Raw genomic sequence first — 57,671 nt, 5'->3', positions numbered from 1 at the left:
GATGTGAATCGCACGCACACCGATAAGGATCTCGGACTGAGCCAAGGTACAGAAATCACGCGCGTAGGTGCTGGTGTGGAATTTTTCCCACTCAAGGACGACCGCGTCCGCCTACACGCCAACTACAGTTATGCTTTCGGACACAACACCACGCCCCATGCCGTGGTACGTCCCAAACAATCGTATTTTGATATTGGACTAACGTGGAGAATGAAAATACTTTAAACACTGATGAGATGAGTGTGAAAATTTTTCGTGTATGAAAAGTTTTCTCGTAGAACTTCTTCGACGATTGACCACTGTGAAGCCCTCAATCCTCGGAGAAGTTTTTCTCTGCTTGCCGAATAGATGAGAGTTTTTCTGAAAGCCACACGTAAAGCAGAACTGGAGATGGAAAAATGCAAACAAACAGGCTGCTCATCGGAAGTAATATCAGCCTTCTCTAAATCAGACTTTACAAAAAACACATCAACGAGAAATTATTCTTATTTTTTTCACTTTCAATTCTTCAGATAACCTGCATTCGAAATAACTTTGCAGACAGAATATTCAGGTTATAAGAAATTTCTGATTTATGGAGAAACAAGTGTTTCAAACAGATTCTCGTTCACGGTGGAATCGGTTTAAATGGTCGTTTAGAGTACTGCTTACCCTTGTGGCTATCCTGGTGCTGATATTTGTTACCATGTTTATTTTTGAAGATTCTCCACATCTTCTTTTCCATCATGATTATCGCAGCGTGGTGGCAGCAGACAAACCGCTCTTCAAAAGTAATTCCACAGCTACAGAATACAAATCTTTCCGCGACTACATCACTGATGCCAAGATGCACTCCAATGATGCACGCATCAATTCCCGCCGTCAGCGCTTTGTGGGACATGGAGATTCATTGACGTCTAAATACATGGCGGAATGGACTCGCCCAGAAATCGGAATTCGAGCAGCTTGGTATGTAAACTGGGATAAACGTGCCTTCTCTTCTCTCAAAAAGAATCTGCCTCATCTTAATCTCATCATGCCTGAATGGTTCTTTCTAAATCCAAAGACCAATCGCCTTGAGACGCAGATTGATACTCGTGCGTTAGCACAAATGCGCAGAACTGGAATTCCAATTATGCCAATGCTGACCAACAACTATGGAGAGAAATTCCGCTCGGATGCCATCATGAAAATCATGCAGACGTCCAAGCAGCGTACAGCCCTTATCAACCAGCTCACTAACATCTGCAAGAAGAACAAGTTTGCCGGTATCAACATCGACTTGGAAGACTTACAGATAACAGACAACACGATTCTTACCAACTTTGTCCGTGAGCTCTCTACAACCTTTCATGCCAACGGCCTGTATGTCACGCAAGATGTAGCACCATTCAATGAAGACTATGACATAGTGAATCTTGCGAAATACAATGATTACATTTTCTTAATGGCCTACGACGAACACAATTCAGGAAGTGATGCAGGCCCTATAAGTAGTCAGCGGTGGATAGAAAAAGCCACAGACTGGGCCGCGCGCAATATTCCCAATGACAAACTTGTTCTTGGTCTGGCCGCGTACGGCTATGATTGGACACCACAGGATGGAGGACAAACAGTATCCTTCAATCAAGCCATATCAACAGCACTGGATGCCGAAACTCGTGTACACTTCGACAATGACACTTACAACCTCGATTTTTCGTACGTTGATAATGAAAATAATGTGCTTCATCGAGTATTCCTGACTGATGCCGCCACCATCTTCAACACGATGCGCTTCGGTACAGAATACGGTCTTGGAGGCTTTGGACTATGGCGTCTGGGAACAGAGGATGACCGTGTGTGGAACTTCTACGGCAAGAATCTCTCCCGTTCAGCCATTGCCAAAACCAATGTGGCCGCCATCATGCAACCCACAGGTAAGGACGATGTCAACTTCGTAGGAGAAGGCGAAGTGCTAAGTGTGGAAACTGAACCACAAGCTGGAAAAGTGGCCATCAGCATGGACAAAAATGCACAACTCATTGCAGAAGAACACTATCTGAAACTCCCATCAAACTATAAAGTAAACAAACTCGGACATGCAAGAGATAAAGAGCTGGTATTGACCTTCGATGATGGCCCGGACAGCCGTTGGACTCCCAGCGTACTCAAAACACTCAAGCAATATCACGTGCCAGGAGCATTCTTTATGGTAGGTCTCCAAATGGAAAAGAACCTGCCGTTGGTGAAGCAAGTGTATGAAAATGGTAACACCATAGGCAATCACACCTTCACCCATCATAACATGGTGGAGAATTCGACACGCAGAACTTACATCGAGCTCAAACTGACTCGTATGCTCATCGAAAGCGTGACGGGGCATAGTACGGTTCTCTTCCGTGCGCCTTACAATGCAGATGCCGACCCAACCGATCACGATGAAATAGAACCCATGATTCTTGCCAGCCGACGTAACTATCTATTCGTGGGCGAATCCATCGACCCCAACGACTGGGAAGAAGGAGTCACTGCAGAACAAATCTATCAGCGTGTTATCAATGGTGTTCATCGAGAGGATGGGCATATCATCCTACTCCACGATGCGGGAGGGACAACACGCAAACCCACCATCACAGCATTACCTCGCATCATCAGCCAACTACAGAAAGAAGGCTACCACTTCATCTCGCTCGAACAATACTTAGGTATGCCGCGTCAAGAGCTGATGCCGCCCATCCCGAAAGGAAAGGCCTATTATGCCATGCAAGCTAACCTTTCTTTAGCCGAACTTATCTATTCCTGTGGCGACTTTCTCACCGCGCTCTTCATTGTGTTTCTAGTGTTGGGGTTCTTACGTCTCGTCTTTATGTACATACTCATGTTGCGCGAGAAACGCAGTGAGCGACGGCGCTCCTACCCAGAACTGTCCACAGCCAATGCTCCACGTGTAAGCATCATTGTCCCGGCTTACAATGAAGAAGTCAATATTCTCCGGACCATCAGTAACCTCTTGGAACAGGACTATCCTGTTTTCGACATCATCTTTGTGGATGATGGTAGCAAAGACAATACATTAAAGAACGTTCAGGAAAAGTTTAGTGATACGCCAGCTGTTCACATCCTCACACATCCTAACGGAGGAAAAGCATCAGCACTGAATTTTGGCATCTCGCATACCGATGCAGATTACGTAGTCTGTATTGATGCCGACACTCAGTTGCGCAAAGATGCCATTAGCAAACTCATACGCCACTTCCTCAGTGATCATTCTCACCGCATTGGAGCCGTTGCCGGCAATGTGAAGGTGGGAAACGTCCGCAATATGCTCACCTATTGGCAGAACATAGAATACACCACCAGCCAAAACTTCGACCGCATGGCATATTCTAACATCAATGCCATCACAGTGGTTCCTGGTGCCATCGGAGCTTTCCGCCGAGAAGCTCTCCTTCATGCCGGAGGCTTCACCACCGACACGCTGGCTGAAGATTGCGATCTGACAATGCGCATCATTGAGAAAGGCTACGTCATAGAGAACGAAAATGATGCAGTGGCACTGACAGAAGCGCCGGAACGCCTCAACCAATTTGTCAAACAGCGAGTGCGTTGGAGTTTCGGAGTGATGCAAACATTCTGGAAACATCGCAAAGCTCTTTTCAATAGTAAATACAAAGGCTTCGGATTATGGGCCATGCCCAATATGTTGATATTCCAATACATCATACCCACCTTTTCGCCCATTGCCGACCTGCTGATGTTGGCCGGACTCTTCACGGGCAATGCGGCTCAGATTGCGTTTTATTATTTGATATTCCTACTTGTCGATGCCAGTGTCAGCATCGTTGCTTTCTGCTTTGAAGGAGAAAACCTCTGGCAGCTACTTTGGATCATTCCTCAGCGATTCTTCTACCGCTGGATTATGTATTGGGTTCTCTTCAAGAGTTATCTCCGCGCCATTAAGGGAGAGTTGCAATCCTGGGGAGTACTCAAGAGAACCGGACATGTGGGCAACAGATAAAGACGGGATAAAGACGAGTATGCAAGGATTGGAAAAAATAAAAAATATTGTATTTTTGTATTCCATACTTGTAATACAATTTTACTATGACTCAACAAGGAACAAATGAAGCCTTCAAGGTTGTCCACCAATCTTTCGACACACGCGAAGCCATCGACGAGGCCAAACGATGCCTCCACTGCAAAGTGCCACTGTGTCGAAAAGGCTGCCCGATAAACAATAACATACCGGAGTTTATCCACCAACTCTCGAAAGGGAACATCGGCGACGCCATGGCCATCATCAACGAAACGTCGGACCTTCCCGCCATCTGCGGCCGCGTTTGTCCACACGAGAAACAATGCCAAGGCAGTTGCATACTCAATAAGAAAGGAAACCCCATACAGATTGGGCGACTCGAATCCTTTATTGCCGATTTCGACACAAAGATGCAGTTCAACCGCGAACGCATCGTGCAGAAAAGTCGCGGTAAGATAGCCGTGATCGGTTCAGGCCCCGCCGGTCTGACGGTGGCGGGCAATCTGGCGCGCAAAGGCTTCTCTGTGACCATATATGAAGGACAGAAAGATTTAGGAGGCGTACTGATGTTCGGCATCCCCGAGTATCGTTTGCCCAAAACTGTTGTGAGAGCGGAGATAGAAAAGATAGAGGAGCTGGGCGTAAACTTCATTACCAACACCATGGTGGGAGAAAACGGTCTGACTGTTGATTCGCTCTTCACGCAAGGTTTCGACGCCATCTTCATGGGAACAGGTACGTCCGTCCCTATCGACATGAACGATGTGAAAGGTGCGCGCTTGCGCGGAGTGAATCAAGCCACCTATCTGCTCCATCAAGTGAACGCTTTCAACGAGGGAGCTATCAGCGCGCGCAACGTACCTGTTAAAGCAGGAGAGCGCGTGGGCGTTATCGGGGGAGGAAATGTGGCTATGGACGCTGCCCGCACTGCCATCCGCCTTGGAGCTGACGTCACGATTATCTACCGCCGTACCGATGCCGAGATGCCTGCCATTCGAGCCGAGTACGAAGAGGCTTTGAAAGAGGGAGTGAAATTTTGGTGGAAGTCCACCGCCACAGAGTTTATCGAAGGACGCCGCGGCCGCCTGGGAAGCGTGCGCATCCACAGCGAAGAAGGCGACCGCATTGAACCGTTCGACCGCATCTTCTTAGCCATTGGTTCGCGCCCCTCGAGCCGAATTGTGGCAACCACCGACGGCATCGAAACAGATGAGAAGGGCTATGTCAAAATTGTAGAACGCCCCTACGGTATGACCACTCGCCGCGGTGTTTTCGCAGGAGGTGACGTCGTGCATCGCCCACAAACCGTAGTGCTGGCAATGAAAGCCGCACAGGAAGTGGCTTTAGGTATCGAAGAATACGTGAACGCCGTTAAGTTGCTCGAAGAAATCGAACAAGGAAGCAAATAAAAATTCCGCTCCAGACCTCCTCTCCATCAAGAGAAAGAGTGGAGCGAAAAGTCAAGATACACCAAGCTAACAATATAAACAGGAGGATAAAAAATGGAAACGAATAACACCACGATGGACACCTTCCTCTTGGAAATACCCAAGGCTGATAGTTCACTATTAAAGTCACTCGTTAAACGAATGGGCTGGAAAGTGAAGGCTACAACAAAGCCTACGCCTTACGAACAAGCACTTGACGAGAAAGAGCACGGATGCGTCAATGAGTATGATTCCCCTGAAGAACTGTTCTCCAAAATGGGAATCTAATGGCATACCGACTCTTTACCACACATCAGTTTGAGAAAGACCTCAAACGATGCAAGAAACGGGGCTACCAATGGAGAAACTGAAAGAGATTATCAGAGAGTTGGTGGCAAGCAGAAGAGTGCCCGGTAAGTTCAAACCTCACTTGCTCCACGGTAATAGAAACGGTCAATGGGAATGTCATATACAACCCGACTGGCTACTTATCTGGGAACAGAACGATAAAGAACTTACCCTTCTCATGCTGAACACAGGAACACACGCCGATTTGTTCGGCAAAACTAAAAGATAACGCCAAGTGCATACCCACTTGGCGTTTTTTATGCCTTTCTTTTCCATGATTTATAGACATCTGCAAATAGGTATGTCGCTTCTGTCGGAAATTCCAAAGACTGCACAAATGCTTCTCTCTTTTCCAACAAGTACGAGGAGCGTTAAAGGAGCAAAGAAAAAGCCTTTATTGATTGTTCCCTCTGAGTTTTATCATCGAGAAATAGAAAAAGGGCATATCAGAATTATGATATACCCTTGCTTTTTTATCCGTTTCTCCAACAAGCCTCTACTTGGTTAAAGCTCCGCATAGGGCGGCTTGTCCGAGTTCTTAAGAGCTTAACTCTTCAGTGCGCGCATAGCGTTGAGCACAGCCAAGACCATGACGCCTACATCGGCGAAGACGGCCATCCACATTGTGGCAATGCCGAAAGCAGCAAGGAAAAGCACCAGCACTTTCACACCTATAGCAAACCACGCGTTTTGCATCGCGATGCCCACAGTGCGGCGCGCAAGCGCGATAGCCAGTGCCACCTTGGAAGGTTTATCGTCCATGATAACAACATCGGCGGCTTCGATGGCAGCATCTGAACCCAGACCGCCCATAGCCATGCCCACATCGGCACGTGCCAGCACCGGTGCGTCATTCATACCGTCGCCCACAAAAATCAAGCTCTGTCCGTCGGCTTTCGCTTTCAGCAACGCTTCCACTCTTTCCACTTTTTCAGCAGGCAGGAGTTCCGTATGAACTTCATCAAGACCGAGCTGCTTCGCCACATCCTCGCCCACTTCCCGACGGTCACCCGTCAGCATCACCGTACGGCGCACACCAGCAGCTTTGAGAGCTGCAACAGCTTCGCGAGCATCACTCTTCATTTCATCGGAGATAACAATATGCCCAAAGTATTCGCCGTCGACTGCCACATGAACAATCGTCCCGACCAATTCGCAGGGGTGGAAACGAACATTGAGTTGCTCCATCATCTTCGTATTGCCCACACAAACCTTCTTACCATTGACAACGGCACGCACGCCCTGTCCGCTCACTTCTTCCACTTGCTCCACAGTGCAACCGTCCTGCTCGTGACTATAAGCCTCGCGCAGCGAAACTGCAATAGGATGCGTTGAGAAACGCTCCACATGAGCGGCAAGATGCAGGAGTTGTTCTTCATCACACTGCTCGGGATGAATCGCCGTCACCTTAAACACTCCGCGCGTCAGCGTGCCCGTTTTGTCAAACACCACGGTATCAACTTTAGAAAGGGCATCCATGTAGTTAGAACCTTTGATAAGAATACCTCGACGGGAAGCACCGCCGATGCCGCCAAAGAATGTGAGCGGGATAGAGATGACGAGGGCGCAGGGACAGGACACCACAAGGAACGTCAAAGCGCGATTGAGCCACACGGGGAATGCCGTGGCGAAATTCTCTGCAAAAAGCGGTGGCAGTAAAGCCAGCGCGATGGCTACATAAACCACGATGGGCGTATAGACTTTTGCGAAGCGCGCTATGAAGGTTTCGCTCTTCGATTTGTGCTCACCAGCATTCTCCACAAGGTCGATAATCTTCGACGCCGTGGATTCGCCAAAAGTTTTCTCAACGCGCACTTTCAACACGCCCGTCAGATTAACAGAACCAGAGATGATACTGTCACCGGGATGAGCCATACGGGGGACGCTCTCCCCTGTCAGCGCAACGGTGTCAAGAGTAGTCTCCCCTTCCAGTATGCAACCATCCATGGGTACTCGCTCACCAGGGCGCACCTCTATGATTTCGCCCACGCTGACGCTTGTCGGCTCAACGGTTTGCACTTCTCCCTCGCGCTCCACATGAGCCACATCGGGACGAATATTCATCAGTTCAGCAATCGACTTACGACTCCTATCTTCAGCATAATGTTCGAAGAGTTCGCCCACCTGAAAGAAAAGCATCACAAAGACCGCCTCGGGAAACTCTGTGGCAGCTCCTGGCAAGAAACCAATGAAAAGTGCACCGAGAGTAGCGATGCTCATGAGTAGGTCCTCATTGAACGGTTCGCGCTCCATGATGCCCTCGAGCGCTTCTCCCAGCACATCGTAGCCTGCAACGAGGTAAGGCACGAGAAAAATTAGCAACTGCTGCCACACGGGCAGTTCGAGATTATGGACAATAAGAACGGCCACCACTAACAGCAAGGCCGCAACGATGATCCTAAAAAGTTTGTTGTGTGAATGCATAAGACGCTACCTTTTATTTGTTCTGCTTGCAAAGGTAGGGATAAGGTTTTGCAACTCGGTTGCAAAGTTGCTGAGTAGCTCCCGCTACTTCATCTCTCGAAAAGCCCACCTCACCAGCGGAACGGCCAAAAGAAACGCCAACACATCGCTAACGGCTTGGCAACACTCCACGCCCGTCAGCCCAAAGTAGTGGGGCAAAAGGATAATGAGCGGAACGAAAAACAATCCCTGACGTGCCGCCGCCAAGATATTGGCACGAATGGTTTTCCGACAAGTCTGCATCAACATATTCGAGACTGTGAGCACCGCTATGAGGGGGTAAGAAATAATTTGATAGTGGAGCGCAGCAGTACCCACGGCTATCACCTCCGGGTCGTTGCGGAACAGCGCGATGGCTTCCTTACTAAAGAAAAAGAGAAATACAGCCCAAAACACGAGAAAGACCGTACCCACTTTCAAACAGAAAGAATACCCTTCTTTGATACGTTCATACAGTTTTGCACCAAAGCAGAAGCCACATAGCGGTTGGAAACCTTGACCCAACCCCACCACAACGCTATAAACGAACATCGATATGCGATTGACGATGCTCATGGCGGCAATGGCTGCATCACCATAGCCGCCCGCCGCAACATTAAGGGCAATGGAAGCTACGGCTGCCAAGCCTTGTCGCGAGATAGAGGGGGTGCCGCCTGCCAAGATTTCTTTGATGTAGACGAGGGAGAAACTGATACGCTTTGCGGAGTAGCGGATGATATTAGGGTTCATGCGCGTCATCCGCAGCATCACGATAAATCCGAAGATATAGCCCACCACCGTTGCGAGGGCTGCACCGCTCACGCCCATACGCAGGCCGAAGATGAAAATAGGGTCGAGCACGCAGTTGAGTATCGCGCCGCTCACCATGCCATACATAGAATAGCGTGCATACCCCTGAAAGCGCATTTGATTGTTGATGCAAAATGAGCCCATCAAGAAAGGCACGCCGAGAAGGGAGATACCGAGATATTTCTCCGTGTAAGGTAAAATCGTGGGCGTACTACCCAGCATTTTAGAAATAGGAGTCAAGAAAACAAGACCGAGGACGGCCAACAAAGTGCCGCTGCAAAGGGCATAGAAAAAGGCTGTTGATGCCATACGTTCTGCTTTGTGGCGATCGCGCGCCCCCAACTGACGTGCGATGTAATTGCCCGAGCCGTTTCCAAAAAAGAAACTAAAAGCTTGCACCACAAACATAAGGGAAAAGACCACACCGACAGCTGCCGTCGATTGTGTATCGATCTGCCCCACAAAGAAAGTGTCGACAATGTTGTAGACGTTCGTTATCAGCATCGATATGATAGTAGGCACAGCCAGTGTCCATATCACATGGTGTATAGGCCCTTTCGTCAGAAAGGCGTAATTATCTGTTACTTTCATCGCCTGCAAAGTTACAAAAAAACACAACGAAACGCCGGAGAAATACTTCATCCTCTCTCCTCCGCTTCCTTATTGCCTGCATTGAGTAGTTCACCACTTCATTTGCCTTTTCCAGTTGTACCCTCTCCTTATTTGGCTCGAAATCCATAACTTTGCTATTCAGAAAGGCTTTGACGGTCGACAAAAGGTAGGGCCGAAGCAATCGCCACCACACAACAAAAGAACGCAAAATGAAACTCATCGAACTCAAGAGTCTGCAACAAGAGGGAGCAGAGATGTTCAGTGCCCTGACTGAAGCACAGTTGCGCAACCGCCTCGAACCCGACCGCGGCATCTTCATTGTGGAAAGTCCCAAGGTCATCGATGTGGCGTTGCGAGCTGGCTACACCCCCGTGGCTCTTCTCTGCGAACGCCGCCATATCACGGGCGATGCCGCAGATATCATCAGTCGGTGCGGAGATATTCCCGTTTACACAGGGGAGCGCGAACTCCTCGCCGGACTCACGGGCTACAAACTAACGCGCGGTGTGCTCTGCGCCATGCGTCGGCCGCAACCGCGCGCACTTGAGGACGTTTGCTGCAACGCACGGCGCATCGTGGTCATCGACAACGTTGTAGACACCACCAACATAGGGGCGATATTCCGTTCGGCTGCCGCATTGGGCATCGATGCAGTCCTACTGACGCGCAACTCTTGCGACCCACTCAATCGGCGGGCGGTACGCGTGTCGATGGGGTCGGTGTTCTTAGTTCCCTGGACGTGGCTCGACGGCCCAGTAAGCAGTCTCAACACTCTCGGCTTCAAAACGGCCGCTATGGCACTTTCGGACAACTCCATCCCGCTCGATGCGCCCGAACTGAAAGCCATCCCGCGCTTGGCCATTATCATGGGCACAGAGGGCGACGGACTCCCCACAGAAACCATTGCTGCATCGGACTATGTGGTGCGCATCCCGATGTCTCACCAAGTTGATTCGCTCAACGTGGCCGCTGCCGCCGCCGTCACATTTTGGGAGTTGAGAAACCCCACGCCTGCACCAGAGGAATAAAGCTACTTGATGACAAATAAAAGGAAAACAGCAAAGCCCACATTCTCTCTCGAAAATGCGGGCTTTGTTGTGATGAAAAATCCGTACCTCATCCACTTTTCTCAGCAAGGACATATCATGCGTAACCGCGGGTGAAGAGCAGCTCAGTGGATAAAGGGCAAGTAAAAAAACAAACACCCAAGTACCCCACTGTCCCCAGCGGGGACACACTATGCGTAACCGCGGGTGATGCCCGAAGGGTGAACCCGTGGAGAAGACGCTCCTCTCATCTCCGACACCGGCGGTGTCGCACAACACTCACTCTTGTTACCGCCTCAACGCTTGCAGTGCGACGCTTCCTGCGTCGGATGTTAGCACTATCTTTTTCACACTCCAAGTGAAAAATAATGGGAAGTGAAACGAAAAAAGGTCTTCAATATTTACTGAAAAGTTCGGAATGGCTACCAAGTCTTAGCAATTTAATAATGCCTTTGTTTTCGTCCATCCAAATGAGTAGGAAGTCGTTTTCCACATGACATTCCATGCAATCCTTGTACTCGCCCAACAAAAAGTGCGGACGATTCTCCCGAGGCACTTTTCCGTGTTCGCAAAGATAGCGAAGCACAGCTTTCAGACTTTCCAGTTTTCTTTTTTCATGCTTATAGCGCTTAAGATCTTTCTTAAACTGACTGGTTTGTTTAAGTTCCATGACTAAAGATTTCTGACAATATTGTCAAAATCGTCTAAATCAAGTTTTTCGAGAGGTTTTCCCGATCGCGCCTCTTCAATAGCAGCTTTCGTTTCTTCGTTCGGCTCATGGCACATGGCATCGAGCAATACGCTCTCCACATAGTTGTTCAAACTACGGTTGGCGGCCTTAGCATGTCGCTTCAGCGTTTCAAGCAATTCAGCATTCAATCTGAAAGATGCTGGTTTTCTCACTGTCGTAGTATCCATTTTCTTCTCCTTTCTGATTACTTTGTATGCGAATGTAATACAAAGAAGTGGGATTTCCAAATATTTCAACCAAATATTAGCTGCTCTCACTGCATCCATCGCCGTCTCCTACCAAGAAAAATCCGTTTTTTGTTGTCACGTTGTCACATACGATTGAACTTACTGATAAACAAATGCTTATAAGCGTGACAACAAATTTTATCCATATCTGTGTTGTTACACTGCTTTCACGCCTGCAATATATACATTATCAAGCAGTTAAATCCCGGATGTGACAACGTGACGACAGAATATCAAACACTCTGGAGGAGGGAGGGGAAAGAGGGTGCTGTGCGACACCGCCGGTATCGGAGAGTTGTGCCGTTGTCTATCCACGGGTTCCCCCTTCGGGCATCACCCGCGGTTACGCATGGTGCGTCCCCGCTGGGGACGGTGGATGCATACTGGGAAGCTCTCTTTCCTCAATCTTTCCCCCACGGGTTCACCCCTTCAAGCATCCTCGCCGGGGACGGTGGGTGAGTGAGACAAAATACAATAAGGGCGCTGGCTGACGCAATAAGGATGTGAGCTGACAGCCTTATTGTATTTGAAAACGCAATAAGGAAATTCACGCTGGTGCTTATCGCACAAAAATTTTGGATATGAAAAAGCTCCACCAGAATAGTTTCGGAGGAGCTAAATATAAGCTTGTTAGTTTATTGCTTAAAAAAAGAGTCTTACACACAAGTTTTTCTATTGAATACCAAAGAGATAAACAAAATTTAGTGCTGTGGAAAACTCGGTGGAAAACTTAGTGGAAAACACTAAAACTTACTGATCACTTCTTTGCAACTTTCCATCAACCACGTGGGGGTGCTGGTGGCACCACAGATACCTACCGTTTCGGCATTGGTGAACCACTCTCGCTCAATGGCCGCAGGATTGTCGACGATATAGGAGCGGGGATTGACTTGCAGACAGGCATTGTAGAGCATTTTGCCATTAGAACTCTTCAAGCCGCTCACGAAAATGATGACATCGTGGCGTGCTGCAAAACTGCGAATATTGGGCAATCGATTGGCTACTTGGCGACAAATGGTGTCGGCATAATGGAAGTGGGCAGGTTCGAGAATGTGGGTGGTGATATAGTCGATGACTTGATGAAAACCATCGAGCGACATAGTGGTCTGTGAGAACAAATATATATCGCGACTAAAATCGAGGCGTGCAGCTTCCTCCACACTCTGAATAACAAGGGCGTGCCCCTCGGTTTGTCCCACAAGGCCGATAACCTCCGCGTGTCCACGTTTACCGAAGATAACGATTTGGGCATCGGGCATTTGGGCGTAAACATTTTTCACGCGTTTTTGCAACTGCAACACAACGGGGCAGGTGGCATCCACAAGCGTGATGCGATTTTGCGCTGCTAAGGCATAGGTAGCAGGCGGTTCGCCGTGTGCACGCAACAGTACTTTGGCATCATGGAGCTGAGAAAAACTGTTGTGCTCGATTGTTGCCAGTCCGGCCAAGCGCAATCGTTCCACCTCGCGATCGTTGTGGACGATGTCGCCCAAACAATAGAGACGCTCTTTTCCCTGAAGTTCTGTTTCAGCCTTTTTGATAGCAGTGGTCACACCATGGCAGAAACCGGAACGACTATCAATTTCGATATTCATAAGGGCAGATTCATTAAAGAGAGGCACGTTTGAAAGCATCCAACAGCCATTGGCTTTGCTCTTCGCGGGTGAGTGTGGAATTGTCCAAAACCAGTGCATCGTCAGCCTGACGCAGCGGATTGAGTTCGCGGTGGGAGTCGATATAATCGCGCTCCTCCACATTTTTCAGAATCTCATTGAAATCCACTTGCTGCCCCTTAGCGGTGAGTTCGTCGTAGCGGCGGCGCGCCCTCACTTCCGCGCTGGCAGTGACAAAGATTTTAAGTTCGGCGTTGGGAAACACAGCCGTACCGATGTCGCGGCCGTCCATAACGATGCCTTTCTCACGCCCCATCTCTTGCTGCTGACGCGTCATGGCAATACGCACAAACGGCAGCGCAGCAATGGGACTCACATGGCTACTTACCTCCATACCCCGAATCTCATTCTCTACCACCTCGCCGTTGAGACAAACGAGCGGCAGCCCCGTTGCAGCATCCAACTGGAAGTTGATATGCACCTCTCCCATCGCTGCTTCCAAAGCTGAAGCATCAATTTCGTCACCGTGGAAGAAGCCGCGACGAAGCGCAAAAAGCGTGACGGCGCGATACATCGCACCGGTATCAATATAGATATATCCAATCTCTTTTGCCAAGGCTTTTGCCATCGTGCTCTTACCGCACGATGAATGACCATCTATGGCTACTATTATCTTTTTCATAAGTTTATTTCAATTGAAAATGTATAGGAACTGTAACTTGCACGATTGAAACTTTTCCTCCCACTTTTCCCGGTTTCCAGCGCGGCATCTTCTTACATGCCTCCAAGGCTGCGGCATCGAGTTCGGGGGAGAGCTTGCGAGAAATTTTGGGTTCTCTTACGTTGCCTTTTGCATCTACCAAGAAACACACCTCAAGGTCGCCTTCTTTCTTGGCATCTATCGCGCTCTGCGGGTAGGCAACGTTTTCGTCGAAAAACTTCACCAACGCATCAATACCGCCAGGAAATTGCGGCATCTCCTCCACCACTTGGGTGGGCGTGAGCTGTCGGCCCTCATCGGGAAGATCCTCGCGCTCAGCATTGTGGGCAGTGTCGGGAAGGTTCACCAATTCATCATCATTGACCGTCAGCGTTTCAGGACCTTCGATACCGAACTTGAGTGAAGGGGGAATGTGATCAACAATATCGGGCACGGTCATTTTATCTCCCTTCGGGCCTACCCTCCGAGGCACAAAGCGTCCGGCCGCTATGGCTTTGATGTTTTTCTCTTGGTCCAAATCGAGTGGTTTGAACTGTGTGAGCCGCTCTATCTCTGTGCCAGCTTGACGAATCTGATAGTTGATATAAGCCATCACGGCCAAGGGGACAGCGGCACAAAGGAGGGTGATGCCTAAAACAATAGAAAGTGCCCACGTGAGCCGCCTGCCAGCGTTCTTTCTCATCACGTAAGCACCATAATCCTTGTTCCGCCCTTGGAAGACCAGATTACACCATTCCTTTGATAATAATTCGTCTCGAAACACGTTATATAAAGGTAATTTTCACCCGTTTTAGGCTACAAAAGTAGTTCAGATTTCGGGATTTCTCTGTATCTTTGAACACAATTTCAGTTAAAGAATGAAAAAAGGTGTCATCTATATAATATTGTCATTGCTATTACCGCTCAGTTTGCAAGCTCAAGAATCCACATCCTCTTATGATGTGCTGAAACTTCCAGTTTCGAGCCATGCTTCTGCCTTGGGTGGCGATAACATTTCTAATGTGGAGGATCGCCCCGATGTGGGGTGGAGCAACCCCGCCTTACTCTCTGGTGTGACGGACTATAGCGTGGGTTTCAACTTTATGACATACGGCGCAGGAAGCAAGTATTTAGGTTTTCAAGGCGTTAAGGCTGTTGGGCAACGCCATACGGTGGCACTGATGGGGCAACTGATGAACTATGGCGAGATGAAAGAAACCGACGAACAAGGTAACACTTTGGGAACGTTTAACGCTAATGATATCATTCTGGCCGTGGGCTACAGCTATTTGCTCTCCGACCGCTGGGCTGGTGGCGCGAACGTTAAGATGGCTTGTCCGAGCTACAGCAGTTACCACGCCTTCGGTTTGGGAGTGGATTTGGGCCTCAACTATTTCGATGAGGAGCGCGATTTCAGTGCATCCTTCACGCTGCGCAATATGGGGGCGCAACTCAAAGATTTCTACGAAGGGCAATCGGGCCACTTACCTTTTAATATGACCTTAGGGTTTACAAAAGGACTGGAGTCACTTCCCGTGAGATTGAATGTGACGCTAACGGATCTGACGCGTTGGAAGAAAAGTTACTATTTCCATGCCTCCGACGAAGGAGAAATGAGCAATATGAAAATGGCGTTGAATCATCTCGTTTTGGGTGTGGATGTTTTGCCCACCGACTGGCTCTACTTGAGTTTGGGCTACAATGTGCGCCGCGGCAACGAACTAAAATCGGCTGGTGCATCAAAGTGGGCCGGACTCACAGCAGGTGTTGGACTTCAACTCAAGCGCCTCAAGTTCGGTGCTTCATACGCTAAATATCATGTAGGTTTCTCTTCGCTGCAATTCAGCGTGGCCTACAGTCTCGATAATCTGTAATTCCTCACAACAACTATGGAAACAATCCTGAACAAAATAGAAACAGCTCTCGCTGCAATTCCCTACCCTCAACAACCAGAGGGACTCTACGAACCCATCCGCTATGTGCTCTCCATGGGAGGTAAACGCCTGCGCCCGACACTGACGCTTATGGCTTACGCACTCTACAAGGAGGACACGGAGCGCGCACTCCCCACTGCCATTGGCTTGGAGACGTACCACAACCACACACTGCTGCACGACGACTTGATGGACAAAGCCGATATGCGCCGCGGCAAGCCGACGGTTCACAAGAAATGGGACGAGAACACGGCTATCCTCTCGGGCGACACTATGCTCATCATGGCGTTTCAACACATTCTCCGCACTGATTGTCACCGCCTCCCCGAGGTGCTCAACTTGGCAGCGCGGACGATGCAGGAAATCTGCGAGGGACAGCAGTACGACATGAACTTCGAAAGTCGTAACGATGTTCGGGAAGAGGAATATATCGAGATGATTCGCCTAAAAACAAGCGTGCTGCTGGCTTGCGCCCTCAAAGCGGGGGCGTTGATAGCCGATGCGCCCAAAGAAGATTGTGAACAGCTCTATCAGTTTGGCGAGAAAATCGGACTGGCTTTCCAGTTGCAAGACGATTATCTCGATTGCTACGGTGATCCCGCTGTGTTTGGTAAGCAAATCGGCGGCGACATCTGTTGTGCAAAAAAAACATTTATGCTTATCAATGCGTTCAACCGCGCAAACGAAGCACAGAAGGCAGAGCTCAATCGTTTACTCAACGATGTGGACGAACGCGAGGAGAAAGTGGCAGGCGTACTGGCTCTCTACGATGAACTGGAGATTCCCGCACTCTGCCGCGAACGCATGGAAACGCTCTATGCTGAAGCGCGTCGCATCTTCGACAGTCTGCCCATTGCCGCAGAGCGCAAGCAACCGTTGTGGAACTATGCCGAAAAATTGCTCAACCGTAAGAAATAGTTCCCCACTCTGATTCTCACAATATGACGTTTATAGATACTCACACACACCTCTACGGCGAAGAGTTCGACGCCGACAGAGCCGAAATGGTGGAGCGTGCTCGTGCGGCAGGAGCAGAGAAACTCCTCTTGCCGAATGTGGACGAAGAGAGCATCGGGAGGATGTTGCAGATGTGTGACGACTTCCCCGACCTTTGTCTGCCAATGATGGGACTACAACCAGAGGAGCTCCCTGCTGATCCTTGGCCGCTGGTGGAGAAGATGAAGCAGCTGCTCTACACTACACCCGAGCGCTACTGCGCTGTGGGCGAAGTGGGTATAGATCTGTATTGGGATCAGAGTCGCCGCGAGGAACAGATAGAAGTGTTTCGCGAAGAAATACGTTGGGCTAACGAACTCCGCAAACCATTGGTGATTCATGCGCGCAATGCTCATCAAGATATTGTTACCACACTTCGAGAAGCGGACACCTCGCAAATACCTGGCGGTATTTTCCATTGCTTCGGCGGAACAATAGAGGAAGCGCACGAACTGCTTACCTTCGATGGTTTCTATCTTGGTATCGGCGGCATTGTGACATTCAAGAAAAGTACGCTTCCCGCCGTACTCCACGCGTGCGTCCCTCTCCACCGAATTCTGCTCGAGACAGATGCGCCTTATCTTACGCCTGTCCCCCACCGCGGCAAGCGAAATGAAAGCGCATACATCCCGCATATCATCGACAAGATAGCAGAGATTTACGACACCACAACAGAGGAAGTGGCACGCACAACAACAGAAAATGCACGAAATCTTTTTGCAATTTGATAAAAAAGTTGTCTAACATTTGGCAGTTTCAATAACAATACATATCTTTGCACCCGCAAATAAGCAAGGTGCCTTAGCTCAGTTGGTAGAGCATCGGACTGAAAATCCGTGTGTCCCCGGTTCGATTCCTGGAGGTACCACTTATAGAGAGAAACTTCGATACTCTCTTCTAAAACAAAAGTCGAAGACGGTGCCTTAGCTCAGTTGGTAGAGCATCGGACTGAAAATCCGTGTGTCCCCGGTTCGATTCCTGGAGGTACCACTTAAAGAAGCGATATTCCTCACAGAATGTCGCTTTTTTGTTTCTATACATTTTATTCCTTACGATTATGACAGAAAAGAACTCCCCTTTTGGACAGATGAAAATCATATATGTGATGGACCCTTACTGCTCTTGGTGCTACGGCGGGTCTCCCAACATTCTGAAGCTTTATAACACTTACCACGAGGTCGTTGACTTCGAGTTGTTGCCAGCAGGAATGCTTCGTGGCGAACATGAAATGCACTACACGCCACGAATGGAGCGCGCCATACTTCGCTCTATGGAGAAAGTGCAGCACGATACGGGGCGCAAAATAGGCGAAGGATATCTGCGTGCTCTCAGCGAGGAAGACGCTCTTTGGAACAGTGACGCGTCGTGCCGCGCCATAGAAGCTGTCAAACGCATAGCTCCCAACAAGGCTTTTGCCTTTGCCGATGCGCTGCTCGCAGCACGTTTCCACAAAGGCCTCCTTTTGGACAATCCCACTCTCTTTGCTGAAATTGGAGAAACTATAGGTATCAATTCTGAAGACCTACTCCGCGAATACCTAAAAGAGGAAGTGAAACAAGCTGCCGAAGAAAGCTACAACCGCGTCAACAACTACGCGGAAGTCTACCCCACCCTCATGCTCATCAACGGCACTGACCGCTACAAACTCGAAGAAGGCTTTGCTCCTTATGAACTCTTAGAAGAACGCCTCCTAAAGATTCTGACGGACAAGCCCATCGCAGCAGAGGACACAGAAGAGGACGAGGAAGACGAAGCTCCTCGCCACGGTTGCCACGATGGAGTGTGTTATTTATAGATTTATTCAACAAAATAACACACCTAACTTTCAGTTCTATTTCTCCTGAATAATAAAAAAATTAGCAGCCACACTCCACGAGAAAGACAGACGAAGAATACAGAGAATTATATCACGTCTAATTGAAAATGTACATTGTCAATAAAAAAATAAGTATCTAAGTCTAACTTTCTTTTTTAGATTTTCAAAAAAATCATTTTTTCATGCAGTCTTTTAGATATAACCTAATCCTTTTAATAAAAAGGGTTAGGTTATCTATGAACATAGACGTTAATATAGACGCATGTAAGCAAGGAGAGCAAGAGGCTCTCGGAGATTTATATAAGGCATATTCCAACAAACTAAGGGGAATATGCCAACATTACGTAAAAGATGAAAGCACAGCAGAAGATATTTTACACGATGCTTTTATCATCATCTTTACCTCTATAAAGACACTCAAAGACAATTCGAAATTAGAGGGATGGATGATAACCATTGTCAGAAACCTTTCTTTAAGATACCTTCAAAGCACTGGGAAGGACAACATTTCCCTTTCTTCTTTAGAAGGAACAGAGTTTCTCGGAACAGACAGCGAGGAGACAAAACACATAGATATAGAACTATTACTATCGGCCATAGAATCCTTACCAGAGGGAAGTAAGGAGATATTCAAACTTTCGGTTTTGGATGGTCTGTCCCACAAAGAAATAGGAGAACTGCTTGGCATCAATCCTCACAGTTCTTCCTCGCAACTGTTTCGCGCAAAGAAATTGTTGCGTGAGATTCTTTCCAACTATTGGGCACTACTTTTATTGCCTATCCTAACACCTGTATATATCTATTTCATAAAAAGATACTATTCCACGAAAACTCCTTATGGCATAGCAACAGCCGTAGACTTTCGCAAGAATCAGACACATATTCAGAAAGAACCAAAAACGGCAAAAACTGAACAAGCAGAAAGTTCCAAATCTTCAAACAACAAAGAGGATAAAAACACTCTTCCTGCAAGAGCTTTTGCACCTCACAAAAATTCTCTCGCACAGATTAAAACAGACAGCATATCATCCGAAAAAACAACGCTGCCTTTCTGTGTCGATTCCTTACATAAGTATTTAGCTAAGAGTATTACAATTAAGGATACGCTCTACCGTATTCCACAAATTCCTGCAAATAAGACCATGGCATTGAATAGGAATACAAACCTCAATATCAACCACAAGAAGAAAAGCCCATGGACTTTCAACTTTGGTTTTTCTTCAAATACAGGTGCCAATGGAAGCATGTCAAATCTGGGTTATCTGTCAGTAGTGGACTATGCCAACAATGGTGCAACTACAAGACTATACACATGGGATGATCTTGAAAACTACTTAACTCGAAACTCTGCCTTGATGGACTCTATTGAGAGAGCAAAGATGTCTTGGATTGTTCAGAACAATAAAACAAGCGGAAAAGCATCTTTAGAAGAGAAAGTACACCATTATCGCCCCAAGACCTTTAGCATCTCACTCAGCAAACAGCTAAGCTCTCGTTGGACTTTCGGAACGGGTATTACCTACACCAAACTAAAATCTGATTTTGAAAGTGAATACAACAAAGCGAAATTAGTGAAAACCCAAAAGATTGACTACTTGGGCATACCTTTGCGATTGACCTACCGCATATGGAACAAGGGACGCTTCTGCGCATATACAACAGGGGGCGTAACATTTGAAATGCCCATCAACAGTTCGCTTGACAAGAAGTATATCGTAACGGCTGATTCTTCATTTACTCTAAAAGAGGGCATCAAGCCTCGTTATCAATGGTCTGCAAATTTAGGCATTGGCGTGCAGTATAAAATATTCAAACCTTTCAGCTTGTATTTAGAACCCAATATGTTCTATTATTTTAGAAACGGTAGCGGCATAGAAACATATCGCACAGAGCACCCATTCTTCATAACAGTACCTTTCGGGTTACGACTTACCTGGTAGGCAAAACTCTCTTTTAGTGTGGCTCTCTAAAAGCTATGAAACAATAGTTTTTAGAAGAGCCACACTCTCATTTCGCTTTCAAAAACACAAGAAAAAGGAGCAAATTAAGTAGTCCTCTATTTTTGTCAAAATAATTCGTAATCTACAAGGTCAAGAATGGCTTCAAAATCAAAATCTTTACTTGCGGTTGATAAGAAGGCCTATTTTTCATAGTACGAAAATAAGCCTATTTTCATTTTCTATAGGACAAATTTTATTTTCTATAGGGCAAATTTAAATTCCTCGCCGACAAATTTGAAATACAATAAGGAAAATCACAAGCACAATAAGGCTGTCAGCTGACATCTTTATTGTGTCAGCTGACAGAATAAGGAAAAAAACACCTTTTCAGTACGTTCCAAACACTGATTTTATATAAAATCGACTCATCCCTCTCCTTTTTCATCCCACAATTGAGTGATGCATCGCTAAAATCACCCCGTTAGTCTGTCTGAATACACATTTTTCATTAACGCTTTATAACATTCGCTTCTAAAACGCAGAAACCACTTGTCAAATAAAGCGAACAAAAAAACTATTCCCGACATCCTATTCTCTACCACCAATAAACCTCCCAAGATGATAAAACACCACAATTTTATTCTGCAATTCCCCAACAATTCAATTAAAACAGTTCCTTTTCTGAATACTTAAAAAATCTTACAATTTTATTGCAGTCTTTCTCCTCTTTTCGGCTCTTATTAGATAGATAACAAACCGAAAAAAGCATGTATAGTATTTACGATTATCTCCATAACGGAATAGTTTTTATCAACAATGTAGTGCGCAAACAGCACAAAGAGCTTAGCTCGCTAATGATATACTCCACAACAACTTGCCAATCTCGTTGTCAACACTGTTCCATTTGGAAGAAACCCATTGAGAATCTAAGTTTAAACGATATAATCAATATCATGAGCAGCAAGTGCGTCACAAAACGCACCGTAGTTGGTTTAGAAGGCGGCGAATTTATTCTTCACCCAGAAGCAGACAAAATCTTGAATTGGTTTGACACACATCATCCCAACTATACATTATTATCCAATTGCCTTGCAGCAAAGAAAGTGATTGCTGCTGTGAAAAATCATCATCCCAAACATCTGTACATATCGCTTGACGGCAACAGAGAAACCTATAAACATATGCGTGGACGCGATGGATATGACAAAGTTATTGAAGTCATTGAGGCGTGTAAAGACATAGTGCCCATTTCCTTGATGTTCTGCCTTTCTCCATGGAATTCGTTTAAGGATATGGAGCATGTTATAAACATTGCCCGAAAATATGATATTGATGTACGCATTGGCATTTACAACACGATCTCTTTTTTCGACACAACAAAAGGGCTGATGGAATCCAAAGACAAGAACTTCATCAACCAAATACCAGCCTCCATACATCAAACAGAGGAGAACTTCGACTTTGTTGCCTTGTATGACGAATGGAAGAACAATAAGCTAAAACTTCGATGTCATAGCATTTTTAGCGAGTTGGTTATTCATTCGAATGGAAATGTCCCTTTATGCCAAAATTTAGATGTAATTTTGGGAAACATTCACGAAAAGACACTTGACGAAATATTTAATTCACGAGAAACCTGCAAAATCCAATGCGAACACTCCAAAGAATGTAACCAATGCTGGATAAACTATCATCGGAAATACGATATAATCCTATTGAGAAATCTGGAAAGATTCCTGCCCAAACGGCTAATAGAATTGTTTTACGGAAAATATCATTGGACGGATAACAAACATACTACTTACAAAGAACATCTCAAAAAAATAATATCATAAACGAGTATGAGATTTTTAGACAATATCATCGGCAGATATAAGAACATACGCAGCATGAGGGAACTAAATCAAACCTATACTCGGCAGTACGCGCTTATAGGTTTTGGCAATCATTGTGTCAGCAATTTATTGCCAGTCATACAGTATCTTCAGCTACCACTAAAATACATCTGTTGCACTTCGGAGAGAAAAGCTGCACTGATTTCTCAAAAGTACAAGAACATCAAAGGAACTACATCACTACAAGAAATCTTGCATGACGAAAGCATTGCTGGAGTTTTTGTAGCCGCCCATCCACAGGCGCATTTTCAGATAGCAAGTGAAGTCATCAAATCCGGAAAATCTTTATTCATAGAGAAACCGCCTTGTAGGGACGAAAGAGAACTAAAGGTTTTAATAGATACTATCAAAAACAACAATTCACAACACACAATTGTCGGACTACAAAGACGCTTTGCCCCTGCCACCCAGATTCTGCAAAAGAGACTGAAAGGCGAAAACAAACGACATTATCATTATCGATATCTAACGGGACTATATCCAGAAGGCGATGCCTTGCTCGATCTTTTCATTCATCCCCTTGACTATGTCATCTTGCTCTTTGGTCATGCAAAGATTAAAGTGGTAGACATAACCAACAGTAAAGATGGCGGACAAACTTTATTCCTTATATTAGAACACAAAGAACTTACAGGAATGTTGGAACTTTCAACAGATTATTCCTGGCAGGAAGCACAAGAGCAGCTAAGTATCAGCACGGATAAAGGATTGTATATCTTGGATAAAATGGAAAGACTTGATTTCTCTCCAAGACACTCTGCTGTATTAGGAATTCCGCTGGAAAAAGTATTCCGAAACACTTCAACGCTCGTCAATCTTTACGGAAGGAATGCCTTTATTCCAACCGTAGGCAATAATCAAATCGTCACGCAAGGCTTCTTCTCCGAGATTAAAACATTTGCCGATGTCGTAGAAAACAGATGCAAGAACACACTTTCTTACAGTCTGGAAAGCGTCGAACAAGTTTATTCCTTAATAGTCGAAATAAAAGAACACACCAGCAAGAAATAACTCATAATACTTCTGTCCCCACTGCTTAAAAAAACTGAAAACTTTTGAGTGTCTGACGAATATGGTTAACTTCGCGGCCAATTATAACAACTAAATAGAGAAATTATCCGCATGAAAAGAATTCTTTTAGCACTGATGATGCTCATCCCAATGGGGATGATGGCTCAGGAAATTGGTAAAAATCCGCAAGATACCATTCAAGCTGCCACCAATACGTTCGATTATGTTTGCGAAACGCCCGCAGTTGTGTTCTACATAAACCCCGTTTTGGCTAATTCAGACAAGAACCCTTACATCATTTGGGAAAAGCGCGTTCTGACAAAGACGGCCGAAGGTCAGCAGGAGGCTCTCCGCATTGCTAAGCTCTGCCCCGACTTGAAAGTGGAGGGAATGACGCACTACTATGTTAAGCAGATCTTCGACGTTGAAAAGAACCGCACAAAAGCTCTCTCTTTCTATTTCTTCAAGGACGAAACAGAACTCGGCGATAAGCAGTTTAGCGCAAACGCTGGTTGGTACGATGTTCAGCCCGGCACTGTTACGGCTATGGAAATGGACTTCGTAAAACGCGCCATGGGAGTGGAATAGCTCTCTTAATGTGCCAATGTGGGGCGACAAAGTCGCCTTATTAAATGTGCTAATGTGCTAATGTGACGCGAGCAAGCTCGCTAATGTGAGCAATGTGCTAATGAGACAATGTGCTAATGACCTAACGGGACACACGGTGTAACCCACATTAGCACATTAGCACATTAGCACATTAGCACATTAGCACATTAGCACATTAGCACATTTTCAATGTAACCCACATTAGCACATTAGCGAGCTTGCTCGCGTCACATTAGCACATTAAAAAAATGTTTCATCTAAGTTTTATCTCACAATTATCGAGACTTTCCACAATAGCAAGGCTCTCCACATGGATACCTTGTCGGCGCAATTCCTCGCCACCCTGCTGAAAAGCTTTCTCAATGATAAAACCCATACCAGCCAGTGAAGCCCCTGACTGATGAACAAGGTCGAGCACACCTTTTGCCGCATTGCCGTTGGCCAAAAAGTCGTCAATGAAAAGCACACGGTCGTTAGGACCAAGAAAACGCTTATCCACCACAATTTCATAAGAACGCCGCTTGGTGAAGGAGAACACCTCCGTCATCAAGAAGTTCTCCATCGTGCTCGGCACCTTCTTTTTGGCAAACACCACAGGCAGATTGAGCAACGACCCCACCAATATTGCGGGCGCAATACCGCTGGCCTCAATCGTCACAATCTTGTTAAACTTTTCGTTGGCAAACAAGCGTACAAATTCTATTGCGCACGCCTTCATCAGCATGGGATCCATCTGATGATTGATAAAGTTATCCACTTTCAGTATGCCCCCTTCCAGGCAACGCCCATCGCGCATAATCCTATCCTTTAACTCCTGCATAATCCTTATTTTTTGTACTTGTATTTTGTGCGAAAATACGGCAAAATACAATAGCGCGCACGGATTTACAGAAAAAAACGACTCCTCCACCGAAATCTATCCTCAATAAATCTCTACATTTGCAAGTACACACACAATCTCACTTTCGATGGGAACACCCAACATCCATAAACTCTTCAACATTTTCACGCCGACGCCCAACAAGGACGTCGATTTAGTGCTCTCCAGCGGCGGCGCACGCGGATTGGCACACATTGGAGCCATTCTGGCACTGGAAGAACGCGGCTATTGCATTCATTCTGTGGCTGGCGCATCCATGGGAGCACTGATTGGCGGCATTTATGCTACAGGGCATTTGGCAGAATACCGCAAATGGATGCGCACCATCGACCGCAGGAAAATCCTCTCTCTCACAGATTTCTCACTTGGTATCAACCACATTGTCAAAGGCGACCGCATCATCGAGGCCATCAAGCAGTTTGTCCCCGACACCAACATCGAAGCGCTCCCCATCCCTTTCCGCGCCATAGCCACCGACTACAACAGCGGGCGGGAAGTTATCTTCTCCCACGGTAGTCTCTTCCAGGCCATTCGCGCCTCCATATCTATCCCCACCTTTTTCCGCCCCGTTGAAATGGGGCACCGCCTCCTCATTGATGGCGGCATCACCAATCCGCTTCCGCTCAACCGAGTGAAGCGCAACAAAAAACACCTGCTCGTTGCCGTCAATGTGAGTGGGCACGACTATGAAGGGCAGGCTCAACTCCGCCGAATGGCAAAGAAGCACGACAACGCTAATTTTAGTCCGCGCTCCCTTCTCAACCATTTCCTGCCGCAAGACTCCTCCTCGGGCGACAACTACGTCACGCTCATTTCCCGCACCATGTCCATCATGATCAATCGCAATGCTCTCATGGCCTTGCAGATAACGCCGCCCGATATTCTTATCAATATCCCCATGGCGCGCTACAACACGTTCGACTTCCAAAAATCCGAACGCCTCATCCGCCTTGGCTATAAAAAGACGATTGAAGCCATTGAGAAATACGAAGCTGAATAGAAACTCAGGAGTGATAAAAAGAGAATATATGATTCATCTAAAAAATTGTATATTTGCAAAGAAAACTAAAAACACCTATTAACAAATCATAATGGCAAATACAAAACAAAGAGAAGAACTACAAGCTGCAATATGGAAAATTGCCAACGAGGTTCGTGGCGCTGTAGATGGTTGGGACTTCAAGCAGTTTGTTTTAGGAACTCTTTTTTATCGTTTCATCAGTGAGAACTTTGTCCTTTTCATGGAAGATGGAGACGAGAGCATAGATTATACTAACTGGCCTGACGAACAGCTTAGTCAGGAAATCATACACGAAGTTACCAAGGACAAAGGCTATTTCATTTATCCCAGTCAGCTGTTCTCCCATATTGCAAAGAATGCGAATACCAATCCCAACTTGAATACAGATTTGGCTGCAATTTTTACGGCGATAGAAGGTTCTGCCAATGGCTATGATTCTGAACATGACATCAAAGGACTTTTTGCAGATTTCGATATTACGAGTAATCGACTGGGCAACACCGTTGAAGAGAAGAACCGGCGCTTAGCTGCCGTCATTAAGGGAGTTGAGAGCTTAGACTTCGGGAACTTTGAAGATAATGAGATTGACCTTTTTGGCGATGCATACGAGTTTCTTATTTCCAACTATGCAGCTAATGCTGGTAAATCGGGAGGCGAATTCTTTACCCCTCAGAATGTATCTAATCTGATAGCACGCCTCGCCACGTATGGAAAAACAGAGGTGAATAAGATTTACGATCCGGCTTGTGGTTCGGGCTCTTTGTTGTTACAAGCCAAAAAACTCTTCGGTGAGTATTTTAGTGAGGAAGGCTTTTTCGGGCAAGAAATCAATCATACCACTTACAACTTGGCACGTATGAATATGTTTCTTCATAACATCAACTATGTCAAGTTCGATATTGCTCTGGGCGATACTCTCCTCCATCCGCAATATGGCGACCAAAAACCCTTTGATGCCATTGTTTCTAATCCTCCTTATTCGGTAAACTGGGTGGGCAGTGACGACCCAACGCTAATTAACGACGACCGCTTTGCTCCTGCGGGCGTATTAGCTCCTAAATCGAAAGCTGATTTTGCTTTTGTGCTCCATTCTCTCAACTATCTCTCCCCGCGTGGTCGGGCTGCCATCATCTGTTTTCCCGGAATCTTCTATCGGGGCGGAGCGGAACAAAAGATAAGGAAGTATTTAGTAGACAACAACTTTGTAGAAAGCGTTATTTCTCTACCTCCTAACTTGTTCTATGGTACAAGCATCGCGGTAAACATTCTCGTACTCTCAAAACACAAAACAGAACCCAAGACACAATTCATTGATGCCAGCGGCGAAGACTTCTTCAAGAAAGAAACCAACAACAATGTGCTGCTCCCCGAACATATAGACCGCATTCTGGACATCTTCGGAAACAAAGAGGAGGTGCAGTATGTGGCCACATCGGTAGACAACGCTCAAATAGCCGAAAACGACTATAACCTCTCCGTGAGTTCATACGTTGAGGCGGAGGACAAGCGCGAGATTATCGACATCAATAAGCTCAATACCGAAGTAACCGAAACGGTGAAGCGGATTGATACTCTGCGCGCGGATATTGATGAGATCATTAAAGAATTAGAGGGATGAGTAAGATTCAGTTATTTGAGAACCGGCAAATACGCTCGCATTGGGATGCAGAGCAGGAAAAGTGGTTTTTCTCGATTGTAGATGTGGTAGCTATTCTCACTGATAGCCCTAACCCACGTAAGTACTGGAGTGTCTTAAAAACAAGGCTAAAGAAAGAAGGCAGTGAGTTGGCTACAAATTGTAGTCAACTGAAAATGCAGTCTGTCGATGGTAAATATTACAAGACTGATGTGGCTGACACAGAGCAGCTTCTCCGCTTGATACAATCCGTACCAAGTCCGAAGGCAGAGCCTTTCAAACTATGGTTAGCAAAGGTAGGAAGTCTGCGATTAGACCAAATCCAAGACCCAGAGCTGAGTATACAGCAAGCGCTGCAAGACTATCGCAGTTTAGGCTATTCCGAGGATTGGATCAATCAGCGACTCAAGAGCATTGAAATACGCAAGGAGTTAACTGATGAATGGCAACGAACAGGCATAACTGATAATAAGGAATTTGCAATCTTAACTAATATTCTAACAAAAACATGGTCGGGAAAATCCGTTAAAGAATATAAGGAATATAAAAGTTTAAGGAAGCAAAACCTAAGAGACAATATGACCAGTACAGAGTTAATCCTTAATATGCTGGCAGAAGCCTCTACCAAGGATATTTCGCAAGCTAATAACCCAACGACTTTCACTCAGAGTAAGACGATTGCTAAGCAAGGAGGTAATGTGGCAAAGGTAGCTCGCATGGAATTAGAAAAGCAAACAGGAAAAAGTGTAATTAGTAGCGACAATGCTACTATGCTGCGTAGATTATCTCAAAAGAAACAGCAAGATGAAGAATAACGAACAACATATCATGCCCTTTATAGAACGCTTGCTTGATGGGGCTGAAGTGGAATGGAAACCGTTGGGGGATGTTGTGCTATTAGAAAAAGGTAAACAGTTGAATAAACAAGCCCTTTCTGACAAGGGAGCTTATCCAGCTTATAATGGAGGTGTATCTTTTTCTGGCTTTACAGATTTATGTAACTATTCCGCTAACAAAATTATCATAAGTCAAGGTGGAGCATCCGCAGGATTTGTTAACTTTGTTACAACTGATTTTTATGCGAATGCCCACTGTTACGTAGTACTACCAGATGAAACGCAAGTTGTTAATAGGTATGTATTTCATTTCTTAAAATTAAATCAAGAAGTTCTGATGGGCAAACAACTTGGCGCAGGAATTCCTGCTCTAAGAACCAATGAGATATTAAATCTATCTATTCCTATTCCTTGCCCTACTGACACAAAAAAATCATTAGAAATCCAACGTAAACTTGTCGAGGTCCTCGACAAGTTTACGGAGCTGGAGGCGGAGCTGGAGGCGGAGCTGGACTGCCGCAAGCGGCAGTATGAGTACTATCGCAACAAGCTACTGGCCTTTGATATGTTAAATACCCCCCCCGAAAAGTTAAATAACGTAATAACTATGTCGTTAGGAGAAGTAGGTACATTTACAAGAGGAAGTGGACTTCAAAAGAAAGACTTTACTCCGACAGGTGTTGGTTGTATTCATTATGGTCAAATTTATACTTATTATGGAACTTATGCTTATAAAACAAAATCATTTGTGTCACAAAAGTTTGCTCAAAAAGCCCGAAAGGCTAAATATGGAGATTTGATTATCGCAACTACAAGTGAGAACGATGAAGATGTTTGTAAGGCAGTGGTATGGTTGGGAAACGAGGATATAGCAGTTAGTAGTGATGCTTGCTTCTATATTCACAAGATGAATCCGAAATATGTAGCATACTATTTTCAGACAGAACAATTTCAAAAGCAGAAGAGAAAGTTTATTACAGGAGCAAAAGTAAGACGTGTAAATGCCACTGATTTAGCCAAAATCAAAATCCCCATCCCTCCTCTCTCCGAGCAACAGCGCATAGTTTCTATCCTCGACAAGTTCGACACGCTTACAAACTCCATCAGCGAGGGACTACCAAAGGAGATTGAGCTTCGCAGAAAGCAATATGAATATTATCGAGAACAACTTCTCTCGTTCAGGCATTGAGAACATGCGCTAAACTTCTAAAAGAAAAATATGCTGCCTATGGAGAATAACAAACCGCAGGTGCTGCGTGGCGGCACGGACTGGAAAACGTTGCACTTCTATCAAAAGGCTGATGCGCTCTACCAAATGACTTTTGTCTTTTGCAAACGTTTCCTACCTGCCTATGGCGACCGTACTGTGGATCAAATGATTCAAGCGGCACGGTCGGGAAAACAAAACATTGTGGAGGGAAAGGAAGACGGCATGACCTCTACAGAAATGGAACTAAAACTGCTCAATGTGGCACGTAGTAGTTTGCAGGAACTTCGCCAAGACTATGAGGACTATCTCCATACTCGTGGGCTAACGCTTTGGCAGAAGAACCACCCACGTTACAACGCCCTCTTAACCTTCTGCCGAGAGCATAACAACTATGCCGACTATGCTCCTTTTGTAAACAAATGGACAGCGGAGGAGTTTGGCAATGCTGCGCTCTCACTGTGCCATCTCACGGATAAGATGATGTGCCACTACCTCGACTTCCTGCAAAAACGCTTCGTAACAGAAGGAGGTATCAAGGAACGAATGTATGCCGCTCGCACTGGCTACCGAAAGGAACAAGACCGAATGATGCAAACTCTCAAAGAGGAAAATGCCGCCTTGAAAGCGGAGGTGGCAAGGCTCAAAAGGCTGCTCGAAGAAAAAGAGTGAGAGAGCTAGGGGCCTAGTTATCCTAGGGAGCCTAGGAACCCTAGGATAACTAGGAACCCTAGCCACCCCAATAAATCAAGAAAAAACCAAATCAAAAAAATGACACAATACAGCACCATTGCAGAATTGAAGAACTTCATCGTTCTCGACAGCTACACCAAAAACTCTATCGCTTGCGAAGCGCCGACAAGCTATCAAAGTGAGGCAGCTCTCGAACGCGAACTGATAGAAGATCTCCAGAATCAAGGGTATGAGTATCTCCCTTCTCTCATCACGCCAGAAGCTTTATTGAAAAATGCAAGAAAACAATTGCAAACACTCAACGATGTTGTCTTTACCGATGCTGAATGGCAGCGCTTCCTTGATGAGTATTTAGATCGGGCTAACGATAGCATTACCGACAAAACGCGAAAGATACAGAATAATCATTTTTATGATTTCGTGTTCGACGACGGACATATCAAAAACATTTATCTGGTCGACAAGCAGAATGTAACTCGAAACAAAGTACAAGTAATCAATCAGTTTGAGCAAACTGGAACACAAGCCAATCGCTACGATGTAACCATTTTGGTAAATGGATTACCCATGGTGCAAGTGGAACTAAAGAAACGTGGCATAGCCATCCGCGAGGCCTTCAACCAAGTGCACCGCTACAGCAAGGAGAGCTTCAACAGCGACAGCTCACTCTACAAATACTTGCAGATTTTCGTCATTTCCAACGGAACAGATACCCGCTATTTTGCTAACACAGTGAAACGAAACAAAAATAGTTTCGACTTCACAATGAACTGGGCAAAATCAGACAACACCCCCATCAAGGACTTAAAAGACTTTACTGCAACCTTTTTTCAGAAAAACACGCTACTGCAGATACTTCTCCACTATTGCGTGTTCGACACCAGCAACACGTTGCTCATCATGCGCCCCTACCAAATAGCTGCAACAGAAAGGTTGATTTGGAAAGTAAAGAGTGCGTACGAAGCAAAACAATGGAGCACACTCGAAGGAAGAGGCTATATTTGGCATACAACAGGTTCGGGCAAAACCTTGACGAGCTTCAAAGCGGCCCGACTGGCTACACAGCTTGACTTTATCGACAAAGTGTTCTTCGTTGTCGATCGTAAAGATCTCGACAATCAAACAATTAAGGAATATCAACACTTCTCGCCCGACAGCGTAAATGGTTCTGAAAGTACGGCAGGACTAAAGAGGAACATAGAGAAGGACGATAACAAGATTATTGTAACGACGATTCAGAAACTGAATAATCTGATGAAGAGCGAAAGTGCACTACCCGTCTATGAGCAGCAGGTGGTGTTTATCTTTGATGAATGCCATCGCTCACAATTTGGTGAAGCACAGAAGAATCTCAAGAAAAAGTTTAAGCGGTATTACCAGTTTGGATTCACAGGAACGCCCATCTTCCCCGAAAATGCTTTGGGAGAAGAAACTACGGCACATGTCTTTGGGCGAGAACTCCACTCTTATGTTATTACTCATGCCATTCGCGACGGGAAAGTGCTGAAATTCAAGGTGGATTATAACGATGTGCGCCCACGATTCAAAGCACTGGAAACAGAACAAGACGAAATCAAACTGACAGCGGCGGAGAACAGAAAACTCTTGCTCCACCCCGACCGAATCAAAGAAGTTTCACAATACATCTTGCAAAACTTCCGAATAAAGACCCATCGAAACGAAGGAAACGGAAAGGGCTTCAACGCCATGTTTGCAGTGAGTAGTGTTGAGGCAGCCAAACTCTATTATGAAGAGCTCAACAAGCTGCAAAAAGAGAATGAGAAAAAACTAAAAATAGCCACTATCTTCTCCTTTGCTCCCAACGAAGAGCAACATGCCATAGGCGATATTCAAGATGAAGGTTTTGAACCTTCGGCGATGGACCGTAGCGCCAAAGAATTTCTGAAAAAGGCAATAGACGACTACAATGCCACATTCGGAACAAGCTTTGGGGTGGACAGTAAAACTTTCCAAAACTACTATAAAGACTTGGCCGAACGAGTGAAGAGTCAGGACGTTGATCTCCTCATCGTAGTAGGAATGTTTCTCACAGGCTTTGACGCCCCCACACTCAACACGCTGTTTGTGGATAAGAACCTGCGCTATCACGGACTGATACAGGCTTTCTCACGAACCAACCGTATCTATGGCGCCACCAAAACATTTGGCAATATCGTTACGTTCCGAGATATGGAACAGGCCACAATAGACGCCATCACATTGTTTGGCGACGAAAACACAAAGAACGTCCTACTGGAGAAAAGCTATGAGGAATATCTCAAAGGCTTCACGGACAGTGAAACAGGCGAAGCAAAAAAAGGCTATGTGGATATTGTGAAAGAACTCAAAGAGCAGTTCCCACAACCTGATGAGATTACGACGGAAGCGGACAAAAAAGATTTTGTAAAACTCTTTGGTGACTACTTGAAGATAGAAAACATCTTACAAAACTATGATGAATTCACCTATCTCAAAGAGTTACAAAAGATCGATAAGACAAACCCTGATGCTGTCAAGACATTCCAGGATCAGCGCTTCTTGACAGATGAAGACATTACGGACATGATGGAGGTTGATGTGCTTTCAGAGCGCGCGGCACAAGATTATCGCTCCACATACAACGATATTCGAGACTGGTTCAGAAACGAACGAGAAGGGAAAGAATCAGAGGAAACCACCATAGACTGGGACGATGTGGTGTTTGAGGTTGATTTGCTCAAGTCACAAGAAATCGACTTAGATTATATCCTTGAACTGGTGTTTGAACATAACAAAAAAACGAAAGACAAGGACGCGCTGATTGAAGACATTCGCCGAGTCATCCGAAGCAGTATAGGAAATAGAGCCAAAGAGGGACTAATCGTCGATTTCATTCATGAAACCGACCTCGAACAGATTCAGGACAAAGCAGATATTATCGCCTCTTTCTTTACCTATGCACAAGAGAAACAGAAGATAGAAGCTGAAAAATTAATATCTGAAGAAAACTTGAACGTAGAAGCTGCAAAGCGCTACATTCAGACTTCATTAAAGCGCAAGTTCGCAAGCGAAAACGGGACAGACCTGAAAGCGATTCTCCCTAAGATGAGTCCACTCAATCCACAATACTTGACAAAGAAAGAAAGCGTATTCCAAAAGATTGCTGCTTTCATCGAAAAGTTCAAAGAGGTTGGTGGAGAACTCTGATTTCCTCTCCTTTTGGAAAAAAAGATACCGTTCTACCTCGTGGGGTGAACGGTATCTTTTTTAGAGAGTGTTCCAAATCGTACAAACTAGCAATGTTTCACTTGCGTATGATTAAGTTCTTCGTGGCTACAAAAGTACGATTTCTGAACACACGCATGCAAACTTCCGTTTATGTTATAAAACACACAAAATCAAGAAACGTCCGTACAAAGGCGGTTGCAGCATTTTTTTGCGCCCATCAAACCATAAAAACACTGCTTTATCGCAAAAAAACGTACAAGGATAGTTGACAGTTCTTTTATGGTTTTGTATCTTTGCAACATCGATAGATAACAAAAAATTTCTTAAGGTACCGTCGGGGTCGTCGTGAGACAACGTCGACGGACCTTTTTTTTATATAAAAGACACAAGGACGCGCCGCCCACCTGCTCAACCCCACATTTGCTCTTCGCAGGAATGGGCAACTATCCAAAACTGAGAGAAACCGCTAAAATTGAATCTGTCCGCTTAGAAGTCTCATTCATCGACGCCTCTGAAGCGCACCTGCAACACATCCTCGAGAAGAGGCGTTTATGCGATACCCCCCTGCACAAATATCCTTATAGCGTTTGAAAATACAATAAGGCTGTCAGCTGACATCCTTATTGCGTCAGCTGACGCCCTTATTGTATTTTTGAGCGCAACAAATAAGGCTGCAACTATGAGAAAACACATTCCTCCCCAGAGTTTGTTTTTCTTGGTAAGAGAAGAAATAAGCTCATTGTCCACTCACTGTCCCCAGCGGGGACACACCATGCGTAACCGCGGGTGATGCCCGAAGGGCGAACCCGTGGAGAAGTGGAGAGTGGAGAGTGGAGAGTGGAGAGTGGAGAGTGGAGAAGTGGAGAGGGAGAGAAAAGAGAAACCTCCCAGCCCGCACCCACTGTCCCCGGAGGGGACACACCATGCTTAACCGCGGGTGATGCCCAAAAGGCGAACCCGTGGAGAAGTGGAGAAGTGGAGAGGGAAGCCTCCGACATCGGAGGTGTCGCACAGCACCCACTCTTGTTACTCTCTCAACGCTTGCAGTGCGACGCCGCCGGCGTCGGAGGTCTCTTAGCCCATATCCCCACGGGTTCACCCTCGCTCTGCTCGGGCATCACCCGCGGTTAAGCATGGTGCGCCTCCGCCGGAGGCGTGAGCTGTGCTCTACGTAGCTATGATCTTGATGCGAGATAGTGACGAAAAGAAACTACCGCTTATGTTTAGTTCCAATCTTCGAGGTTGGCGGTGGCTTCAATTTTGTTTTCCAAACTATCGGGAAGAGCGGAAAAGAAATCGAAACCTGTTAGACGTTCCACTTCGTCAATGGTATTCACATAATCCCCTTTCGGGCGATTTCCTTTTTCATTTTTATAAATAAATCCGATAGCTTTGGGAGTGCCCTTCAAGCACAACACAACTTTGAAGAAAGCTTCGGGCACTACCACTTTATGCTCACCAATCCTTTTGTGCTGACACCGATAGAGCAAAGGGCCACAAACGATATAGATACCGTCCCACGTTTTTGCCCACGCACGGCACTGCATCTCCATTTCGTTCCAATCGCCCGCATTGAGATTGTGGTTTTGTGGGCAGATATTGGTGAAAAAGAAAGATTCCCGCATGGCTTCAGCATCCCATTTGTTGTCTGCCGCTGGACACATGTGTCCACGGTCGTAGCCAGAACGCATATAATCATAAGTGTCTACACGCGGTGCTAGAATGTCCTCATCTGCTTGAAAAGGATGCCCCTTGCGCGACGCCGCACCCTCGAGGCGTTGGGGCGTCAAATGCCACGCCACCCAGTTGGGGATACGCATTTCGGGATTGTAAGAAACCGTATAGCCCACCCGCTGCAAGAGAACAGAGGGGAGACTATCGGGAGTGACGACAACGCAGAGCGAATCGAGCACCGAAGCGTCCACCGCCGTGGCTGAATCCGTCTCGGTTGCTACGTTTTGCGATACCAGCTTTGCGCCCTTGGGTGCTCCGAACTGACAAGAACTCAGAGCGAACGCAGTGAGAACGAGAATTTGTCCTGTTAAGATACGAGTAAGTTTCATTCTTTAGTAGATAACATTTTGCGAACGAAGATAGCGATTTCTTGGCAGAGCCACTCCTCAAGCTATACCCTTTTTCCGAAACTCCTGCACACGAAAATCCCTCGACTGGCGGAGCAGATGGGGTTCATATTCTTCAGCTATTAGCAAAAAATTTGCTTCCTATCAGAAAAGGACTTATATTTGCCAATGAAGGTTTTTGCAACCTCAAGAATACAAATTGATACTAACTACATCCCCAATTTATACTATGGAGCAGGGAAAAAGAATCATTGAGTGCGTCCCCAATTTCAGCGAGGGCCGCAACCGAGCAACTATTGATGCCATTGCGCAAGTGATTGCCGGAAGTCGTGGTGTGAAACTTCTCGACGTGGATCCGGGCGAGGCCACGAACCGCACCGTTATCACCTTTGTGGGCGAACCCGAAGCCGTTTGCGATGCAGCGTTTAAAGCCGTTCGCCGTGCTGCCGAACTCATCGATATGCGGCAACATCATGGAGCACATCCGCGCATGGGAGCTACCGATGTGCTTCCGCTCATCCCCGTTGCGGGTGTCACGCTGGAAGAGTGTGCCGAACTGGCTCGAAAATTGGCACAACGCTTGGCGGAAGAACTGGCCATCCCGACCTACTGCTATGAGGCGGCAGCACTGAAGTCTGAACGCCGAAATCTGGCCGTATGCCGCCAAGGAGAATATGAAGCTCTACCCGAAAAACTTAGTGATGCAGCCAAGGCGCCCGACTTCGGAGCGCGCCCCTTCGATGAGGGCGTGGCACGCACAGGCTGTACGGCGGTGGGCGCACGAAATTTCCTCATCGCTGTCAATTTCAACCTCAACACGACCTCCACGCGCCGCGCCAACGCCATAGCGTTCGACGTGAGAGAAAAAGGACGACCGATGCGCGAGGGTAACACGCTGACAGGAAAGATTATGAAAGATGCCGAAGGGAAAACCATCATGCAACCCGGCACGCTCAAAGCTACAAAAGCCATTGGGTGGTACATCGATGAATACGGCATTGCGCAAGTGTCCATGAATATGACCGATTTGAGCGTTACCCCTCTCCACCGCGCCTTCGAGGAAGTGTGTCGCTGCGCACAGAATCGCGGCGTGCGGGTAACGGGAACGGAGATTGTGGGACTTATTCCGAAACAAACGCTCCTCGATGCAGGTCGCTACTTCTTAGAACGACAAGAACGCTCCACGGGTATTCCGGAGAAAGACATCGTGCAAATAGCTATCCGCTCCATGGGGCTGAACGATCTCAAGCCTTTCCGCCCCGAAGAAAAGGTGATAGAATATATGCTGGAGGCGCAACCCGACACGACACGCTTAGTGGACTTAACGGCGCGCGGTTTTGCAGAAGAGACATCACGAGAATCTCCCGCGCCAGGCGGTGGAACAATTTCGGCCTATATGGGTGCGCTGGGCGCTGCATTGGGAACGATGGTGGCGAACCTCTCTGCCCACAAGCGGGGCTGGGACGAACGCTGGCAAGAATTTAGTGCACACGCCGACAAAGGGCAACAACTCATGGAGCAACTCCTCCAGTTGGTGGACGAAGACACAGAAGCGTTCAACGCCATTATGTCCGCTTTCGGTATGCCGAAGGGGAACGACGAAGAAAAACGCCTGCGCGCCGAAGCCATTCAGCAAGCCACACTCTATGCCACACAAGTGCCGCTGCGCACTATGAAGGCATCCTACGAGGGCTTTGCACTCTGCCGCGCCATGGCCGAGACGGGCAACCCTAACAGTGTTTCCGATGCGGGCGTAGGGGCCTTGGCAATTCGTGCAGCAGTGCGCGGTGCAGGTTTGAACGTGAAAATCAATGCTGCCTCCCTCCACGATCGTGCTACGGCGGACGCACTGACGGCCGAAGCCGATGAACTCATTCGCAAAGCCGATGCGGAGGAAGCCGCCATTACCGCCATCGTCGAAGCAAAAATCTGCGACGAATAAATAGCTGATTCCGTGTGCTTCCACCTTATCGAGCACATCGGAAGTTCCTCAATAATCCCAAACGGAAGCGGGGAGTTCCTCGCTGAAAACCTCGCTTCCTCTCCCCTCTCTACTCCCTAACAACGAACAACATAGAAAGCATGGATAACATTATAAGTCTCGAACAATTCCAGGCTGACATCCGACAGGGCATTCCTGCCAAACTGCCGGAGCTACCTCCTTACGACACCGACATCAATCATGCGCCGAAGCGCAAAGACATCCTCACACCCGAGGAGAAACGTTTGGCGCTGCGCAATGCTCTCCGCTATTTTCCAGAGGAACTGCACGCACAGTTAGCTCCCGAATTTGCGGAAGAACTCAAGCAATACGGACGCATATATATGTACCGCTACCGTCCGCAGTACGCTATGTATGCCCGCCCCATCAATGAATATCCGCATCGCTCGGAGCAAGCGGCGGCTATCATGCTGATGATTCAGAACAACCTCGATCCGCGCGTGGCTCAACACCCTCACGAACTGATTACCTATGGCGGAAACGGTGCTGTCTTTCAGAACTGGGCGCAATACCGCCTCGTGATGAAATACCTCAGTGAGATGACCGATGAGCAAACCCTTGTGATGTATTCCGGTCACCCTCTGGGACTCTTCCCCTCCCATCGAGATGCGCCGCGCGTAGTGGTGACAAACGGTATGGTAATCCCCAACTATTCTCGCCCCGACGACTGGGAGCGCAGCAACGCTCTCGGCGTGAGTCAGTACGGCCAAATGACGGCTGGCTCCTATATGTATATCGGTCCGCAGGGCATCGTACACGGTACGACTATCACCGTGCTCAACGCAGCGCGCCGAGTGATGGGCGGCAAAGACAAGATGCCACTTTTCGTCTCATCGGGACTGGGCGGCATGAGTGGTGCACAACCCAAGGCGGGCAACATTGCTGGCGTGGTGAGCGTTGTGGCCGAAATCAACCCGAAGGCGGCAGAAAAACGACACGAACAAGGATGGGTAGACGAGCTTCATACTTCGCTCGATGAACTCATCCCCGCCATTCGCAAAGCCGTAGAAGAGCGCCGTGTCGTATCTATGGCGTATGTGGGTAATGTTGTCGACCTCTGGGAACGTTTGGCGGATGAAGGCATTGAAGTGAACTTAGGTTCCGACCAAACGTCGCTCCACAATCCTTGGGCGGGTGGTTACTACCCCGTAGGGCTGACGCTGGAGGAGAGCAAGCAGATGATGGCAGACAATCCGCAGCAATTCCGCAAATGCGTACACGCATCATTGCGCCGGCAGGTGGACGCCATCAACCGCCTGACGGAGCGCGGTATGTACTTCTTCGACTACGGCAACGCCTTCTTGCTGCAAGCTTCGCGAGCTGAAGCCGATATTCTGCAAGCAGACGGCAGTTTCCGCTATCCTTCTTACGTTCAAGACATTATGGGACCGATGTTCTTCGATTATGGTTTCGGTCCATTCCGCTGGGTGTGCGCTTCGGGCGACCCGCGCGATCTTGAACTGACCGACCGCTTGGCTGCAGAAGTGCTGGAAGCTGAGCGCGCCGAAGCACCTGAAGACATTCAGAACCAGCTCGACGATAACATTTTATGGATTAAAGAAGCGGGGCGTAACCACCTCGTGGTGGGTTCACAAGCACGTATTCTCTACGCCGATAGTGAAGGGCGAATGAAGATTGCGTTGGCTTTCAATGAAGCCGTGAAGCGTGGCGAACTGAGAGGGCCTGTGGTGCTCGGTAGAGACCATCACGATGTGTCGGGAACAGACTCTCCCTTCCGCGAAACAAGCAACATTTACGACGGCTCTCAATTCTGCGCCGACATGGCTATTCAGAACGTCATTGGCGATAGTTTCCGCGGTGCCACCTGGGTGAGCATCCACAACGGAGGCGGCGTAGGTTGGGGCGAAGTTATCAACGGCGGTTTCGGCATGGTGGTGGACGGTAGCGAAGACGCTGCACGCCACATTCGCAATATGCTTTTCTGGGATGTGAACAATGGTATCAGTCGCCGAGCTTGGGCGCGCAACAAAGGTTCGATGGACGCTATCCGTCGCGAAATGGAACGCACGCCACAACTCCGCGTGACAATGCCGCACCTTGTGGACGATGCCGTCATCGATAAGGCGGCTTCCCTCTTCTAACCTCACTCTAAAAAACACAAACATGGAAAAGATTCACGAAATCAGTGCCGAACATCTCTCCTTAGAGAGAGTGGCTGAAATCATATATAACAACTATCAGTTGCGCCTTAGCGAGGATGCTCGCCAGCGCATTGTTCGTTGCCGGAAATATTTGGACGAGAAAATAGCGCGTTCGAAAGTTCCTATCTACGGCGTTACAACGGGCTTCGGCTCACTCTGCAACATCAGCATCAGTAAGCACCAACTCTCCCAATTGCAAATAAACCTCATGATGAGCCATGCTTGCGGCTGTGGCGACCGTGTGCCGCGCGACATTGTGCGCATCATGCTTCTCCTCAAGATACAATCCCTCAGCTACGGCTATTCCGGTTGTCAGTTGGTCACCGTAGAGCGTCTCATCGACTTCTTCAATGCAGGCGTTTGTCCTGTTGTCTATATGCAAGGTTCGGTGGGTGCATCGGGCGACCTCGTTCCGCTGGCGCATCTCTGCCTGCCGCTCGTGGGTTTGGGCGAGGTTGAGTTTGAGGGACGGCAGATGAGCGGTGCTGAACTGCTGCAACTGAAGCATTGGGAACCCATCGCCTTGGCTTCAAAGGAGGGACTCGCGCTTCTCAATGGTACGCAGAACATGGCAGCGTTCGGCTGCTGGGCTATCATAAAGGCAAAGCAGCTGAGCCAGTGGGCGGATTGCATCGCGGCGTTGTCGCTTGATGCCTACAATGGGCGGATAGAAGCGTTCTACCATGCTGTTCATGCGGTGAGACCGCACAAGGGGCAACTCGATACGGCGGCTCGCATCTCCCAACTTCTCGCTGGTAGTCAGATCATCGAAAAATCCAAAATACACGTGCAAGACCCTTATTCGTTCCGCTGCATTCCGCAGGTACACGGAACGGTGAAGGACACCCTCCAGTATGTGGAGCACGTTCTCGACACTGAAATCAACGCCGCCACGGACAACCCGACCGTTTGCCCTGACGACGACCTCATCATCTCCGCCGGAAATTTCCACGGAGAACCTATTGCGCTCCCCATGGACTTCCTGACGCTGGCCATGTCCGAACTGGCTAATATCTCCGAACGCCGCACCTATAAATTGGTGTCGGGAACGCGCGGATTGCCCAGTTTCCTCGTTGCCAATCCAGGAGTAAATAGCGGTTTCATGATAACGCAGTACACGGCAGCCTCCATTGTGAGCCAAAGCAAAGGTTTGTGTATGCCGGCTTCTGCCGATAGTATTCCAACCTCACAGGGACAAGAAGACCATGTCAGTATGGGCGCAAACGCTGGGACGAAGCTCTACACCGTAGTGAACAATACGGAGCGCGTTTTGGCTATCGAACTCTTCAATGCGGCGCAAGCTCTCGAATTCCGCCGCCCCGAACAGACGTCGCCCGTGCTCGAACGTCTCGTGGCGAACTATCGACAGGTTGTTCCCTTTATCAGCGATGATGTCGTGATGTATCCCTACATTGCCAAGTCGGTTGAGTTCCTCCAAACCCAGACTTTGCCCGACACCAACCCTACTCTCTGAAATGAAAACTCTGATTCATAACATTGGCATCCTCGCCGGCATTTTGCCTTCGGGTAAAGAAAAATTAGTCGGCGAGGAAATGCGCTCCATCCAAACGCTCCGCAATGCGTGGCTACTGATTGAAGATGGGCTGATAAAGGACTTCGGGGATTGCTCTCCCCTGCTTGCAGGCGGCGAATACGCTTCCATAGACGCCGAGGGTGGTATTGTCATGCCCTGCTATTGTGACCCACACACCCACATTGTGTATGCTGGCAGTCGCGAACAAGAATTTGAGGACAAGATACGCGGCCTTAGCTATGAGGAAATAGCGCGTCGCGGTGGAGGTATTCTCAATTCGGCCGACCGCTTACATGAGCAAAGCGAGGAAGAACTCTTCCTTCAAGCCCAACAGCGACTCAACGAGATGCGCGCTGGCGGAACGGGCAGCGTAGAAATCAAAAGCGGCTACGGACTCAATACGGCAGACGAGCTCAAGATGTTGCGCGTCATCCGCCGCCTGCGGGAAACGTCCGCCCTCGAAATCCGCGCCACTTTCCTCGGTGCACACGCCGTTGGGCGCGCCTATCAGGGACGACAGAGCGAATATGTCGACCTCGTCATCAATGAGATGATTCCCGAAGTGGGACGAGAGGGTTTGGCCGACTTCATCGATGTTTTCTGCGACGAAGGTTTCTTCACGCCCGAGGAAACAGCGCGCATACTCAAGGCTGGTGCTCACTATGGTTTGCGCCCCAAGATTCACGCCGAAGAGTTGGCCGCTTCGGGAGGTATCGCCGTGGCAGTGGAGCACAACGCCCTCTCCGTCGACCATCTGGAGCGAATGCCCGACAGCGCCATTCCGCTCCTTCAGCAGTCCGATGTCATGCCCACGCTGCTTCCCGGCACGTCCTTTTTCCTCAATATGCCCTACGCTCCCGCTCGCAAACTCATCGATGCAGGCCTCCCCGTGGCGCTCGCCACCGATTGGAACCCCGGTTCAACGCCTTCGGGCAGCATGAAGTTTATCCTCTCCTTGGCTTGCATCAAGCAACGCCTACTTCCGGAAGAGGCCATCAACGCCGCCACCATCAACGCGGCCTACGCTATGGGACTCAGCCAAACTCACGGCAGCATCACCCGCGGCAAGCGGGCAGCTCTTCAGCTCATCGATGCGCCCTCGCTGGCTTATCTCCCCTACGCCTACACTTCCAACCCCGTCCGAGAAGTCATTCTCTAAGGAAGAAATGAACCCCAAAAGTTTTTATCTAACTTTTGGGGTTTACTATGCCAATATTTACAAATAATGCTATTCTTTCTCTATAAAACTCTTAAGTAATGTTTGGGTATTTGCTGGTAAATCTGTTTCTGCTACAACAAGATGCTCTCCAGAAACCCCCATATTTTTTAACCATTTCTCAAGTGTAGGGATAAGCTTATATCCCTCTTTCTTTGAATAAGGATTAATCTCAAAGATACCTATTTCCAAGTTATCTAATCCCTTTCTTCTTACTATTAAAGAGCCGTCTTCTTTGAGAGTTTGGGGTAGGATATAAGAGTATGAATTTCCCTCTTTTATTTTGTTATCAGCTGCATACAGATAGCCATCAGTAAGAATTATCAAAATGTTTCGTGCGTTTTTATTAATACATTGAGCATCAACCTTCTTACTACTAAAAAAATCCCAGATATCACATCCAATCCATTCGTGTTCAGCTATAGTCCTATTGTATATTTGTAAAAGGTTCTTCTGAAACAAGGCTTTCATGCTTTCAAGACTTTTCCTTTTTTCAACTCCTTTTAGTTGTGCCATATTTATATCTAATTCCCCAGCCAAAGTTGCAATGTCAGAACTGTGTGGCGCAGGATAGAAGAACACTTTTAATCTGTTCTTACTTTGAAGAATTTGAGGCCCCATTGTCTGCTTCTTGAAATAATCAATGATATATCCAATAGCAGCTGTATCTCGGCTAACTTGTGATGGTTGCATATCTCTAACAAGTCTATCAGACAAGTCAATGTAGATAGAGATATTTAAGGGACGTTGAGTAGTAATATTATTTGTCTTTTTTTTATCCGTACAAGACGTTACTCCCCCCAATAATAGGCATAAAAATAAAATGATGCCTGTAGAAATTAAGTGCTTCTTCATTTTAGTTTAAAGAAAAAGATATTAAAGTTTGATTAAAGGTATCGTTAGAAAGTTGTTGCTCGTCAGAAGATAGTCCCAAAACATTCATTTGTGCCATCCACCCAGAAAAGAAATTAACCATTTCAGTCCTAATAGCAGATTTATCAATGAGAACTTTATTAGAAATTTGTGAAACAATTGACTCTATCTGATTGTTCAATTCATGAACGCTTTTCTCCAAAGAACTTTCGTTATTCTTTTCCTGCTTAAGCAAATTTTGAGTGTCTTCGATAGATTTATCGATAGATTTTGTTCTAATCTTGTTAAGATCCAATTTGTTATAGGCAGTCATTGTCATATCAAATACTATACCCCAGATGATATATACTATAAAACCACAGAAGATAACAGCCCAGCTATTGATATCACTTAATGCATCTGTTACGCCATAAGTACTACCTAATGATGCCGTACCTATGATTACCTCTATTTCGTGGAGATGCTTTCCTATCATATAGGCTAATATTGCATCAAAGATAAATGTAACGGTTATTATAGCCATCATCTTTATATATTTAGTCCATGTTTCTTGTACACTGAAAAAATGGAGAGAAAAACCTAATCCCATAAAGATAACAGGCGCAAATAAGACAAAACATAGTACTGTTGTACTTGCATTAGCGGCATTACTCAAGGCATTAGCATCAAACATTGCATTCATAACATTAGCGTCTTCCGCCCATTGCTTAAAGAAGGCGGAATAGAATGTTGAACTATAGAATAAAAAAAGATATAAGGTTAATGGCATCAAGATCGTCATTCCTAAGATAAGCTTAATCTTTGCTTCTTTATTCACTTCGTATGCTTTACTTTTGAGGGTGTCTTTCTCTTCTTTTAGCTCTGCAATACGATTATGGTATTCTGCTTGCTGTTGCTTAGAAGCATTTATTTGTTGTTTCAGGTGTTCAATCTCATTATTTTTACAATTTATTTGAGTTTGTAGCTTACCATAGAGTGCATCTTGAACTTCCTGATTCCTTGATTGTTCATTATATATGTGCTGATATACAGAATGTAGATAGGGAACTAAAGTCTGCCTACTCCCATTTGCTATTGCACACATTCTTAATCCCCAATGTCGATGAGTTTCTTTTTCCTGTTTTGAATTAGGGTTTTGCTCTATGCTGGATTCCTGCATATCTTTTTCTTTAGGACTACTGGATGAGAAATAGTCACGAACATTAAGTTTCATGATATTCATAATCAAAATTCAAAATGGTTAGTAATCTCGTTTTCACTTACATTGTCTTGCACCTTTTTAAGCAAGAAGTTGACGAATTCGTCGGATAATTCTTCTTTGATGCCAAATAAAATTGCATATCGTTTTAGTAATTTCTTCTCCGACTCTTCTATTACTCCATCTGCCCAAGCAATAAGAGCAAGTTCGTAGAGTAATTTGATCTTGTCTTCTGGGGTTTCAGGAATAAAAGTGGAAAAACTTTCTTCTGCAATCTCCTTGGTGATTTGTTCATTTGTTAAGCCATAATTCTCTACCCCTATACGATATAGAGTTTCCATTTCTTTAGGATGAGCAATCCCATCAGCCAAAACCATACGGTATAGCTCTAAAAACTGTAATTGTCTTCCTTCCATATTTTAGATATAATGATGCCCATCGTTCCCTAGAAGTAAGCCGTTATTAAATGGGAAAAGCGTGGGAACTATTGAATATAGTCTTCTCGAGGTTCTGGAAAAACCCACTGCTAAACTATAAACAATAGCCCACGCATTGAGGTATATTATTCCCTTTGGAGAGGGTACAATAATCCCAAGCGTGAGCGTATCGCCTACTGTCCCTAGCAGTTAAAATTTTCCAGATTTCGAGAAAGGACAATATGTCAAACGCTCTTTTTCTATGTTGAACCCTTTATAACGCACACCTGCATACAGGTGTACTGGAAGTTCGAGGACAAAGATAGATAAAAAAACTTATTAAACATTTCTTTCCTATAAAAATTATATAATCAAGATATATCCACCATCTCAAAGAGCGTTATCCTTTATAGATCAATAAGCTGTGACGTTTTCCGAAAGGAGTGTATAAAAGTATTAGTGTTCGCTAAACTTTTAAAGTATAGGAATATCTTCTCGGTAATACCGAGAAAAAGGAACTTATGAAAAGTTTCATAAAAGTAACCCATTAGTCAAAAAAGTTCTCACCGCAAATATCCTTATAGCGTTTGAAAATACAATAAGGCTGTCAGCTCACATCCTTATTGCGTCAGCCCACGCCCTTATTGTATTTTTGAGCGCGACAAATAAGGCCGCAACTAAGAGAAAACACACTCCTCCAAAGAGTTTGTTTTTCTTGGTAGGAGAAGAAATAACTCATTGTCCACCCACTGTCCCCAGCGGGGACACACCATGCTTAACCGCGGGTGATGCCCGAAGGGCGAACCCGTGGAGAGAGAGGCCGCCCCAACCTCCGACACCAGAGGTGTCGCACAGCACCCACTCTTGTTACTCTCTCAACGTTTGCAGTGCGACGCCGCTGGCGTCGGAGTCCTCTCTATACACACCTCCACGGGTTCACCCTCGCTCCGCTCGGGCATCACCCGCGGTTAAGCATGGTGCGCCTCCGCCGGAGGCGTGAGGTACGCTGTGAGGATGCAACTGATGCGGAGGAGGAAAGATGATTCATCCCCGAAATTGCACGGATATAATACCAACGCAATTCGGGGATGAGTCAAAAAAAGAATGTTGTCACGCTATCTAAAAATCTCGCTATCAAAACAGCGCTGGTTATATCTGACGGCGTGACAACAAAAACGCAACTTTTTTATTTTATGATCTTTTTACCATTAACGATATAGATGCCAGACGGCAGCGATGGGAGCAAATCTGACGTACCTAAGCGCTTCCCTTGCAATGTATATATATAATTGCCTTGTGCTTTTTTCGTCTTGAGGTTGGCAATGGAAGTGGTTGTTTCGGGGGCGTAGGTGACCTCTATACTCTTAAACGTAGAAGTATTTGTTGCCTTAAACATCACCATTGCGGCACGTCCCGTCCATGAATATTGATTGTCTTTTTCATCGTCGTCGCATTGGTAAACGCCACCAGTCTGCGTAATCTCTGCCAAGTCGCATTGATATGGAAGGCATTTGAAGACGATTTTTGTTATCACCACATTCTCCGGAGCAGTGAAGCTCACGGTGTTGTTTGTGTACCATTTGAACTTATCGTCCATTATGCGGTTCCAATATCGTGCGCTTATTTTTTGACAAGAAAGTTTGATGCCATCTTGCTCGAGAGGTTTGCCATCTTCAATCTTCCCTACTTCGGGTTCGTCGCCCTGTGTTGAGGTTTCTATCCCCCATGGATTAGTTGCAAAATTGAACACGGCCACGCTCTGTGCGAAACTCTGCATGCTTAAGAGCGCAATAACTGCTGTTAGTAGATATTTTCTCATTGTTGTATATATTAAAAATTTAAATAAATTATTTTACTACTTTTTTATTTCCTACCACATAAAGTCCCTTTGGTAGTGAGGGCCATATGGCTTTCGTACCCAAACGAACGCCTTGCAGTGTATATACATCTGCTGTTTGCTCTTCTGCTGGCGCAAGGCTACTGATACCCGTCACAACCGTTGCAAAACTGGGAGCGCCCCAATATTGAGTGGCTTGATATTGCGCGATGCTGCTTTCGGGCACCACTAAGGTCTTTCCGTTGGGCGTTTTGTTGAACACATTACCTTTCAGAACGGGTGGCGTTGTGGCATTACAAGTAACCTTCGACAGGCTCGAACAATTCACAAGAGCATTCAGACCGATGTTTTTCAACGTAGAGGGGAACGTCACTTCCGTCAGTGCCGTACAATTTTGGAAGACGAAAGGCTTCAGTTCTTCAACGCCTTCGGGCAGCGTTATCTGTTGCAGAGCCTTGCAACCTTTGAAAGCCTTTTGATTGACAACAGTGAAGCCCTTACCCAATGTTACGGAGGCGAGCGCCGTGCAATCTTCAAAAGCCGAAGCTCCCAGCAATTCCAGGCCTTCAGGAGTTGTGATTTCGAAGAGCGACGTACAACCATAGAATGCCAGTCCGTCGATTGTCTTCAATCCTTCGGGAAGAGAAATGCCTGATAAACCTACGCAATTGTGGAAGGCAGAACGCCCGATTCTTGTCACGCTTGCGGGGAAGTTTACCTTTTGCAAGAAACTACATTCATCAAAAACATTGTTTCCAATCTCGGTAACGCCATTGGGAATGGTAATCTCTTCCAAAGCAGAGCAGCCATTAAATGCTCCGTCGCCAATGCTCTCCAACGATTTCGGCAGAGCGATATTTGCTAATGCCGTACATTTGAAGAACGCACTTTCGCCAATGGCAGTAAGCCCCTCTTTGAGTTGCACATTGTTAAGTTTGTCGCAATACATGAACATGTTATTGCCCATGTTTTTGATGGTCGACGGCAAAGAAGCAGCAATCAACGAATGGCAGTTGGAGAAAGCCGCTTCGCCCAATGTCTCTACGCCTTCAGGTATGACAACCGCCTGAAGCGCAGAAGCAAAGAAAGCCTCTTTGCTAATGGTGCGCAACGTAGAGGGAAGAACGATGTTGCGCAACGGAGTTTCGGCAAATGCTTGATAGCCAATACCCACGATACCTTCTGGCAGAACGATTTGTCGGTCTTCAGGAATAAGTGCAGCGGGCCATGACACCACGACATTGTTTTCTATCTTCACTCCGTCCGGTATCGGCGTTGGTGTTTTGTTTGCCGCCATCAGAGTTTGAAGAGGATAGAATGTTGTTGCTCTTTCTCCCGCAAAAGCAGAAGTAGAGACTGCTGAAGCAGCAAACAACATAGAAAAAAGTAAAGTTCTTTTCATTTGTATAAAATTAAAATTGATGATTTATTTCTTTGGTTTATCAGTCATGTGTGGCTGCTCGGTTCTCTTTGCCGTTGCCCTTATAGATCAGTCGGTGTATCTTACCGCCTACACGATCTTCTTTATAAAGAACCTTTGCAGCAGACTTGTTGCTAACATCAACAATGAAGATGGACGCACACGCCGTTGTTTCAGCCTTTGAGTCTTCGGCAGCCACATACATGCGGTTGGGATTATACGGATTAAAGACAATAGCTTTTACGTCATACTGCTGACCAAGACTGATGTAAGGAGTAGAAGAAAAGCTCTTCCCCTCGTAGTTCATAACGTAGATATTACCCGCATGATCGGCATAATAGAGCAATGGGCGCACAGGATTTACGCCGACAGCAGAAGTGGGCAGAATATGCCCCGTGGCATCTATTTCTCCCAACAAACTCTCTTCTGCTTTATTCGCCGTAGGGGCAAAACGGTAAACTGTTACACCATTACCACTTCTGCTACCTACAAGCAGCGCATGTTTAGGCTCGTAACGGTTATCAGCATTTGCTTCAGCGTAACTACCATCGCACGCCAACAAAGTCATCGGCGTAACTGGGCAACTTACTTTTCCCTCTACCATACCACGTATGCCGCCAATATAAATAAGGTGTTTAGAAGCCGTGTCAAAGTAAACGCGAAGCATATCCATGGGGTTGGTTATCAAACTGCAAGAGAGGTCAGCAATTTTTGCACCTGCGGGCAGCTGATGACGACGTTTCCCCACAACAAAATGACGCTCGGGTGTCATAAGATAATCTTTCCCGTTGCCGGTGAAATAAACACTTCCGCCCTCTGCGCCCCAAAGTCGGTTTTGCATACCGAAAGGTACAAAGGCGTGATTCGGTAAAAAATCGGTTGCCGTTCCGTCATAGTCAATCTTACTTAACACGCTCATCGTACTGGCATTCAAAGCATAGATGCATCGCGGAGAATCGGTACTTACGATGACTTCAAGACCTCCCGTATCGTCAATGTTATTCGGGTTGGTGATACACTCGCCTGTCCAGCAAAGTGCTAATGGCGTTTTACCTAACGAAAGTGTTGGATTGCTCTCTGCAAAAACATTGCGCACAGCAGGTGCTTCTTGTACGTCGAGAGATTTGTACGCAAGCATGGCGCCGTCTTTTCCCTCGGTAAAGAGTAGTAAGCCTTGGTCGTAGCCAGAATATACATAAAATGTAAAGTCGGCAAACTTAGCCGTTTGATCTTCGGCAATAACTTTCAGCGTACCCGTATGTTTGCCCAATACAGTACATTCATAATCAAGAGAATCTGCCGTACTCACTTTATTATTGTCAATAATCCATTCATAGGCGGTTGTCTGCTTTGTTCCTTCCGAGAAGTTAAGCACTGGCTTAAGCTTCAAATGCGCTTTCTGCTTTATGCTGTATGCTTTTTCTATTCCCGTCACAGCAACAAGTTTTGCAGTAGGAGTTTCGACATTGTTAGGTTCTTTATCGCTACATGCCGCAAAAAGTGCTATTAGAAGCGGCAAGGCATAAAGGAAATTGTAAATTTTCTTCATTTTTATATTGTTATTTTGAATCATATTTCACGCGTCTTCTATTTTTATTCTAAGTTTGGAATTACACCTCCCAATGCACATCGGGGAAGTTGACGCCCTCCTGTGGATGAGCCTCAAAATACGCCTTCACTTTTTTGAAAATGCGCAGGTATTCGTATTTGCGCTCGTTCATCTCTTTTTGAGTGACAGGCGAGCCGTTCCACTCGATAAACTTTTGATACTTTTTCTTGTCATATTCGCCCAACCAATATGCCAGTTCTGGCCACCATGTCGGCATATCGAGGCGATTATCAAAAACGAGTTGCATCTTTGACAGTTCGGCAATGATGGGAGGCAATTCAGTCTTTTCGCTGATACCAACAGTCAGCACGTAGAGACTATCTTCGTTCAGATTTCTACGAAGAATCTTTATGCGGAGCGTGTCGCTTATTGCGCCAGCAGGTAATATCCGCTCGGTAGAGAATGGTTGAAAATGCACACCTGCTTTTGCTGTTGTTACCGTATCTATCACCTTCAAACGATAGCTTCTTGGTGATGTACTCGCCAAACCTACTGCTGTTAAGGGTATGCGTATCACCGTATCGGCAACCGAATAGGGTAAACTGCCCATGGCGAGACGATAAGAGGCACGTTCAAAACTGATTCCCAATGCGCCTCGAAAAGAAAAGCTCTCATCCTGCGTGCACGAACAAGCACTCAATACCAACATCGCGTACAGGCACAAATGACAAATTATAGTGTATACTTTTTTCATTGCGGTTCGTATTTTCTTCTTCAGTCTTTATTTTCTTCACTCTGAGGCAGCGGCAGTATGTAAGTTGCATCGTTAGGCTCAAACACTTTACTATTGAGCCCCTCCATCGGCATTTCAAACCGCTTGTAGGTAAAAAAGATCTGTCCTTCTCCCCAGTATTCTTTCTTTATTTCATCAACAAGCACTTGGCGGAAACGTTCTGATGTAGCAATTTCTGAAAATGAAAGAGGCTGCAATCCGCGAGCGGTAATCACAGTGTTGAGTGCTTCGAGAGAGGCGTTGCGGTCAGTATCGTACAATGCTTCAGCCAGGATATAGTACATCTCGGGCAATCGTATCATATTTATTCCCGGTATTCTGCCCGCCTGCCACTCTTGCGTCTCTTCATAATTTTTGTCGTACAGCTTGGTGAAAGCCACAATTGGCCGTCCCCAATTGGTTTGTGTGAAGTATGCCTGAAAACGATAATCGTTGTTGGTAGGTGTGAAAGTGGACGTACTGAACAGACGTTTGTAATTATTTCTCACCATATTACAAGTGGCGGTACTACGCGCTGGATAGAACGCTTGTCGAACATCGAGATAGGCTTTTGGTGCATTGAGCACCCAAACACATTCACTCGTGGCGGCATACCCCATAAAGAGTTGCAACACTTTCTCTTCTTTCACCATTCGGTAAGGCCCTTCCGTTACCTCTTTTGCGTACTTGGCAGCTTCGCTCTTGTTTCCTGCCCAAATATATACTCGTGCTTTAAGAGCCTTTATTGCATAACGACTGACATACATTTCAGCAGGTGTGCGCTTGGCCGATGATGATGCTAACAAACTATCGGCTTTATTTAGGTCGGCAAGTATGTGCTGGTAGCATTCGTCGACGGTGAGTCGTGGCGAAGGTTGCGTACTTGTTTTGGTGACATAGGGAATAGAAAGCTCGTGAGGGCGAGAATAATTCGGAGCAAACAAACGCAACATATCGAAATGTAGCATAGCTCGCAAAGCCAACGCCTCACCTTTATAAGTATCTAAATGCGCAAAATGTTTCCCCTCGGCTTGTTGCAGCAAATCGTTTATGGTATACACTGCAAAGAATGCCGATTCCCAAATACGATCTATTTGCTTCCTTACGTCAGTGTCGCGATATTGCAAGTCGTAAGTTTTTGTTAGCGTTGTGAGCGCTGCCTCGTGGTCGTTGTAATACAACTGTGCAATCTCGTCAACAAATCCGAACGACAATTGGCGGCCGTAAAGATTTGGCTTTGCCAATGTTGCATATATTCCTGTAAGTACGTCCTCGAAACCTTGTTCGTCAGCATACATCTTCTTTCCGTCTATTTGTCCGGGCGTATCTATATCCACAAATCCGCATCCTTGCAACATTGTTGTTGTAAGAACAAGCGGCAATAATAAAGTGACTATTATATTTCTCATATCTTTACATTCAGTCCTATTTCAAAAACATGTGCGAAAGGATAGGCAAGTCCGCGCTCACGCTTGATGGTGGATAGATAAAAAAACTGCCCCGTAGAAAGCGAGATACGCGCATCTGCAACGCGGCATACGCGACAAAGGTTGCTCGGAACTTGATATGCCAGCATCAACGATGTACCCTCCAGCACATATTCTTTGGCAACAAACCTCGACGTTGGTGGCGTTGCTTCGCGCAAGGCGATGTGCTTAAAAAGTGCCGCACTGCCTGGTTCCCGCCAACGACTGTAAAAAACACGCCTATCTACGTTGGTGAGAGGATCTGCTCCTTCCACTTTTGTGGCAAGCGTACTATTATATAATGTTGCACCTAATCGGTAGTTGAACGCAGCTGTAAGCGAAAAATCTTTCCAGGTTGCCGAAAATCCCCATGTGCCTTGCACCGCTGGAGAGGTATCGCCCACCACTTGTCGCTCATTATAGTCATAAGTGTAAGTATATTCACCATTTCTTTTGATAAAAACCTCTCTACCATTGGCTGGGTTGATACCCGCAGAGCGCATCACTTTGAGAGCCGTGAGCGATTCGCCTTCCGCATAAAGCGGAACGGGCAAACGACTGTTTCCCTGCTTCACGTTGTCGGCATTGCGATTGCGCAGATAGTCGCTTATCTTCACTATTCGATTACGATTGTGACTCAATGTAAGGTAAACATTCAAACCCAACGGTCTGCCGCTAAAAACGCGTCCTCTCAGCGAGAGTTCAACACCAGCATTGCGTATCTGCCCCAAATTCTCTTTGCCATTCAAAAAACCTGTGTGAGCAGGTTTGGCAACAGTCATCACCAAATCGTTGGTGGTGTTTAGGTAAGCATCGAAGCTACCGCTTACACGATCGTCAAATAGCGCAAAGTCGATGCCTGCATTACGCTTCAAGGTGCGTTCCCATCTCAGATGGGTATTTGCCAAAGCCGTTGGTACAGCTCCTATCTGGTTGTTGTAAATCAAATCCGAACGATAGCTGTATGCCTGCCGTGCTTGATAAGAATGGAAATTCACGTTGCCCACAATGCCTGCGCTGGCTCTAATTTTGAGTAGCGTTACAACTCCATTAGTCATGAAACTCTCTTTGTGTACGTTCCAACCTATGCCCAACATTCCGAAAGGAGCATATTTCTGCTGTGCACCAAATTTAGAAGACCCTTCGCGACGAAAAGAAGCGTCTATAAAATAGCGGTTATCATAGACGTACTGCGCATTGATATAGCCGCCCAACATGCGTGCACGATCTCGGTTGCCCTGCGGAGTAGACCCTTCGGCAAAAGATTTCGCCATGGAAGCATGATCCACCTTGTCGGACAACACTCCTGTTGCAATGAATCCGTCCGACTTCTGTTCTATGGCTTGTACGTTTGCTCCCAACGTAAGATTGAGCAGGTGCTGCCCATATTTGCCAAATGCTTTATTCCATACGGCAAAAATACTGGACGATATATCGGCATGACGACTGTGCAAGATGTCGAAACTCCCCCGCTTTTGCTTTTCCACATACAGAAAGCGTTGCGACAGTGGCGAAAAAAAGCTCTCGTCATCGGTTTGTGTTTCGGTTAAAGCTGCAGTTCCCTCTATTCGCAATCCTCCGCCAATGTTCCATCGCAGGCGCAGACTGTTGCTCATGGTGCGGGCGCTACTGTTGATATAGCTGCTCAAACTCTTCTCATAAAGAGGGTTGGGTTTTCCAAAAGAAAGTTCGTTGTTTAATACCCCTGCTGCGGTATAGGGGGCATCGTAAGGATTAAGCAGTGCATAGTTACTAAAACTACCGTAAGGCACATCACCACTTGATGTACTTTCCACTCTACCCGTATATTGGATAAAAAGCCGTGTCCAGTCTCCATAGACCAAATTGACATACAGTGATGCCGTATGTCGATTGCTCTTTTGCATCACTCCGTTCGTACCACTGTATCCGCCCATGAGTCGATAACGAAAAATATCACTACCCCCCATAAACGACAGGTTATGCTGATGTGTTACGCCTGTACGTAATGGCATGCGCAACCAATCTGTATTCACGCCCGCTTTCACACGATCCAGCTTTTCGTAATACACTTTCTGACGCTCCAAGTCGGTTTGACTGCTACCTTTTAAGTCGCCATAAATACCTGCCATGCGTTCGTATTCCAATTTTTCTGCGGCATTGAGCAGACGGTAAGCCGAAAGGTCCGCAACCGACAGTTGGTAACGCCCATCGTAATCAACCTGCAACCGGCCAGCTTTTGTGGGCATCGAAGTAATCACAACCACACCATTGGCTGCTTTAGAACCGTAATATGCAGTAGCAGCTGCATCTTTCAACACCGAAACTTGCTTAATAGAAGCAGGCTGCAAACTAAAAATTACGCGCACATCTGTTTCCACCCCATCGAGAATAAACAACGGCAAATTGGTACGATCGCCCTCCACAAAACTGCTGCGGCCACGCAAAACCATATCGGGAATATGGTTGGGGTCTGCACCATATTCATTATTGGGTATCAGTTCAAACCCCGGAGTATTGTTCTTGATCATATCCAGCAGGTTCGTATTAGTCTGCCTGATAAGCGTCTCATGGTCTATAACAAAACTCGCCCCCGTATAACTTTCTTTGCGCTTATTTACATACCCCGTAACAACTGCCTCGCTTATCTTTTCCGCCTGTTCGTTGAGAACAAAATGATAAGTCGTACGGTTATCCAATACTTTCAGCACTGCTGCTTTGTACCCCAGCAACTGAGCAGAAAGTTCAACAGCCGTTGCAGGCAACTTGATAGTGAAAAGCCCTTTTGCATCGGACTGTGTGGTAGCCAAAACCTTTTTGCCATCTGTAGCTTTTATAGCAACATGTTCCAAAGGCGTTCCGTCGTCAGCATGCACCACGCCGCTTACCATACCCTTTTGGGCTGAAAGCGGCAAACAGAAAAAGATTAAGACAAGTATATAAAGGCTACTTTGAAAAAAGCAACGAGATATTATCATCACCTAATTTTTACGAGTTTTATTTATTGGCAGTGCAAAGGAGCTACCTTTTCTAAAATGGGGCAATACCCTCAAGTTGGTATTCTATGAAGTAATCTTTGCAGCAAAACCACACAACAGCACCTCTCTTTCGGACGGCTGACACTCGGCAGGACAAACGGATCGGAAGAATCAGGGAGAGCAAGCTCTATTTGTTCTCCCACGCCGGAATAAATAAAGCACTTAAAAGCCTCTGGAATAGGCAAATACGGCTGCGATATGCGCCATCGAAAATATCCTTATAGCGTTTGAAAATACAATAAGGCTGTCAGCTGACATCCTTATTGCGTCAGCTCACGCCCTTATTGTATTTTTGAGCGCGACAAATAAGGCCGCAACTAAGAGAAAACACACTCCTCCCCAGAGTTTATTTTTCTTGGTAGGAGAAGAAATAGCCCACTATCCCCAGCGGGGGACACACCATACGTAACCGCGGGTGATGCCCGAAGGGCGAACCCGTGGGATGGTGATGCCGACAACTTTTCGACACCGGAGGTGTCGCACTGCATCCACAGTTGTTACTCCCTCAACGCTTGCAGTGCGACGCCGCCGGCGTCGGAAGTTGATGGTGTCCTGCCTATCCACGGGTTCACCCTCGCCACAGCTCGGGCATCACCCGCGGTTAAGCATGGTGCGCCTCCGCCGGAGGCGTGAGCTACGCTGCGAGGATGCAACTGAGATCGTAAAGGGGTAATGTGCAAAGCTGAGATAGATTAGCCACGGAGACTATACAGACTTTTTATGATGAGAGCCGCACCCACTGTCCCCATAGGGGACACACTATGCGTAACCGCGGGTGATGCCCGAAGGGCGAACCCGTGGAGAAGTGGAGAAGTGGAGAAGTGGAGAAGTGGAGAGAGAAAAAAGGGAAACCTCCCAGCCCGCACCCACTGTCCCCAGCGGGGACACACCATGCGTAACCGCGGGTGATGCCCGAAGGGCGAACCCGTGGGATGGTGATGCCGACAACTTTTCCGACACCGGAGGTGTCGCACAACACCCACAAAGACAATCTATCCTGCAAAGCATAAAAAAATATCCTGCAACAAAAGTTTTAGCAGATAGCCGTTGCCGAGAAAGAATATAAGCTATAACTTCGCACAACATCAAAAGATTAAAAACTTTAACCAATGAAGCTCCACGCATTCAAATATATCCTTTCGGCATCTATGGCGTTATCCTCACTAACAGTTCATGCTATATATCCCGATTCTGTTCTGCAACAAAAAATGCTGATTGAGGAACAAACCTTTCTGGCTAAGATGAAACCAGGTTTGCAACACATGCAGATGCTTGCGGTTCGTGCGGCCATGCAGGGTAATGATTCGGACTTGCAAAAAATAAGAGAGAGCAGAAATCAAGCACCGACACTGCCAGAGGATGTCAAAGCGTTTTACCCATCGCCAAATATCTGTTTGTTCTCGCCGAAGAAAACTTCCACGCACAAACGCCCCATACTGCTTTATCTGCACGGCGGCGGATGGTGTTTTGGAAGTATCAACAGTTGCGCCCGCTTCTGTGCCGCTGTTGCCTTGGAAGCAGACTGCATTGTTGCCGCGCTCAACTATCGCCTCGCACCTGCTCACCCTTTCCCTCTCCCACTTGAAGATTGTCAGCAAGCCATTTCCTTTCTTAAAATGCATGCGGAAGAGTGGAACTGCGACTCTACACAGATCTCGATTGGAGGAGATAGTGCAGGAGGAAATTTGGCATTGGCCACAACCATGTCTGTACCCAATATCTTCAAAGTCATTTCCATCTATCCCGTAACAAAACTCTTTACAGAGCCAACGGCTTCGTGGGAAAAATATGCGAAAGGATATGGGAATGATGCAGAACTGCTTGAAGCGTTCAACGAGGCTTATGCTCATCACAACGAAAAGAATCCGCTTGCATCAGTAGGTTTATGTAGCGATGAAACTTTGAGAACACTGCCTCCAGCACTCTTCATCTCTGCTGGTCACGATATTCTGCTGGATCAGACTGCCGATTTTGTCAAACGCTTGCAAAGCCTGAACCGCCCCGTAAGCTATCATATCTACCCAACCGCTTCGCATCTGTTCATCACCGTTCCTGGACAGCCCACAGCCTTTTCCGAAGCAGTCAAAACCGTTAGCAATTTCCTCAACGGCATTCAATGAAAAAGGATAACTCCTCCTCCCTTACCCCCCTTGTTTTCTATTAAAAACGCACGTAGATGTTAACTTAAAAACGCTTCTACTAACAAAAAAAACACAAATGTTTTGCAAATTCTTTTCACAAAACACAAAAAAAAAGAATCTACATTTGCAAAAAGACAAAAAGAACCAAGAGAACAACTGCTAACCCTAAAAGCACAACAAATTAGGCACTACCTTAAGAATAAATAGGCACAAAGAAAGTACAGCTTTCATAAATATACCGTTGCTCCCCCTCAAGATTCCTGCTCGCATTTCGTAAGCATCTACACGATGTAAGCATTTCAAACAAAAAGGAACTAAAAGCCGTACCTCTTT

The 57,671-nt window shown here is 46.5% G+C and carries 44 protein-coding genes, 2 tRNA genes and 1 pseudogene (1 of these 47 running past the window's edge); 29 read left to right on the top strand and 18 right to left on the bottom strand.

The window, feature by feature from the left end:
- The 5 genes and pseudogenes from ABLA33_RS01735 to ABLA33_RS01715 form a co-directional block, all read left to right on the top strand.
- On the top strand, nt 1-225 hold the 3' end of the coding sequence (locus ABLA33_RS01735; protein ID WP_347719000.1) for a porin. It extends 798 nt beyond the left edge of the window; the window shows 225 of its 1,023 coding nt (coding positions 799-1,023); the start codon falls outside the window, past its left edge; the stop codon is at nt 223-225.
- 349 nt (nt 226-574) lie between these two features.
- A complete protein-coding gene (locus ABLA33_RS01730) occupies nt 575-3,979 on the top strand; it encodes a glycosyltransferase (protein ID WP_347718999.1) in 3,405 nt (1,134 codons plus the stop codon).
- Nucleotides 3,980-4,065: 86 nt separating this feature from the next.
- Nucleotides 4,066-5,406, top strand: coding sequence for an NAD(P)-dependent oxidoreductase (locus ABLA33_RS01725; protein ID WP_311489564.1), 1,341 nt, complete (start codon nt 4,066-4,068; stop codon nt 5,404-5,406).
- A gap of 93 nt (nt 5,407-5,499) precedes the next feature.
- Nucleotides 5,500-5,712 carry a hypothetical protein gene (locus tag ABLA33_RS01720; protein ID WP_311489563.1) on the top strand — a complete coding sequence of 71 codons (213 nt, stop codon included), beginning with the start codon at nt 5,500-5,502 and terminating at the stop codon, nt 5,710-5,712.
- Nucleotides 5,712-6,001, top strand: a pseudogene (locus ABLA33_RS01715) (type II toxin-antitoxin system YafQ family toxin). The gene ABLA33_RS01720 and the pseudogene ABLA33_RS01715 overlap by 1 nt, the downstream one beginning before the upstream one ends.
- 317 nt (nt 6,002-6,318) lie before the next feature.
- Here the strand turns inward: ABLA33_RS01715 and ABLA33_RS01710 are convergent.
- Both ABLA33_RS01710 and ABLA33_RS01705 read right to left on the bottom strand, forming a co-directional pair.
- Complete coding sequence (locus ABLA33_RS01710) at nt 6,319-8,196, bottom strand: heavy metal translocating P-type ATPase (RefSeq protein ID WP_311489562.1); 1,878 nt, start codon at nt 8,194-8,196, stop codon at nt 6,319-6,321.
- An 84-nt stretch (nt 8,197-8,280) separates the two neighbouring features.
- A complete protein-coding gene (locus ABLA33_RS01705) occupies nt 8,281-9,615 on the bottom strand; it encodes an MATE family efflux transporter (protein WP_311489561.1) in 1,335 nt (444 codons plus the stop codon).
- Nucleotides 9,616-9,845: 230 nt separating this feature from the next.
- On the opposite strand from ABLA33_RS01705, the gene ABLA33_RS01700 reads away from it, so the two are divergent.
- Nucleotides 9,846-10,664, top strand: a complete 819-nt coding sequence (locus ABLA33_RS01700; protein ID WP_311489560.1) for an RNA methyltransferase — start codon at nt 9,846-9,848, stop codon at nt 10,662-10,664.
- Between the two features lie 9 nt (nt 10,665-10,673).
- Nucleotides 10,674-10,799, top strand: a complete 126-nt coding sequence (locus ABLA33_RS01695) for a hypothetical protein (protein ID WP_311489559.1) — start codon at nt 10,674-10,676, stop codon at nt 10,797-10,799.
- A gap of 277 nt (nt 10,800-11,076) precedes the next feature.
- Here the strand turns inward: ABLA33_RS01695 and ABLA33_RS01690 are convergent, their stop codons facing one another.
- The 5 genes from ABLA33_RS01690 to ABLA33_RS01670 form a co-directional block, all read right to left on the bottom strand.
- Nucleotides 11,077-11,352, bottom strand: a complete 276-nt coding sequence (locus ABLA33_RS01690; RefSeq protein ID WP_315089393.1) for a type II toxin-antitoxin system YafQ family toxin — start codon at nt 11,350-11,352, stop codon at nt 11,077-11,079.
- A 2-nt stretch (nt 11,353-11,354) separates the two neighbouring features.
- On the bottom strand, nt 11,355-11,600 hold the full coding sequence (locus tag ABLA33_RS01685; protein ID WP_315089391.1) for a toxin-antitoxin system protein: 246 nt from the start codon (nt 11,598-11,600) through the stop codon (nt 11,355-11,357).
- An 803-nt stretch (nt 11,601-12,403) separates the two neighbouring features.
- Nucleotides 12,404-13,255 carry a 4-hydroxy-3-methylbut-2-enyl diphosphate reductase gene (locus ABLA33_RS01680; protein WP_347718998.1) on the bottom strand — a complete coding sequence of 284 codons (852 nt, stop codon included), beginning with the start codon at nt 13,253-13,255 and terminating at the stop codon, nt 12,404-12,406.
- A 13-nt stretch (nt 13,256-13,268) separates the two neighbouring features.
- Nucleotides 13,269-13,955 (bottom strand): (d)CMP kinase, encoded by a 687-nt coding sequence (cmk, locus tag ABLA33_RS01675; protein ID WP_347718997.1) that lies wholly within the window; start codon nt 13,953-13,955, stop codon nt 13,269-13,271.
- Nucleotides 13,956-13,959: 4 nt separating this feature from the next.
- Entirely contained in the window at nt 13,960-14,757 is a 798-nt protein-coding gene (locus tag ABLA33_RS01670) for an energy transducer TonB (RefSeq protein WP_347718996.1), read from the bottom strand.
- 94 nt (nt 14,758-14,851) lie between these two features.
- Between ABLA33_RS01670 and porQ the strand changes: the two genes are divergently transcribed.
- The 10 genes from porQ (at nt 14,852) to ABLA33_RS01620 (ending at nt 24,153) form a co-directional block, all read left to right on the top strand.
- The gene (porQ, locus tag ABLA33_RS01665; RefSeq protein WP_347718995.1) at nt 14,852-15,847 is read left to right on the top strand and encodes a type IX secretion system protein PorQ; all 996 of its coding nucleotides are present in this window, start codon (nt 14,852-14,854) and stop codon (nt 15,845-15,847) included.
- Nucleotides 15,848-15,862: 15 nt separating this feature from the next.
- Complete coding sequence (locus ABLA33_RS01660; RefSeq protein ID WP_347718994.1) at nt 15,863-16,825, top strand: polyprenyl synthetase family protein; 963 nt, start codon at nt 15,863-15,865, stop codon at nt 16,823-16,825.
- 23 nt (nt 16,826-16,848) lie between these two features.
- Nucleotides 16,849-17,631: a TatD family hydrolase gene (locus tag ABLA33_RS01655; protein WP_347718993.1), complete on the top strand. Its 783-nt coding sequence runs from the start codon at nt 16,849-16,851 to the stop codon at nt 17,629-17,631.
- Between the two features lie 67 nt (nt 17,632-17,698).
- Nucleotides 17,699-17,771 (top strand) — tRNA-Phe (locus tag ABLA33_RS01650).
- Nucleotides 17,772-17,820: 49 nt separating this feature from the next.
- Nucleotides 17,821-17,893, top strand: a tRNA-Phe gene (locus ABLA33_RS01645).
- 97 nt (nt 17,894-17,990) lie between these two features.
- A complete protein-coding gene (locus tag ABLA33_RS01640) occupies nt 17,991-18,698 on the top strand; it encodes a hypothetical protein (RefSeq protein ID WP_347718992.1) in 708 nt (235 codons plus the stop codon).
- Nucleotides 18,699-18,955: 257 nt separating this feature from the next.
- Complete coding sequence (locus tag ABLA33_RS01635; protein WP_347718991.1) at nt 18,956-20,659, top strand: sigma-70 family RNA polymerase sigma factor; 1,704 nt, start codon at nt 18,956-18,958, stop codon at nt 20,657-20,659.
- A 767-nt stretch (nt 20,660-21,426) separates the two neighbouring features.
- Nucleotides 21,427-22,494 carry a radical SAM protein gene (locus ABLA33_RS01630; RefSeq protein WP_347718990.1) on the top strand — a complete coding sequence of 356 codons (1,068 nt, stop codon included), beginning with the start codon at nt 21,427-21,429 and terminating at the stop codon, nt 22,492-22,494.
- Between the two features lie 6 nt (nt 22,495-22,500).
- Entirely contained in the window at nt 22,501-23,565 is a 1,065-nt protein-coding gene (locus ABLA33_RS01625) for a Gfo/Idh/MocA family oxidoreductase (RefSeq protein WP_347718989.1), read from the top strand.
- 111 nt (nt 23,566-23,676) lie between these two features.
- Complete coding sequence (locus tag ABLA33_RS01620) at nt 23,677-24,153, top strand: hypothetical protein (protein WP_347718988.1); 477 nt, start codon at nt 23,677-23,679, stop codon at nt 24,151-24,153.
- A 274-nt stretch (nt 24,154-24,427) separates the two neighbouring features.
- Here ABLA33_RS01620 and xpt read toward each other — a convergent pair whose 3' ends face one another.
- Nucleotides 24,428-24,994, bottom strand: a complete 567-nt coding sequence (xpt, locus tag ABLA33_RS01615; protein WP_311489545.1) for a xanthine phosphoribosyltransferase — start codon at nt 24,992-24,994, stop codon at nt 24,428-24,430.
- A 148-nt stretch (nt 24,995-25,142) separates the two neighbouring features.
- Here xpt and ABLA33_RS01610 point away from each other — a divergent pair, with 148 nt between their 5' ends.
- The 7 genes from ABLA33_RS01610 to ABLA33_RS01580 all read left to right on the top strand — a co-directional run bounded on the left by ABLA33_RS01610 (nt 25,143) and on the right by ABLA33_RS01580 (nt 34,785).
- On the top strand, nt 25,143-26,054 hold the full coding sequence (locus ABLA33_RS01610) for a patatin-like phospholipase family protein (RefSeq protein ID WP_347718987.1): 912 nt from the start codon (nt 25,143-25,145) through the stop codon (nt 26,052-26,054).
- Nucleotides 26,055-26,145: 91 nt separating this feature from the next.
- Nucleotides 26,146-27,693, top strand: a complete 1,548-nt coding sequence (locus tag ABLA33_RS01605; RefSeq protein ID WP_347718986.1) for a type I restriction-modification system subunit M — start codon at nt 26,146-26,148, stop codon at nt 27,691-27,693.
- Complete coding sequence (locus tag ABLA33_RS01600) at nt 27,690-28,526, top strand: BRO family protein (protein ID WP_347718985.1); 837 nt, start codon at nt 27,690-27,692, stop codon at nt 28,524-28,526. The genes ABLA33_RS01605 and ABLA33_RS01600 overlap by 4 nt, the downstream gene beginning before the upstream one ends.
- Nucleotides 28,516-29,736, top strand: coding sequence for a restriction endonuclease subunit S (locus ABLA33_RS01595; protein WP_347718984.1), 1,221 nt, complete (start codon nt 28,516-28,518; stop codon nt 29,734-29,736). Before ABLA33_RS01600 ends, ABLA33_RS01595 begins: the two co-directional genes overlap by 11 nt.
- A gap of 39 nt (nt 29,737-29,775) precedes the next feature.
- Nucleotides 29,776-30,426, top strand: a complete 651-nt coding sequence (locus ABLA33_RS01590) for a four helix bundle suffix domain-containing protein (RefSeq protein ID WP_347718983.1) — start codon at nt 29,776-29,778, stop codon at nt 30,424-30,426.
- 99 nt (nt 30,427-30,525) lie between these two features.
- Entirely contained in the window at nt 30,526-33,633 is a 3,108-nt protein-coding gene (locus tag ABLA33_RS01585) for a type I restriction endonuclease subunit R (protein ID WP_347718982.1), read from the top strand.
- Nucleotides 33,634-34,443: 810 nt separating this feature from the next.
- On the top strand, nt 34,444-34,785 hold the full coding sequence (locus tag ABLA33_RS01580; protein WP_347718981.1) for a hypothetical protein: 342 nt from the start codon (nt 34,444-34,446) through the stop codon (nt 34,783-34,785).
- A 92-nt stretch (nt 34,786-34,877) separates the two neighbouring features.
- On the opposite strand, the gene ABLA33_RS01575 is transcribed toward ABLA33_RS01580, so the two are convergent.
- On the bottom strand, nt 34,878-35,717 hold the full coding sequence (locus tag ABLA33_RS01575; RefSeq protein WP_347718980.1) for a DNA/RNA non-specific endonuclease: 840 nt from the start codon (nt 35,715-35,717) through the stop codon (nt 34,878-34,880).
- Between the two features lie 247 nt (nt 35,718-35,964).
- Between ABLA33_RS01575 and ftcD the strand changes: the two genes are divergently transcribed.
- From ftcD to hutI, 4 genes are all read left to right on the top strand, one after another.
- Nucleotides 35,965-37,677, top strand: a complete 1,713-nt coding sequence (gene ftcD / locus ABLA33_RS01570) for a glutamate formimidoyltransferase (RefSeq protein ID WP_347718979.1) — start codon at nt 35,965-35,967, stop codon at nt 37,675-37,677.
- Between the two features lie 152 nt (nt 37,678-37,829).
- Nucleotides 37,830-39,839 (top strand): urocanate hydratase, encoded by a 2,010-nt coding sequence (locus tag ABLA33_RS01565; RefSeq protein WP_347719009.1) that lies wholly within the window; start codon nt 37,830-37,832, stop codon nt 39,837-39,839.
- 22 nt (nt 39,840-39,861) lie between these two features.
- The gene (gene hutH / locus ABLA33_RS01560; RefSeq protein ID WP_347718978.1) at nt 39,862-41,373 is read left to right on the top strand and encodes a histidine ammonia-lyase; all 1,512 of its coding nucleotides are present in this window, start codon (nt 39,862-39,864) and stop codon (nt 41,371-41,373) included.
- A gap of 1 nt (nt 41,374) precedes the next feature.
- Nucleotides 41,375-42,592: an imidazolonepropionase gene (hutI, locus tag ABLA33_RS01555; RefSeq protein ID WP_347718977.1), complete on the top strand. Its 1,218-nt coding sequence runs from the start codon at nt 41,375-41,377 to the stop codon at nt 42,590-42,592.
- Nucleotides 42,593-42,661: 69 nt separating this feature from the next.
- Here the strand turns inward: hutI and ABLA33_RS01550 are convergent, their stop codons facing one another.
- The 9 genes from ABLA33_RS01550 to ABLA33_RS01510 all read right to left on the bottom strand — a co-directional run bounded on the left by ABLA33_RS01550 (nt 42,662) and on the right by ABLA33_RS01510 (nt 55,074).
- A complete protein-coding gene (locus ABLA33_RS01550; RefSeq protein WP_347718976.1) occupies nt 42,662-43,504 on the bottom strand; it encodes a hypothetical protein in 843 nt (280 codons plus the stop codon).
- Between the two features lies 1 nt (nt 43,505).
- Nucleotides 43,506-44,735: a hypothetical protein gene (locus tag ABLA33_RS01545; protein ID WP_347718975.1), complete on the bottom strand. Its 1,230-nt coding sequence runs from the start codon at nt 44,733-44,735 to the stop codon at nt 43,506-43,508.
- Between the two features lie 11 nt (nt 44,736-44,746).
- The gene (locus tag ABLA33_RS01540) at nt 44,747-45,136 is read right to left on the bottom strand and encodes a TerB family tellurite resistance protein (protein WP_347718974.1); all 390 of its coding nucleotides are present in this window, start codon (nt 45,134-45,136) and stop codon (nt 44,747-44,749) included.
- Nucleotides 45,137-46,322: 1,186 nt separating this feature from the next.
- Nucleotides 46,323-46,955: a hypothetical protein gene (locus tag ABLA33_RS01535; RefSeq protein ID WP_347718973.1), complete on the bottom strand. Its 633-nt coding sequence runs from the start codon at nt 46,953-46,955 to the stop codon at nt 46,323-46,325.
- Nucleotides 46,956-46,983: 28 nt separating this feature from the next.
- Nucleotides 46,984-48,375, bottom strand: coding sequence for a leucine-rich repeat domain-containing protein (locus ABLA33_RS01530; RefSeq protein WP_347718972.1), 1,392 nt, complete (start codon nt 48,373-48,375; stop codon nt 46,984-46,986).
- A 40-nt stretch (nt 48,376-48,415) separates the two neighbouring features.
- Complete coding sequence (locus tag ABLA33_RS01525) at nt 48,416-49,942, bottom strand: hypothetical protein (RefSeq protein ID WP_347718971.1); 1,527 nt, start codon at nt 49,940-49,942, stop codon at nt 48,416-48,418.
- A 61-nt stretch (nt 49,943-50,003) separates the two neighbouring features.
- Entirely contained in the window at nt 50,004-50,696 is a 693-nt protein-coding gene (locus ABLA33_RS01520) for a DUF4843 domain-containing protein (protein ID WP_347718970.1), read from the bottom strand.
- A gap of 20 nt (nt 50,697-50,716) precedes the next feature.
- The gene (locus tag ABLA33_RS01515; RefSeq protein ID WP_347718969.1) at nt 50,717-52,123 is read right to left on the bottom strand and encodes a RagB/SusD family nutrient uptake outer membrane protein; all 1,407 of its coding nucleotides are present in this window, start codon (nt 52,121-52,123) and stop codon (nt 50,717-50,719) included.
- Nucleotides 52,120-55,074: a SusC/RagA family TonB-linked outer membrane protein gene (locus ABLA33_RS01510; protein WP_347718968.1), complete on the bottom strand. Its 2,955-nt coding sequence runs from the start codon at nt 55,072-55,074 to the stop codon at nt 52,120-52,122. Before ABLA33_RS01510 ends, ABLA33_RS01515 begins: the two co-directional genes overlap by 4 nt.
- Nucleotides 55,075-56,306: 1,232 nt before the next feature.
- Between ABLA33_RS01510 and ABLA33_RS01505 the strand changes: the two genes are divergently transcribed.
- Entirely contained in the window at nt 56,307-57,317 is a 1,011-nt protein-coding gene (locus ABLA33_RS01505) for an alpha/beta hydrolase (protein ID WP_347718967.1), read from the top strand.
- The last annotated feature ends 354 nt before the right edge of the window (nt 57,318-57,671 follow it).

The sequence above is a fragment of the uncultured Alloprevotella sp. genome, from assembly GCF_963536905.1.
GTDB lineage: Bacteria > Bacteroidota > Bacteroidia > Bacteroidales > Bacteroidaceae > Alloprevotella.
This window is presented reverse-complemented; position numbering and strand designations above follow the sequence as displayed.

What these genes read in the sequence shown, in the direction of transcription:
- ABLA33_RS01730 (WP_347718999.1), top strand. Translation starts at nt 575, where the DNA reads ATGGAGAAACAAGTGTTTCAAACAGATTCTCGTTCACGGTGGAATCGG.
- ABLA33_RS01725 (WP_311489564.1), top strand. Translation starts at nt 4,066, where the DNA reads ATGACTCAACAAGGAACAAATGAAGCCTTCAAGGTTGTCCACCAATCT.
- ABLA33_RS01720 (WP_311489563.1), top strand. Translation starts at nt 5,500, where the DNA reads ATGGAAACGAATAACACCACGATGGACACCTTCCTCTTGGAAATACCC.
- ABLA33_RS01710 (WP_311489562.1), bottom strand. Translation starts at nt 8,196, where the DNA reads ATGCATTCACACAACAAACTTTTTAGGATCATCGTTGCGGCCTTGCTG.
- ABLA33_RS01705 (WP_311489561.1), bottom strand. Translation starts at nt 9,615, where the DNA reads ATGAAAGTAACAGATAATTACGCCTTTCTGACGAAAGGGCCTATACAC.
- ABLA33_RS01700 (WP_311489560.1), top strand. Translation starts at nt 9,846, where the DNA reads ATGAAACTCATCGAACTCAAGAGTCTGCAACAAGAGGGAGCAGAGATG.
- ABLA33_RS01695 (WP_311489559.1), top strand. Translation starts at nt 10,674, where the DNA reads ATGACAAATAAAAGGAAAACAGCAAAGCCCACATTCTCTCTCGAAAAT.
- ABLA33_RS01690 (WP_315089393.1), bottom strand. Translation starts at nt 11,352, where the DNA reads ATGGAACTTAAACAAACCAGTCAGTTTAAGAAAGATCTTAAGCGCTAT.
- ABLA33_RS01685 (WP_315089391.1), bottom strand. Translation starts at nt 11,600, where the DNA reads ATGGATACTACGACAGTGAGAAAACCAGCATCTTTCAGATTGAATGCT.
- ABLA33_RS01680 (WP_347718998.1), bottom strand. Translation starts at nt 13,255, where the DNA reads ATGAATATCGAAATTGATAGTCGTTCCGGTTTCTGCCATGGTGTGACC.
- cmk (WP_347718997.1), bottom strand. Translation starts at nt 13,955, where the DNA reads ATGAAAAAGATAATAGTAGCCATAGATGGTCATTCATCGTGCGGTAAG.
- porQ (WP_347718995.1), top strand. Translation starts at nt 14,852, where the DNA reads ATGAAAAAAGGTGTCATCTATATAATATTGTCATTGCTATTACCGCTC.
- ABLA33_RS01660 (WP_347718994.1), top strand. Translation starts at nt 15,863, where the DNA reads ATGGAAACAATCCTGAACAAAATAGAAACAGCTCTCGCTGCAATTCCC.
- ABLA33_RS01655 (WP_347718993.1), top strand. Translation starts at nt 16,849, where the DNA reads ATGACGTTTATAGATACTCACACACACCTCTACGGCGAAGAGTTCGAC.
- ABLA33_RS01640 (WP_347718992.1), top strand. Translation starts at nt 17,991, where the DNA reads ATGAAAATCATATATGTGATGGACCCTTACTGCTCTTGGTGCTACGGC.
- ABLA33_RS01635 (WP_347718991.1), top strand. Translation starts at nt 18,956, where the DNA reads ATGAACATAGACGTTAATATAGACGCATGTAAGCAAGGAGAGCAAGAG.
- ABLA33_RS01630 (WP_347718990.1), top strand. Translation starts at nt 21,427, where the DNA reads ATGTATAGTATTTACGATTATCTCCATAACGGAATAGTTTTTATCAAC.
- ABLA33_RS01625 (WP_347718989.1), top strand. Translation starts at nt 22,501, where the DNA reads ATGAGATTTTTAGACAATATCATCGGCAGATATAAGAACATACGCAGC.
- ABLA33_RS01620 (WP_347718988.1), top strand. Translation starts at nt 23,677, where the DNA reads ATGAAAAGAATTCTTTTAGCACTGATGATGCTCATCCCAATGGGGATG.
- xpt (WP_311489545.1), bottom strand. Translation starts at nt 24,994, where the DNA reads ATGCAGGAGTTAAAGGATAGGATTATGCGCGATGGGCGTTGCCTGGAA.
- ABLA33_RS01610 (WP_347718987.1), top strand. Translation starts at nt 25,143, where the DNA reads ATGGGAACACCCAACATCCATAAACTCTTCAACATTTTCACGCCGACG.
- ABLA33_RS01605 (WP_347718986.1), top strand. Translation starts at nt 26,146, where the DNA reads ATGGCAAATACAAAACAAAGAGAAGAACTACAAGCTGCAATATGGAAA.
- ABLA33_RS01600 (WP_347718985.1), top strand. Translation starts at nt 27,690, where the DNA reads ATGAGTAAGATTCAGTTATTTGAGAACCGGCAAATACGCTCGCATTGG.
- ABLA33_RS01595 (WP_347718984.1), top strand. Translation starts at nt 28,516, where the DNA reads ATGAAGAATAACGAACAACATATCATGCCCTTTATAGAACGCTTGCTT.
- ABLA33_RS01590 (WP_347718983.1), top strand. Translation starts at nt 29,776, where the DNA reads ATGGAGAATAACAAACCGCAGGTGCTGCGTGGCGGCACGGACTGGAAA.
- ABLA33_RS01585 (WP_347718982.1), top strand. Translation starts at nt 30,526, where the DNA reads ATGACACAATACAGCACCATTGCAGAATTGAAGAACTTCATCGTTCTC.
- ABLA33_RS01580 (WP_347718981.1), top strand. Translation starts at nt 34,444, where the DNA reads ATGCCCGAAGGGCGAACCCGTGGAGAAGTGGAGAGTGGAGAGTGGAGA.
- ABLA33_RS01575 (WP_347718980.1), bottom strand. Translation starts at nt 35,717, where the DNA reads ATGAAACTTACTCGTATCTTAACAGGACAAATTCTCGTTCTCACTGCG.
- ftcD (WP_347718979.1), top strand. Translation starts at nt 35,965, where the DNA reads ATGGAGCAGGGAAAAAGAATCATTGAGTGCGTCCCCAATTTCAGCGAG.
- hutH (WP_347718978.1), top strand. Translation starts at nt 39,862, where the DNA reads ATGGAAAAGATTCACGAAATCAGTGCCGAACATCTCTCCTTAGAGAGA.
- hutI (WP_347718977.1), top strand. Translation starts at nt 41,375, where the DNA reads ATGAAAACTCTGATTCATAACATTGGCATCCTCGCCGGCATTTTGCCT.
- ABLA33_RS01550 (WP_347718976.1), bottom strand. Translation starts at nt 43,504, where the DNA reads ATGAAGAAGCACTTAATTTCTACAGGCATCATTTTATTTTTATGCCTA.
- ABLA33_RS01545 (WP_347718975.1), bottom strand. Translation starts at nt 44,735, where the DNA reads ATGAAACTTAATGTTCGTGACTATTTCTCATCCAGTAGTCCTAAAGAA.
- ABLA33_RS01540 (WP_347718974.1), bottom strand. Translation starts at nt 45,136, where the DNA reads ATGGAAGGAAGACAATTACAGTTTTTAGAGCTATACCGTATGGTTTTG.
- ABLA33_RS01535 (WP_347718973.1), bottom strand. Translation starts at nt 46,955, where the DNA reads ATGAGAAAATATCTACTAACAGCAGTTATTGCGCTCTTAAGCATGCAG.
- ABLA33_RS01530 (WP_347718972.1), bottom strand. Translation starts at nt 48,375, where the DNA reads ATGAAAAGAACTTTACTTTTTTCTATGTTGTTTGCTGCTTCAGCAGTC.
- ABLA33_RS01525 (WP_347718971.1), bottom strand. Translation starts at nt 49,942, where the DNA reads ATGAAGAAAATTTACAATTTCCTTTATGCCTTGCCGCTTCTAATAGCA.
- ABLA33_RS01520 (WP_347718970.1), bottom strand. Translation starts at nt 50,696, where the DNA reads ATGAAAAAAGTATACACTATAATTTGTCATTTGTGCCTGTACGCGATG.
- ABLA33_RS01515 (WP_347718969.1), bottom strand. Translation starts at nt 52,123, where the DNA reads ATGAGAAATATAATAGTCACTTTATTATTGCCGCTTGTTCTTACAACA.
- ABLA33_RS01505 (WP_347718967.1), top strand. Translation starts at nt 56,307, where the DNA reads ATGAAGCTCCACGCATTCAAATATATCCTTTCGGCATCTATGGCGTTA.